53 protein-coding genes (1 of these 53 only partly in view) are annotated in these 56,658 nt (G+C 73.4%); 34 read left to right on the top strand and 19 right to left on the bottom strand.

What is annotated here, in order from left to right; all coding sequences use genetic code 11:
• Both G6553_RS09775 and G6553_RS09770 read right to left on the bottom strand, forming a co-directional pair.
• Window positions 1–689: the 5' portion of a GTP-binding protein gene (locus G6553_RS09775; protein WP_347565615.1), read on the bottom strand. It extends 382 nt beyond the left edge of the window; only the first 689 of its 1,071 coding nucleotides appear in the window; it begins with the start codon at window positions 687–689; the stop codon falls past the left edge of the window.
• Window positions 686–940, bottom strand: a complete 255-nt coding sequence (locus G6553_RS09770; protein WP_166191553.1) for a type B 50S ribosomal protein L31 — start codon at window positions 938–940, stop codon at window positions 686–688. Before G6553_RS09770 ends, G6553_RS09775 begins: the two co-directional genes overlap by 4 nt.
• 60 nt (window positions 941–1,000) lie before the next feature.
• On the opposite strand from G6553_RS09770, the gene rpmB reads away from it, so the two are divergent.
• The 4 genes from rpmB to G6553_RS09750 are packed head-to-tail and all read left to right on the top strand — an operon-like array spanning window position 1,001 to window position 2,194.
• Window positions 1,001–1,237, top strand: a complete 237-nt coding sequence (gene rpmB / locus G6553_RS09765) for a 50S ribosomal protein L28 (protein ID WP_166191550.1) — start codon at window positions 1,001–1,003, stop codon at window positions 1,235–1,237.
• Window positions 1,237–1,407, top strand: coding sequence for a 50S ribosomal protein L33 (gene rpmG / locus G6553_RS09760; protein ID WP_166191547.1), 171 nt, complete (start codon window positions 1,237–1,239; stop codon window positions 1,405–1,407). The genes rpmB and rpmG overlap by 1 nt, the downstream gene beginning before the upstream one ends.
• Window positions 1,407–1,712: a 30S ribosomal protein S14 gene (rpsN, locus tag G6553_RS09755; RefSeq protein ID WP_166191544.1), complete on the top strand. Its 306-nt coding sequence runs from the start codon at window positions 1,407–1,409 to the stop codon at window positions 1,710–1,712. The genes rpmG and rpsN overlap by 1 nt, the downstream gene beginning before the upstream one ends.
• A 47-nt stretch (window positions 1,713–1,759) precedes the next feature.
• The gene (locus G6553_RS09750) at window positions 1,760–2,194 is read left to right on the top strand and encodes a Fur family transcriptional regulator (protein ID WP_166191541.1); all 435 of its coding nucleotides are present in this window, start codon (window positions 1,760–1,762) and stop codon (window positions 2,192–2,194) included.
• Window positions 2,195–2,291: 97 nt separating this feature from the next.
• On the opposite strand, the gene G6553_RS09745 is transcribed toward G6553_RS09750, so the two are convergent.
• Both G6553_RS09745 and G6553_RS09740 read right to left on the bottom strand, forming a co-directional pair.
• Complete coding sequence (locus G6553_RS09745; RefSeq protein WP_166191538.1) at window positions 2,292–3,182, bottom strand: NAD(P)H-hydrate dehydratase; 891 nt, start codon at window positions 3,180–3,182, stop codon at window positions 2,292–2,294.
• On the bottom strand, window positions 3,172–3,921 hold the full coding sequence (locus tag G6553_RS09740) for a histidine phosphatase family protein (protein WP_207619574.1): 750 nt from the start codon (window positions 3,919–3,921) through the stop codon (window positions 3,172–3,174). Before G6553_RS09740 ends, G6553_RS09745 begins: the two co-directional genes overlap by 11 nt.
• An 81-nt stretch (window positions 3,922–4,002) precedes the next feature.
• Here G6553_RS09740 and G6553_RS09735 point away from each other — a divergent pair, with 81 nt between their 5' ends.
• From G6553_RS09735 to G6553_RS09725, 3 genes are all read left to right on the top strand, one after another.
• Entirely contained in the window at window positions 4,003–4,608 is a 606-nt protein-coding gene (locus G6553_RS09735; RefSeq protein WP_166191535.1) for a TetR/AcrR family transcriptional regulator, read from the top strand.
• Window positions 4,609–4,731: 123 nt separating this feature from the next.
• Window positions 4,732–5,916: an acyl-CoA dehydrogenase family protein gene (locus G6553_RS09730; RefSeq protein WP_166191532.1), complete on the top strand. Its 1,185-nt coding sequence runs from the start codon at window positions 4,732–4,734 to the stop codon at window positions 5,914–5,916.
• Complete coding sequence (locus G6553_RS09725; protein WP_347565614.1) at window positions 5,913–6,962, top strand: phosphotransferase family protein; 1,050 nt, start codon at window positions 5,913–5,915, stop codon at window positions 6,960–6,962. The genes G6553_RS09730 and G6553_RS09725 overlap by 4 nt, the downstream gene beginning before the upstream one ends.
• An 18-nt stretch (window positions 6,963–6,980) precedes the next feature.
• Here the strand turns inward: G6553_RS09725 and G6553_RS09720 are convergent, their stop codons facing one another.
• Window positions 6,981–8,399 carry an ATP-binding protein gene (locus tag G6553_RS09720; RefSeq protein WP_166191529.1) on the bottom strand — a complete coding sequence of 473 codons (1,419 nt, stop codon included), beginning with the start codon at window positions 8,397–8,399 and terminating at the stop codon, window positions 6,981–6,983.
• A 211-nt stretch (window positions 8,400–8,610) separates the two neighbouring features.
• Between G6553_RS09720 and G6553_RS09715 the strand changes: the two genes are divergently transcribed.
• Together G6553_RS09715 and G6553_RS09710 are read left to right on the top strand one after the other, a co-directional pair.
• Entirely contained in the window at window positions 8,611–10,134 is a 1,524-nt protein-coding gene (locus G6553_RS09715; RefSeq protein ID WP_166191526.1) for a serine/threonine-protein kinase, read from the top strand.
• Window positions 10,135–10,151: 17 nt separating this feature from the next.
• Entirely contained in the window at window positions 10,152–11,441 is a 1,290-nt protein-coding gene (locus G6553_RS09710; RefSeq protein WP_166191523.1) for an ATP-binding protein, read from the top strand.
• A gap of 51 nt (window positions 11,442–11,492) precedes the next feature.
• Here G6553_RS09710 and G6553_RS09705 read toward each other — a convergent pair whose 3' ends face one another.
• Together G6553_RS09705 and G6553_RS09700 are read right to left on the bottom strand one after the other, a co-directional pair.
• Window positions 11,493–13,991: a response regulator gene (locus G6553_RS09705; protein ID WP_166191520.1), complete on the bottom strand. Its 2,499-nt coding sequence runs from the start codon at window positions 13,989–13,991 to the stop codon at window positions 11,493–11,495.
• A gap of 103 nt (window positions 13,992–14,094) precedes the next feature.
• Complete coding sequence (locus G6553_RS09700; RefSeq protein ID WP_166191517.1) at window positions 14,095–14,436, bottom strand: DUF202 domain-containing protein; 342 nt, start codon at window positions 14,434–14,436, stop codon at window positions 14,095–14,097.
• Between the two features lie 64 nt (window positions 14,437–14,500).
• Here G6553_RS09700 and G6553_RS09695 point away from each other — a divergent pair, with 64 nt between their 5' ends.
• Entirely contained in the window at window positions 14,501–15,301 is an 801-nt protein-coding gene (locus G6553_RS09695; RefSeq protein WP_166191514.1) for a thioesterase family protein, read from the top strand.
• 66 nt (window positions 15,302–15,367) lie between these two features.
• Here G6553_RS09695 and G6553_RS09690 read toward each other — a convergent pair whose 3' ends face one another.
• The gene (locus G6553_RS09690; RefSeq protein WP_166191511.1) at window positions 15,368–16,918 is read right to left on the bottom strand and encodes a hypothetical protein; all 1,551 of its coding nucleotides are present in this window, start codon (window positions 16,916–16,918) and stop codon (window positions 15,368–15,370) included.
• 298 nt (window positions 16,919–17,216) lie between these two features.
• Between G6553_RS09690 and G6553_RS09685 the strand changes: the two genes are divergently transcribed.
• Both G6553_RS09685 and G6553_RS09680 read left to right on the top strand, forming a co-directional pair.
• On the top strand, window positions 17,217–19,895 hold the full coding sequence (locus G6553_RS09685; protein WP_166191508.1) for a hypothetical protein: 2,679 nt from the start codon (window positions 17,217–17,219) through the stop codon (window positions 19,893–19,895).
• Between the two features lie 457 nt (window positions 19,896–20,352).
• Entirely contained in the window at window positions 20,353–23,265 is a 2,913-nt protein-coding gene (locus tag G6553_RS09680; RefSeq protein ID WP_166191505.1) for an Ig-like domain-containing protein, read from the top strand.
• Window positions 23,266–23,433: 168 nt separating this feature from the next.
• Here the strand turns inward: G6553_RS09680 and G6553_RS20675 are convergent, their stop codons facing one another.
• Window positions 23,434–24,534: a hypothetical protein gene (locus tag G6553_RS20675; RefSeq protein WP_207619573.1), complete on the bottom strand. Its 1,101-nt coding sequence runs from the start codon at window positions 24,532–24,534 to the stop codon at window positions 23,434–23,436.
• Window positions 24,535–24,557: 23 nt separating this feature from the next.
• Here G6553_RS20675 and G6553_RS09670 point away from each other — a divergent pair, with 23 nt between their 5' ends.
• Genes G6553_RS09670 through G6553_RS09650 form a run of 5 tightly spaced genes read left to right on the top strand, consistent with a single transcriptional unit; the run spans window position 24,558 to window position 29,205 of the window.
• Window positions 24,558–25,241 carry an NUDIX domain-containing protein gene (locus G6553_RS09670; protein ID WP_166191499.1) on the top strand — a complete coding sequence of 228 codons (684 nt, stop codon included), beginning with the start codon at window positions 24,558–24,560 and terminating at the stop codon, window positions 25,239–25,241.
• A gap of 10 nt (window positions 25,242–25,251) precedes the next feature.
• Window positions 25,252–26,184, top strand: a complete 933-nt coding sequence (gene mshB, locus G6553_RS09665) for an N-acetyl-1-D-myo-inositol-2-amino-2-deoxy-alpha-D-glucopyranoside deacetylase (RefSeq protein WP_166191496.1) — start codon at window positions 25,252–25,254, stop codon at window positions 26,182–26,184.
• Window positions 26,185–26,191: 7 nt separating this feature from the next.
• Window positions 26,192–26,551 (top strand): hypothetical protein, encoded by a 360-nt coding sequence (locus tag G6553_RS09660; RefSeq protein ID WP_166191493.1) that lies wholly within the window; start codon window positions 26,192–26,194, stop codon window positions 26,549–26,551.
• A gap of 9 nt (window positions 26,552–26,560) precedes the next feature.
• Window positions 26,561–28,282: a VanW family protein gene (locus G6553_RS09655; protein ID WP_166191490.1), complete on the top strand. Its 1,722-nt coding sequence runs from the start codon at window positions 26,561–26,563 to the stop codon at window positions 28,280–28,282.
• Window positions 28,283–28,326: 44 nt separating this feature from the next.
• On the top strand, window positions 28,327–29,205 hold the full coding sequence (locus G6553_RS09650; RefSeq protein ID WP_166191487.1) for an alpha/beta fold hydrolase: 879 nt from the start codon (window positions 28,327–28,329) through the stop codon (window positions 29,203–29,205).
• A gap of 92 nt (window positions 29,206–29,297) precedes the next feature.
• Here the strand turns inward: G6553_RS09650 and G6553_RS22135 are convergent, their stop codons facing one another.
• On the bottom strand, window positions 29,298–30,251 hold the full coding sequence (locus G6553_RS22135; protein WP_166191484.1) for a GNAT family N-acetyltransferase: 954 nt from the start codon (window positions 30,249–30,251) through the stop codon (window positions 29,298–29,300).
• A 97-nt stretch (window positions 30,252–30,348) separates the two neighbouring features.
• Here G6553_RS22135 and fdxA point away from each other — a divergent pair, with 97 nt between their 5' ends.
• Together fdxA and dapC are read left to right on the top strand one after the other, a co-directional pair.
• Entirely contained in the window at window positions 30,349–30,675 is a 327-nt protein-coding gene (gene fdxA, locus G6553_RS09640) for a ferredoxin (protein ID WP_166191481.1), read from the top strand.
• Window positions 30,676–30,677: 2 nt separating this feature from the next.
• Window positions 30,678–31,778 carry a succinyldiaminopimelate transaminase gene (gene dapC, locus G6553_RS09635; RefSeq protein WP_347565619.1) on the top strand — a complete coding sequence of 367 codons (1,101 nt, stop codon included), beginning with the start codon at window positions 30,678–30,680 and terminating at the stop codon, window positions 31,776–31,778.
• A gap of 9 nt (window positions 31,779–31,787) precedes the next feature.
• On the opposite strand, the gene G6553_RS09630 is transcribed toward dapC, so the two are convergent.
• Together G6553_RS09630 and G6553_RS09625 are read right to left on the bottom strand one after the other, a co-directional pair.
• Window positions 31,788–32,456 (bottom strand): hypothetical protein, encoded by a 669-nt coding sequence (locus G6553_RS09630; RefSeq protein ID WP_166191478.1) that lies wholly within the window; start codon window positions 32,454–32,456, stop codon window positions 31,788–31,790.
• A 77-nt stretch (window positions 32,457–32,533) separates the two neighbouring features.
• Window positions 32,534–33,775: an AI-2E family transporter gene (locus G6553_RS09625; protein ID WP_207619571.1), complete on the bottom strand. Its 1,242-nt coding sequence runs from the start codon at window positions 33,773–33,775 to the stop codon at window positions 32,534–32,536.
• Window positions 33,776–33,928: 153 nt separating this feature from the next.
• On the opposite strand from G6553_RS09625, the gene G6553_RS09620 reads away from it, so the two are divergent.
• Window positions 33,929–34,672, top strand: a complete 744-nt coding sequence (locus G6553_RS09620) for a hypothetical protein (RefSeq protein ID WP_166191475.1) — start codon at window positions 33,929–33,931, stop codon at window positions 34,670–34,672.
• A 97-nt stretch (window positions 34,673–34,769) separates the two neighbouring features.
• Here the strand turns inward: G6553_RS09620 and G6553_RS09615 are convergent, their stop codons facing one another.
• Together G6553_RS09615 and dapD are read right to left on the bottom strand one after the other, a co-directional pair.
• Entirely contained in the window at window positions 34,770–35,732 is a 963-nt protein-coding gene (locus tag G6553_RS09615; RefSeq protein WP_166191472.1) for a hypothetical protein, read from the bottom strand.
• A 61-nt stretch (window positions 35,733–35,793) separates the two neighbouring features.
• Window positions 35,794–36,735, bottom strand: a complete 942-nt coding sequence (dapD, locus tag G6553_RS09610) for a 2,3,4,5-tetrahydropyridine-2,6-dicarboxylate N-succinyltransferase (RefSeq protein WP_166191469.1) — start codon at window positions 36,733–36,735, stop codon at window positions 35,794–35,796.
• Window positions 36,736–36,825: 90 nt separating this feature from the next.
• Between dapD and G6553_RS09605 the strand changes: the two genes are divergently transcribed.
• From G6553_RS09605 to ileS, 3 genes are all read left to right on the top strand, one after another.
• A complete protein-coding gene (locus tag G6553_RS09605; protein WP_347565613.1) occupies window positions 36,826–38,934 on the top strand; it encodes an FAD-dependent oxidoreductase in 2,109 nt (702 codons plus the stop codon).
• Between the two features lie 71 nt (window positions 38,935–39,005).
• Window positions 39,006–39,881, top strand: coding sequence for a DUF559 domain-containing protein (locus G6553_RS09600; protein WP_166191466.1), 876 nt, complete (start codon window positions 39,006–39,008; stop codon window positions 39,879–39,881).
• Between the two features lie 295 nt (window positions 39,882–40,176).
• Window positions 40,177–43,398 carry an isoleucine--tRNA ligase gene (ileS, locus tag G6553_RS09595; protein WP_166191463.1) on the top strand — a complete coding sequence of 1,074 codons (3,222 nt, stop codon included), beginning with the start codon at window positions 40,177–40,179 and terminating at the stop codon, window positions 43,396–43,398.
• On the opposite strand, the gene G6553_RS09590 is transcribed toward ileS, so the two are convergent.
• Window positions 43,399–44,250 (bottom strand): LLM class F420-dependent oxidoreductase, encoded by an 852-nt coding sequence (locus G6553_RS09590; RefSeq protein WP_166191460.1) that lies wholly within the window; start codon window positions 44,248–44,250, stop codon window positions 43,399–43,401.
• Between the two features lie 73 nt (window positions 44,251–44,323).
• Between G6553_RS09590 and dapE the strand changes: the two genes are divergently transcribed.
• The 5 genes from dapE (at window position 44,324) to G6553_RS09565 (ending at window position 47,727) form a co-directional block, all read left to right on the top strand.
• Window positions 44,324–45,421, top strand: a complete 1,098-nt coding sequence (gene dapE, locus G6553_RS09585) for a succinyl-diaminopimelate desuccinylase (protein WP_166191457.1) — start codon at window positions 44,324–44,326, stop codon at window positions 45,419–45,421.
• On the top strand, window positions 45,418–46,173 hold the full coding sequence (locus G6553_RS09580; protein ID WP_347565612.1) for a TIGR00730 family Rossman fold protein: 756 nt from the start codon (window positions 45,418–45,420) through the stop codon (window positions 46,171–46,173). The genes dapE and G6553_RS09580 overlap by 4 nt, the downstream gene beginning before the upstream one ends.
• A complete protein-coding gene (locus G6553_RS09575) occupies window positions 46,173–46,442 on the top strand; it encodes a DivIVA domain-containing protein (RefSeq protein WP_166191454.1) in 270 nt (89 codons plus the stop codon). The genes G6553_RS09580 and G6553_RS09575 overlap by 1 nt, the downstream gene beginning before the upstream one ends.
• Window positions 46,443–46,457: 15 nt before the next feature.
• Window positions 46,458–46,880 carry a hypothetical protein gene (locus tag G6553_RS09570; RefSeq protein WP_166191451.1) on the top strand — a complete coding sequence of 141 codons (423 nt, stop codon included), beginning with the start codon at window positions 46,458–46,460 and terminating at the stop codon, window positions 46,878–46,880.
• Window positions 46,881–46,944: 64 nt separating this feature from the next.
• Window positions 46,945–47,727, top strand: a complete 783-nt coding sequence (locus tag G6553_RS09565) for a murein peptide amidase A (protein ID WP_166191448.1) — start codon at window positions 46,945–46,947, stop codon at window positions 47,725–47,727.
• Window positions 47,728–47,856: 129 nt separating this feature from the next.
• Here the strand turns inward: G6553_RS09565 and G6553_RS09560 are convergent, their stop codons facing one another.
• Window positions 47,857–48,690 carry an enoyl-CoA hydratase-related protein gene (locus tag G6553_RS09560; protein ID WP_166191445.1) on the bottom strand — a complete coding sequence of 278 codons (834 nt, stop codon included), beginning with the start codon at window positions 48,688–48,690 and terminating at the stop codon, window positions 47,857–47,859.
• A complete protein-coding gene (locus G6553_RS09555) occupies window positions 48,687–49,481 on the bottom strand; it encodes a PaaX family transcriptional regulator C-terminal domain-containing protein (protein ID WP_166191443.1) in 795 nt (264 codons plus the stop codon). The genes G6553_RS09560 and G6553_RS09555 overlap by 4 nt, the downstream gene beginning before the upstream one ends.
• Before the next feature lie 170 nt (window positions 49,482–49,651).
• Here G6553_RS09555 and G6553_RS09550 point away from each other — a divergent pair, with 170 nt between their 5' ends.
• The 3 genes from G6553_RS09550 to G6553_RS09540 are packed head-to-tail and all read left to right on the top strand — an operon-like array spanning window position 49,652 to window position 51,774.
• On the top strand, window positions 49,652–49,819 hold the full coding sequence (locus tag G6553_RS09550; RefSeq protein WP_166191440.1) for a DUF3117 domain-containing protein: 168 nt from the start codon (window positions 49,652–49,654) through the stop codon (window positions 49,817–49,819).
• Window positions 49,820–49,850: 31 nt separating this feature from the next.
• Window positions 49,851–51,419, top strand: coding sequence for a leucyl aminopeptidase family protein (locus tag G6553_RS09545; RefSeq protein WP_166191437.1), 1,569 nt, complete (start codon window positions 49,851–49,853; stop codon window positions 51,417–51,419).
• A gap of 16 nt (window positions 51,420–51,435) precedes the next feature.
• The gene (locus tag G6553_RS09540; protein ID WP_166191434.1) at window positions 51,436–51,774 is read left to right on the top strand and encodes a hypothetical protein; all 339 of its coding nucleotides are present in this window, start codon (window positions 51,436–51,438) and stop codon (window positions 51,772–51,774) included.
• Here the strand turns inward: G6553_RS09540 and G6553_RS09535 are convergent.
• Window positions 51,704–52,252: a MarR family transcriptional regulator gene (locus G6553_RS09535; RefSeq protein WP_347565611.1), complete on the bottom strand. Its 549-nt coding sequence runs from the start codon at window positions 52,250–52,252 to the stop codon at window positions 51,704–51,706. The genes G6553_RS09540 and G6553_RS09535 overlap by 71 nt on opposite strands.
• Before the next feature lie 61 nt (window positions 52,253–52,313).
• On the opposite strand from G6553_RS09535, the gene G6553_RS09530 reads away from it, so the two are divergent.
• Window positions 52,314–54,368, top strand: a complete 2,055-nt coding sequence (locus G6553_RS09530) for an MMPL family transporter (RefSeq protein ID WP_347565610.1) — start codon at window positions 52,314–52,316, stop codon at window positions 54,366–54,368.
• Between the two features lie 130 nt (window positions 54,369–54,498).
• Here G6553_RS09530 and G6553_RS09525 read toward each other — a convergent pair whose 3' ends face one another.
• A complete protein-coding gene (locus G6553_RS09525) occupies window positions 54,499–55,155 on the bottom strand; it encodes an O-methyltransferase (protein ID WP_347565609.1) in 657 nt (218 codons plus the stop codon).
• A 166-nt stretch (window positions 55,156–55,321) separates the two neighbouring features.
• Here G6553_RS09525 and sigE point away from each other — a divergent pair, with 166 nt between their 5' ends.
• Window positions 55,322–55,939, top strand: a complete 618-nt coding sequence (gene sigE / locus G6553_RS09520; protein WP_166191425.1) for an RNA polymerase sigma factor SigE — start codon at window positions 55,322–55,324, stop codon at window positions 55,937–55,939.
• The gene (locus tag G6553_RS09515; protein WP_166191422.1) at window positions 55,939–56,442 is read left to right on the top strand and encodes a hypothetical protein; all 504 of its coding nucleotides are present in this window, start codon (window positions 55,939–55,941) and stop codon (window positions 56,440–56,442) included. Before sigE ends, G6553_RS09515 begins: the two co-directional genes overlap by 1 nt.
• The last annotated feature ends 216 nt before the right edge of the window (window positions 56,443–56,658 follow it).

Raw genomic sequence — 56,658 nt, 5'->3', positions numbered from 1 at the left:
TCGATCGCCGCGTCGATGACCGGGCCGGTCCAGGCGAGGGTGCGGTGGTGGTGGTGGGCCGGGCCGGTGAGCCGGCCGGCGTCGAGGTGCTCGGTGCCGGCGATCACCGCGGCGTCGGGACGCACCAGGGCGCGCAGCAGCTCGAGAGCGACCTCGTCGGTCAGGCCGCAGGTGACCGCGACGTCGGAGCGCTCGACCATGGCGCACCCGACCTCGCCGACGCCACGGCGGTCGTCCGGGCCGGTGTGGTCGTGACGCTCCGCGAGCAGGTCGTCGCCGAGGAGGTCGTCGACCAGGGTGGGGCCGCTCAGGGCCGTCACCACGCTCGCCACCCGTAGGTGGCGCGCCAGGCGGGTGTCGTTCGCCAGCACGTGGCACAGCTGGTCGGCCTCGGCGCCGACCGGCAGGTGGGCCACGACCGTCGACCAGCGCCCGGAGCGGGCGACCCGCTCCAGGGTCGGCAGGACGTCCTCGCGGAGCGCGCAGCTGACGCACGCGTGCGCGAGATCGATCTCGTCCTCCTCGACCACGCCCGTCACGTCGCTGACGACGCGCCGCAGCACGCTGCGGTCCACGTCGATCGAGTGGCGGACCACGACGGCGCCGGGGAGGTCGAACTGCAGTCCCACCGTCGCGGCGGCCATCGCGTCGCGATCGACGCCGGTGATGACGACGACGGGCGTCCTCACGATCCCGCCCCGTAGCGCCGACGGAACCGCTCGACCCGGCCCTCGCTGTCGAGGGACCGGGCGGTGCCGGTCCAGAACGGGTGGCTGTAGCGGGTCACGTCCACGTCGAAGACCGGGTAGCTCACGCCGTCCAGCTCGACCGTCCCCCCGGGGTCCTTCGCCACCAGCGTCGACCGGGTCAGGACCAGGTCGCCGGTGGACCGGTCGCGGAACACCACCGGACCGTACGGCGGGTGGATGCCGTCACGCATGCCTTCCTCCTGTGCAATAATGAGAATCGTTCTCACTACCGTACACCGTTCGGAGGTTGCATGTCACGCCACTGCCAGGTGACCGGGCGCACGCCCGGCTTCGGCCACCACGTCTCCCACTCCCACCGCCGCACGAACCGGCGCTTCGACGTCAACGTCCAGCGCAAGCGCTACTGGGTGCCGTCGCTGGGCCGCAACGTCACGCTCCGCGTGAGCGCCCGTGGCATCAAGGTCATCGACGTCCGCGGCATCGACGCCGTGGCCGCCGAGATCCTGCGACGTGACGGGCGGATCTGATGGCGCGCCGCGGCAACGACCTGCGCCCGATCGTCAAGCTGCGCTCGACGGCCGGCACGGGCCACACCTACGTCACCCGCAAGAACCGCCGCAACGACCCCGACCGGTTGGTGCTGCGCAAGTACGACCCGAAGGTGCGCCGGCACGTCGACTTCAAGGAGGAGCGCTGATGGCCAAGAAGAGCAAGGTCGCCGCTCAGCGGCGCCGCGAGCAGGTCGTCGCCCGGTACGCCGAGCGGCGCGCCGCCCTGAAGGACACGATCCGGACCGCCGAGCCCGGCTCGCTCGAGCACAGCGCGGCCGTCCGCGCACTCTCGCGACTGCCGCGGGACAGCTCGCCGGTGCGGCTGCGGAACCGTGACCAGGTCGATGGGCGTCCGCGTGGCCACCTCCGCAAATTCGGCGTCTCGCGGATCACCTTCCGCGGGATGGCGCACCGGGGCGAGCTGCCGGGGGTGACCAAGTCGAGCTGGTGACCACAGTCCGGGCGGGCGGCCGGGCAAGCCGCCGGTACGGTGGGCACGTGCCCCGCAAGACCGACTCCGCGTCCCCGCCGGAGCAGGCAGCCCCTGCCACCCGTAGCACCCGCCAGCGCCGCGCGCTTGTAGCTGAGCTCTCCGCCAGCGACGGGTTCCGCAGTGCGCAGGACCTCCACCACGCCCTGCGCCAGCAGGGGGAGTCGGTCGGTCTCGCCACCATCTACCGGGCGCTGCAGGCCATGGTCGACTCCGGCGAGCTCGACACCGTCAAGGCGGACGGCAACGAGGCGGTGTACCGGTTGTGCAGCCAGGCTCATCACCACCACCTCGTCTGCCGTCAGTGCGGCCGGACGGTCGAGGTCTCCGGCCCCGCCGTCGAGCGGTGGGCCAGCAAGGTGGCCGAGGAGCACGGCTTCACCGAGGTCGACCACACCCTCGAGCTCTTCGGCGTGTGCCAGGCGTGCCAGTCGGCCGGATAGCTGCACCAGTCGCCGACGGGCGCGCGCCGAGGGGCGGCGTGCTGCGCAGCGTGCGCTGGGGCGCACGTCCAGCAGCACGAGGCCGGACGCGCGCAGCTCAGGCGAGCTCGCTCATGATCGCCGGCACCTGGGCGGGGAGCTCGCGGGACAGGTAGCCGAGCGGACCGACCGCGGCGGCCAGGCGCTCGCCGCACCGGGCGTGGACGTAGCCGCCCCATGCGGCCGCCTGCGCCGCCTCGGCGCCCCGGCCGAGCAGTCCCGCGACGATGCCGGCCTGCACGTCGCCGGAGCCCGAGGCACCCAGCCCGGGGCCGCCGCCCTCGATCGTCCAGGAGTCGCCGTCGGGCGTGACGACGTGCTTCTCGGTGCCGCCGCAGACCACCACGACCCGGCTGCGTGCGGCGACCTCGCCCGCGACGCCGACCGGGTCCGCGGCCACCTCGTCGTCCTCGACGCCGGCCGTCTGCGCGAGCTCGGAGGGGTTCACGGTCAGCACGGCGCGGCCCTCGAGATGGTGCAGACCGTCCGGGTGCGCGGTGAGGTACGCCGATCCCAGCGCGTCGAGGACCAGCGCGAGGTCGAGGCGGGGCAGGACGCCCTCGAGCAGCGCGACCGCGTCGTCGGGGTCGACGAACCCGGGCCCGGCCAGCAGCACGTCGGCCGAGCCGCAGTCGTCGACGACCTCGTCCGCGGCGCTAGGGTCGATCCGCCCCGCAGCGTTGGCGTCCAGCGGCAGCACGCCGACCTCGGGTGCCGCGACGGCGAGCGCGGAGACGACCCCGTCGAGCGTGGCTGCGGTGACCTTGCCGGCCCCGGCGCGCAGCGCGGCCTCGGCGGCGAGCAGCACGGCGCCCGGCGACCGACGCGACCCGGCGAGCAGGACGACCCGGCCGCGCGCGTTCTTGTCCTCGCCCGGGTCCGGCAGCGGCCAGCCGCGCAGGAGGCCGGGGGTGACGATCCTCGGAGCGGGGGAGTGCTCAGGAGGCATCGTCGGCCGCCCCCTGCGACTCCTCGTGGGTGACGTCGACGTCGATCCGGTCGACGGCCGTGGTGTCGGCGAAGGAGTCCAGCTCGAGGTAGCGGCCGTCGCGGCGGTAGGTCGTGACCGAGGCGTTCGGGATCCGCATCCGGCGGTCGAGGTCGAGGAGGTCGGTCTCCTCGATGCCCTCCAGCACGTAGCGGAACGTCATGATCACGGCCTGGTGGCTGAACAGCCACACCCGCTCGCCGTCGTACCCGTGCCGCAGGTCCGTCAGCAGGCTCCGCACCCGCTGCGCGACCGCGGCCCAGCTCTCGCCGCTGGGCGGCTGGTAGTAGAACTTGCCGAGCTTGTCGCGCCGCTCGGCCTCCTCGGGGTAGCGGCTGCGGATGCCGAGCCCGGTGAGCCCGTCGAAGACGCCGAGGTCGCGCTCGCGCAGCCGCTCGTCGTGCTCGATGTCGAGGTCGAGGCCGTCCAGGGCGATCGCGGCCGTCTCGGCCGCCCGGCGGTACGGCGACGCGACGACCACCGTCTGCCGCCCCACGTCGTCGCGCTCGCCGACCCATCGACCCAGGGCCGCCGCCTGCTCGCGGCCGGTGTCGGACAGCTCCACGTCGGCGTCGCGCGCGGTCAGGTCGAGGACCTCCGCGCCGGCGTCGCGCGCCGCCGCGTCCGCCCGGTTGCCCATCGACTCGCCGTGCCGCACCAGCACCAGCTCCGCCGGCCCCTGCTCCCACCTCGGTCGCACGTCGTCTCCGCTCTCCTCGGGGACACCCGGGTACCCACGTCGCCTGCACGGCACCGCCGCCGTCGTCCCTAGAGTGAGTGCATGACGGCTCCCGACCTCGCGGACTGGCGGACGTACGACGCCCCCACGCTGCCGCGCGTGCTCGACGCGGCGCTGGAGCGGTTCGCGGAGCAGGGCTACCACGGCACGAGCATCCGTGACCTCGCCGCCGAGGCCGGGCTGTCGGTGCCGGGCGTCTACCACCACTACAAGTCCAAGCAGGAGATCCTGCTCGCGCTGATGATGGCGGTCATGGACGAGCTGCTCGAGCGCAGCGCGGCCGCCCTGGCTGACGCGCCCGACGACCCGTCCGCGCAGTTCGACGCGCTGGTGGAGTCGCTGCTGCGCTTCCACATGTTCCGCCGGCGGCAGGCGTTCGTGGGATCCAGCGAGATCCGCAGCCTCGTCCCCGAGAACCGGCAGCGGTACGTCGAGCGCCGCGACGAGCAGCAGCGGATGCTCGACCGGGTCGTCCTCGCGGGCGCCGCCTCCGGGGTCTTCGGTACGCCGTACCCGACGGACGCCGCGCGGGCGGTGGCGTCGCTGTGCGTGGGCGTCGCGTCCTGGTACCGCGAGGACGGGCCCCTGACCCCCGACGAGCTGGTCGCGCGTCACCTCGTCCTGGCGCGGGGGCTCGTCCAGGCCTAACCACGGCCTGACCTGGGCCCGGTCCGGGGGAGCCCGGCGCGCGTTGACGGCGGGCGACGTCCGCTGCCAGAATGACCGAGCGAGCGATCGGTCGGTCGTCTCGCCGACGAGGAGGACAGACGCATGAGTGACCTGGTCAGCCGCACGCGGGAGTTCATCCGCACGAGCGTGCTCCCGCTGGACGACGAGCACGACGGCGACATCGAGGCCGCCGGCGGCGACGAGCTGCGGGTCCGGCTCCAGCAGCAGGCCCGGGACGCGGGCGTCTTCGCGCCCCACGCGCCGGTCGACTGCGGCGGCCAGGGGCTCGGCATGGTCGACCGCTCGGCGGCGTTCGAGGAGGCGGGCTACTCGCTCTTCGGGCCGCTCGCGACCGGTGTCGCCGCGCCCGACGAGGGCAACGTGCACCTGCTCGACCACGTCGCCACCGACGCCCAGCGGGCGACGTACCTCCAGCCGCTGGCGCGGGGCGAGGTCCGCTCGGCCTTCGCGATGACCGAGCCGGCGCCGGGCGCCGGCAGCGACCCGTCGGCGCTGACGACCCGCGCGACGAAGGTCGACGGCGGCTGGGTCGTCAACGGCCGCAAGTGGTTCATCACCGGTGCCGACGGCGCGTCGTTCTTCATCACGATGGCGCGCACGAGCGGCGAGCCCGGCGGCGCCGGCTCCGCGGGCTCGGGCGGCGCGACGATGTTCCTGATGCCCGCCGAGACCGAGGGCCTGCAGGTCGTCCGCCACGTCGGCACGGTGGACCGGTCGATGGTCGGCGGGCACTGCGAGGTGACCTTCACCGACGCGTTCGTGCCGGACTCCGAGGTGCTCGGCGGGGTCGACGAGGGTTTCCGCTACGCGCAGGTGCGCCTCGGCCCGGCCCGGATGACGCACGTGATGCGTTGGACCGGCGCCGCCCGGCGGGCGCACGAGGTGGCGGTGCGGCACGTGGCAGGCCGTCAGGCGTTCGGCTCGCGGCTCGCCGACCTGGGGATGATCCAGCAGATGGTCGCGGACAGCGAGATCGACCTCGCCGCGACCCGCGCGCTGCTGAGGACCGCGTGCGAGGAGCTCGACGCGGGGGAGCGGGCCTCGGCCACCACCTCGATCGCCAAGACGTTCGCCGGCGAGGCGCTGCACCGCGTGGTCGACCGGGCGACCCAGATGTGCGGCGGCCTCGGCGTCTCGACCGAGCTGCCCGTGGCCAAGATCGCCCGCGAGATCCGCCCCTTCCGCATCTACGACGGTCCCTCCGAGGTGCACCGCTGGTCGATCGCCAAGCGCGCGGTGCGCCGGGTCGAGAAGGAGTGGGCGTGAGCGACACCGCCTCCGCGGACCTGTCCGCCGAGGAGCTCGCCGCCGTCGCCGAGGAGATGACCCGCGCCGGTGCGGTCCTCGCCGGACCGCTCACCGCGCGGCTGATCGCCGGTGGCCGCTCCAACCTGACCTACCGCCTCGACGACGGCAGCACCGAGCCCGGCCACGCCTGGGTCATGCGGATGCCGCCGCGGCTCGGTCGCACGCCGTCCGCCCACGACGTGGGCCGCGAGGCGCGGGTGACCGGCGCGCTGGCCGCGGCCGGCTTCCCGGTCGCGCGGCCGGTGGTGGTCGCCGTGGAGGGCGCGACGGCGGTCGGGCTGCCGTTCGCGGTCGCCGAGTTCGTGACCGGCCGCACGGTCCAGTCGCGCACCGACCTCGACGCCCTCGACGACCCCACCCTCGAGGCGACCACGGCGCGTCTCGTCGAGACCCTCGCCGCGCTGCACGCCGTCGACCACGTCGCGGTCGGGCTGGAGCGGTTCGGGCGCCCCGACGGGTACGCCGCGCGTCAGGTGCGCCGCTGGACCGGCCAGTGGGAGATCGTCGGCGACCCGGCGCTCGGTCCGCTCGCCACCGAGCTCGGCGCCCGGCTCGCGGCCACGGAGTTCGACCAGCGCTCGACCGGCGTCGTCCACGGCGACTACCGCATCGACAACACGCTCCTGTCCCTCGACGGGCCGGACGGCCCGCGGGTCGAGGCCGTCGTCGACTGGGAGCTCTCGACCATCGGCGACCCGGTCGCCGACGTCGCGATGATGTGCGTCTACCGCCACCCGGCGCTCGACCTGGTCCTGGGGTTCCCCACGGCCTGGACCAGCGACCGGCTGCCGAGCGCCGACGCCCTTGCCGCGGCGTACGAACGCGCCGGCGGCGTGCCCCTCGTCGACTGGGACGCCCACCTCGCGCTCGGCTGCTTCAAGCTCGCCGTCATCGCCGCCGGCATCGACCACCGCCACCGCGCCGGCGCCACCCACGGCGAGGGCTTCGACACCGCCGCCCGGGCCGTCGAGCCGCTGCTCGAGGCGGGGCTCGCTCGGCTCTGACCAGCGGGCTCCCGGCGGTCACTCCGGGACCTCGCCGGGCAGCACGGCCACGAACGTGGCGCCCTGCCCGGGCGGGGCGGGCTCGAGGCGCAGGTCGCCGCCCTGCTCGACCATGAGCCGGTGGGCGATGTGGAGGCCGATGCCCTGCCCCGTCGAGCTCGGTCCGCGGCGTCCCCAGTCGAAGATGCTGGCGGCCAGGTCCGCCGGGACCCCCGGGCCGTCGTCCCCCACGCGGATCTCGACCGCATCGGCGGAGGGGTCGACCTCGAGGGTGCAGGCGGTGCGGGCGTGCTGCGCTGCGTTCTCCAGCAGGATGTTGACCACCTCGGCGACGTCGTCGGGCCGGCAGAGGGCCTTGACCTGGCTGGGGGCCCAGGCCACCCGACGGCCGCGGGCCCGGTGGGCGGTCACGAGCGGCTCCAGCACGGCGTCGAGGTCGGTCTGCTCGAAGCGGGCCGTGCGCCGGTCGTCCATCAGCCGCTGGAGGCGGGTCGCCTCCGCCTCCATGGCCCGCTCGAGGTGGCGTCGTCGGTCGTCCGGGAGAGCCGGGTTCGTGTGCAGGATCTGAGAGACGTTGGCGATGCCCGCGACGGTCGCCCCGATCTCGTGGAGCCGCTCGCGGTTGACCCGGGCGTCCGCCTCCAGGTGCTCCATCCGCTGGTGCAGGCTGCGCACTGTGCTCCCGTACCGGCGCGTCTTCACCTGCAGCAGCGTCAGGGCGGTGTGGATGAGGACAGCGGCGCCGCCGATCCGCAGGACGGTCGCGACGGCTGCCTCGAGGTCGTCGAATAGGCCGGGCGCCAGGAGCAGCTGGCTGAAGCCGAGGGTGACGGACGCGAGGCCGATCCGTAGCCGCACCCACCCGGGCGAACCGCTCAGGCGGGTCAGGAGCAGCGCGGCACAGGCCTGGCCGACGAACAGCAGGACGGCGAGTCCCTTCAGGGCCGTCCCGGACAGGCCCAGGGAGGGCAGGTCGAGAGCGGCCGCGCGGAGCGCGGTCACGACCGCGCCGACGAGCAGGCCGGCGAGGAACGGGTCGACGCGCAGCGGCCGCCGTGCCGCGAGGACCGTGCCGGCGACGACCAGCGCCTGCACGGCCAGGTCGATCCCGGTCATCCAGCCCGCGTGCGCGGCGAACGAGGTCGGCTGGGCCAGGTGCACGGCGGCCAGGCCGACGCCCTGGGCGCCCACGACCGTGACGCCGGCCGCCAGCCACGCCGTCGTGGGGTTCCCGGACATCCGCCAGCAGACGTAGAACAGCAGGCCTGCGACGAGGACCGACGGGTAGACGAGCAGCTCGTAGGACAACGCCGCGCGGTCGAGGTCGCGTGCGCCGGGCACCAACCAGCCGAGGATCAGCAACGGCACCGTCAGGACGAGGACGAGGGCGAGCACCGTCCGCCCGTCACCGGTGCCGCGGTCCAGCCACCGTCGCATGCTCGGTCCCCCAGACGTCGTTGCCCCGTCGACAGCGGCCGAGCCCCGCCGTCGACGTCGTGCGAGCAAAGGTAAAATGTCCCTTACCCGGTTGTCGCCCTGCGAATGCGCTGAGGGGCCCTCGGCCGGTCGGGGACGTGGTCCCCGCGCTTGCCGGGACCGGCGCACGGGTAGGGGATACCGACCGCGACGGAACCAGGCAGGAGAACAGATGCCCCCCGAGACCATCGCCGGCCGCTACGACGTCGTGCGGGAGGTCGGCCGCGGCGGCATGGGTGCCGTCTGGCTCTGCCAGGACCGCACCCTCGGCCGCCAGGTCGCCGTCAAGCAGGTCGGCGGCCTGCCCGGCGAGTCCACCCCGCACCTGGCGCGCGCGCTGCGCGAGGCGCGGTCGTCCGCGGCGCTCAACCACCCCAACGTCGTGTCGATCTTCGACGCGATCGAGGACGGCGGCCACGTCTGGCTGGTGATGGAGTACCTCCCCTCGCGCAACCTCTCCGAGGTGCTCGCGGAGGGTCCGGTCGAGGTACGCCGCGCGGCCCGCCTCGGCGCGCAGGTCGCCGACGGCCTCGCCGCGGCGCACGCCCGCGGGGTGGTGCACCGCGACGTGAAGCCCGGCAACATCCTGGTCACCGACGACGACGTCGCGAAGATCTCCGACTTCGGCATCGCCCGCACCCTGGGCGAGGAGCAGCTCACCCAGACCGGCATGGTGGCCGGCACCCCGCTCTACTTCTCCCCGGCCCTGGCCCGCGGCGGTCAGCCGACCCCCGCGGACGACGTGTGGGCCCTCGGTGCGAGCCTCTACGCGGCCGTCGAGGGCGAGCCGCCGTGGCCGGCGCAGGAGAACTCGATCGCCATGCTCATGCACATCGTCGGCCACGAGCCGCCGGTGCCGCAGCGGGCCGGCGCGCTGACCGAGCCGATCCGCCGGATGATGTCGGTCGACGCCGGCGCCCGGCCCAGCATGGCCGAGGCCGCGGCCGCCCTCCGCGCGGTCGCCGATGGTCGCGACGCCTCGACGGTGCTGCTGCCGGTCGGCGGCGCGGCCGACGCCACGACGGTGCAGGAGCCGCAGCCCGAGCCGGAGCCCACCCCCGCACCCGCGCCGGTGGCCGCGCCGGCACCCGTGCCCGCCGCGAGCGGGCCCACCGACCCTCGCCGACGGCGTACCGCTCTCGCCCTGGCGGCCGCCGCCGTCGTCCTCGTCGTGGCGCTCGGCGCCGCCCTGCTGAGCGGCGTCCTCGGCGGCGGCGACGACGACCCCGGCACGGCCGGGGACCGCCCCGGCGGCGACCGCTCGCGCTCGCCGAGCGCCACGGCCGAGGAGACCGAGCAGACGGAGGAGACGGAGCCGGCGCAGACGGAGGAGACGGAGGAGACCGCGCCCACCGAGGAGACGAGCGAGCCCGAGACGTCCGAGACCTCGCCGAGCGCCGGGACGCCGCCGGTCAGCAGCGGCGACGGCCCGCAGGTCGTCGAGGACTACTACGCCTCCCTGCCGGATGACACCCGCACCGCCTGGGGCACGCTGTCGCCGGAGTCGCAGGAGTCGGTGGGCAGCTACGGGCGGTACCGCGCTTTCTGGAACACCGTCGACTCCGTCGCCGTCGAGGGCGTCACCGAGGACGACGACGGGTCGCTGCTGGTCGACCTGGTCTACAACGGCTCGGACCGCGAGACCCGCCGGCTGGTCGTCGAGGACGGTGTCATCACCGACGGCGGGGTCGTCTGAGGACTACCGTGGGGGGTGTGCGGCGGTCGTGGCGGTCGGGAGTCGGGGGCCCCACGGCGGCCCTGCTCGCCGGGACCTCGCTCGGTGGCCACGCCCTCGCGGCGTACCTGTGGTGGCGCTGGCGCGGCGCTCAGCACGAGCTGAGCTCGGCGGGTGCGGCGAACCGGCGCGCGGCGGCCGAGGCGAACGAGCGCTACCGCTCGCTGTTCGACTACCACCCCAACGCCGTCTTCTCCCTCGACCTCGAGGGCCGCTTCGTCGAGGCGAACCCGGCCGCCGAACGGCTCAGCGGGTACGCCGCCGACCAGCTGATCGGCATGGAGTTCGCGCGGCTGCTGAGGGAGGAGGACCTCGGCCGTGTGCTGGAGGCGTTCCGCCGGATCCTCGAGCGGCAGGCGCAGCAGCTCGAGACGTCCGTCATCCGGCCGGACGGCACGCTCGCCGAGCTCCGGGTGACCGGGTTGCCGATCGTGCTGGACGACGAGGTCGTGGGCGTCTACGGCCTGGCCGAGGACGTCACCGCCCGCAACCGGATGCAGCGCGAGCTCGACCGGACCCGCCGCAGCGCCGAGCAGGCCAGCGAGGCGAAGTCGATGTTCCTCGCCAACGTCAGCCACGAGATCCGCACCCCGCTGACCGCCGTCATGGCGACCACCGAGTTGCTCGTCGACAGCGGCCTGGACCCCGAGCAGGAGCAGTTCGCCGAGGCCGTCCAGCGCTCGAGCCGCCGGCTGCTGCGGCTGGTCGACGACATCCTCGACTTCTCCTCGATCGAGGCCGGCCGCGCCTCGGTGCACGACGTCGACATCGACCTCCGCGCGGTCGTCGACGACGCCGTCTCCCTGGTGCGCCCGATCGCCGAGGAGCGCGGGCTGGAGCTCTCGCTGACGGTCGATTCCGACCTGCCGCGCCGACTCACCGGCGACCCCGAGCGGTTCGGCCAGGTGGTCGGCAACCTCCTCGACAACGCCGTGAAGTTCACCCCCGAGGGCGCCGTCCGGGTCAGGGTCGAGGTCGCCGAGACGCGGTCGGCCTCTACCAAGGTCCTCGTCCGCGTCGAGGACACCGGCATCGGCATCACCGAGGAGCAGCAGGGCAAGCTCTTCCAGTCCTTCAGCCAGGGCGACTCCTCGATCACCCGGCGGTACGGCGGCACCGGCCTCGGGCTCGCGATCTGCAAGCAGCTCGTCACGCTCATGGGCGGCTCGATCTGGGTCTCCAGCGCTCCCGGGCGGGGCAGCACGTTCGCCTTCGCGGTGCCGCTCGGCCGGGCCGTGGCGTCGCCTCCGGCTCCCTCGGCTGGTTGAGGGGGTCGCGCAGCGACCGTCTCGAGACCCGCCGCGCCGAACCGCCGGCCGTCAGGCCCGGGACGTGACCCAGCGCTGGAGGACCGCCTGCAGCTCGTCGGGGTGGACCGGCTTGGGGACGAAGTCGTCCATGCCCGCGGCCAGGCAGCGGTCGCGGTCGGCGGCGCCGACGCCGGCGGTCATCGCGATGACGGGGGTGCGCCGGCCGTCGGCCTCGCGGCGTCGGAGCTCGGCGGTCGCGTCGTACCCGTCGAGCACCGGCATGTGGCAGTCCATGAGGACCGCGTCGTACGTCCGCTCGGCGAGCATGGTCAGCGCCTCGGCGCCGTCACCCGCGACGTCGGCGGTGTAGCCCCGGGAGGCCAGGATGCCGACCGCGACGAGCTGGTTGATCTCGCTGTCCTCGACGACCAGCAGGTGCCCGCCGCCGGGTACGCCGTCACGGCTCGCCGGAGCCGGGGCAGGCGCGGCCAGGGACTCGCAGGCGACCTCGCGCAGGCGCGCCATGTGCAGCGGCTTGGCGAGCACGGCGCCGATGCCGGCGGCGACGGTGTCGCCGAGGTCGACCGCGGGCTCGGAGGTCAGCAGCACCATCGGCGGGGCGTCGCCGCGCGCGCAGATGCGCCGCGCGAGCTCGAGGCCGTCGGTGCCGGGCATGCACAGGTCGAGCAGCACGAGGGCCGGGCGCAGGCCGCCCGCGAGCAGGTCGAGCGCGGCCGCGGCGCCGTCGGCGAGGGTGACGTCCATGCCCCAGGCGCCGAGCTGGCCCTCGAGCACCAGCCGGTTGGTGGCGTTGTCGTCGACGACGAGCACCCGCCGGCCCGCGAGGTCGTCGCGGCGGCAGGTCGCGGTGGCCGTCGGGGTGTCGTGGGCGGGCTGCATCGGCACGCGGAACCAGAACGTGCTGCCGACCCCCGGCTCGCTGGTGACGCCGAGCGTGCCACCCATCGCGGCGACCAGCTGTCGGCAGATCGCCAGGCCCAGCCCGGTGCCGCCGTACTGCCGGGTGGTCGAGGAGTCGGCCTGGGAGAACGGCTCGAAGATCTGCTCGCGCTGCTCCTCGGCCAGGCCGATGCCGGTGTCTCGTACCTCGAACCGCACGAAGACGGTGTCGTCCGCGCGGCCGTCGAGGTGGGCGGAGACGACCACCTCGCCCTCGTGGGTGAACTTCACGGCGTTCGAGGCGAGGTTGAGCAGCACCTGGCGCAGGCGGGCGGGGTCGCCCCGCAGCGCGGTCGGCAGGTCGGGGGAGCAGTAGGCCAACAGCTCGAGGCCGCGCTGGTGGGCCTGGGCGGTGACCAGCTCGGCGGCGCCCTCGACGACGCTCACGAGGTCGAGGTCGACGACCTCGAGGTCCAGCTTGCCGGCCTCGACCTTGGAGAAGTCGAGGATGTCGTCGATGACGGTGCGCAGCGCCTCGCCCGCCCCGCGCGCGCCCTCGGCGTACTGGCGCTGCCGGTCGGTGAGCTCGGTGTCGAGCAGCAGCCCGGTCAGGCCGATGACGCCGTTCAGCGGCGTGCGGATCTCGTGCGACATCGTCGCCAGGAAGTCCGACTTCGCCGCGGACGCCGCCCGCGCGGCGGTCAGCGCGTCAGCCTCCCACCGCAGCTGGCGGGCCGTGCGTGCCACCGCGATCGCTGCGAGCACGAGGGCGGCCGTGCCGGCGGCGAGCACGTCGGCGTCGCGGCCGACCAGGTCGTCGACCACCAGCACGCCGATCGGGGCGAGGAGGGGCAGGATCGCGACGGCCATCCGGGTGCCCGCGTGCTCGCCGGCCGTGGCGTCGACCGAGCCGGCCGCCGACCCGGGCCGAGGGCAGGCCGAGCGGGCGAGCAGGACGGCTCCGACCAGCCAGCCCAGGTCGAGCCAGGCCGCGACGGGGTCCGAGAGCGAGAACAGCAGGTAACCGAGGTCGGAGAGCAGCCAGCACCCCACGCCGAGCGCGAACTCGAGCCCGATGCGGTCGCGCGTCGCCCGCGTCGCGAGCGTGCGCAGCACCAGCCCGAGGAGCACGGCGTCGGCGACGGGGTACGCCGCGAAGACCACCCGCTCGGCGGTGCTGGTCGTCTCGTCGGCGACGATGCCGCCGATCGAGACGTCCCAGAGCAGCAGCACGCAGACCGTGACGATCGTGAGCGCGTCGAGCAGCACCTCGGCGTCGCGACGTCCGCGCGGACGCACCTGCCACAGTGCCGCCAGGAGGGCGGCGCCCAGGCCGAGGTAGCTGAGGAAGTACGGCACGTCGGCCCAGGACACGTCCGGCTCCGGGCCGGTCCAGGCGTAGAGGTACCAAGTGACGTCGGCGAGGGCGTTGGCCCCCAGCCCCAGGGCGAGGAGGGTCGGCACCAGTCGCCGACCGGGGGCGGCGGCCTGGGCGCCGAGCGCTGCCACCACGGCGGTGCCGACGATCACGACGACGTACGTCGCGTCGTACAACGGGGTGGGTGCGCCGCTCAGGTTGAGGACGAGCGCCACCAGCGCGAGCGCCAGCAGGCCTGCCGGCAACGCGGTCCGCACCACCTGCTGGGAGGACCACGGCGTCCGGGGCATGCATGCCATTGTCACGGGCTGGGGCTCCGCCCGGGGCGTTTCGTCCGTTCGCGCGATGTGACGTCCCGCTCGCGGCCTGCCGGTCTCGAGGCCGGCCGCGGACTCAGCTGATGCTCAGCGTGACCGCCAGGAGCACCGCGGCGACGAGCACCGCGCCGGTCATCACCGCGCCGAGCCCGAACCGCGGGAGCGGCCGACCCGTGCGCATCGCCCGCTCGACGAGCGCCCACCGCCGGTAGGCCAGCAGCGTGGTGCCGCCGCCGAGGAGCACCAGCACGACGACGAGCACCTGCCGCAGCCCGTCCTGCTCCGGCACCCCCAGGGAGTGCAGCGCGACGCCGCCGGCCAGCACGGCCAGCGCGGTGCGGACCCAGGCGAGGAAGGTGCGCTCGTTGGCCAGCGTGTACCGCGGGTCCGGCTCGTCCCCGACGTCGTAGGCGCCCATGCCGCCATCCTGGCGCACCGGGTGGGCGGCGGGGGCGGTCCGGCCGGTCGATACCGTCCGGGTCATGCACGAGTACGACGCCCAGACCGCCGTCACGCCGACCGGGGACGGGCTCTACGCCGCCGAGCTGTCCGAGGGCTGGCACGTCGGCGGCGGCATCAACGGCGGCTACCTGCTGGCGATCATCGGCCGCGCGATCAGCGAGCACCTGCCGGCCAAGCCGCACCCGCTGGCGGTCAGCGCGTACTACCTCTCGGCCTCGACCGCCGGCCCGGCCGAGGTGGCGCTGGACGTCCGTCGTGACGGGGGCTCGATCAGCACGGTCGCCGCCGACCTCCGGCAGGGCGACCAGACGCGGATCACCGCGCTGGCGACGTACGGCGACCTCGGGCGGTTGGGCGACGACGTCCGCACGACCGCCGAGGAGCCGCACCTGCCGCCGGTCGAGGAGTGCGTGCCGTCGTCGATGGCGCCGGAGGAGGTACGCCGCGTGGCGCCGCTGATGCAGCGCTTCGACATGCGCTTCCACCCCGACCACATCGGGTGGGCGGTCGGCGAACCGGGCCGCACCGGCGCGATCTCCGCGTGGTTCCGCTTCGCCGACGGCCGCGAGCCCGACCCGGTCTCCCTGCTGCTCGCCGTCGACGCCCTGCCGCCGGTCACCTTCGACCTCGGCATGCCCGGCTGGGCGCCGACCCTCGAGCTGACCGCCCACGTCCGTGCGGTCCCCGCTCCCGGCTGGTTGAAGATCCGCCACGCGACCCGCAACATGGCCGGCGGGATGTTCGAGGAGGACTGCGAGGTCTGGGACTCCACCGGCCGCTTGGTCGCCCAGTCCCGCCAGCTCGCCCGGCAGCCCCGCTGATCTCACTTCTGGGAATCCGCGACGCACCCGGCGCGACACGGACTCCCGCGACCCGACTCCTGCTCTCTAGGCCCCGGCTACGTCGGCGTCGTGGATCGCGGGCCCCCGCTCGAGCCACCACGAGGCCGCGCGCCGGATGTCCTCCTGGTCGTGCTCGGCGAGTGCCTTGAGCTCGGTGGCGCCCTGCATGCCGAGCGCGAACAGCGTGGCGTGCCGGTCGGCCGGACGCTGCTGCGCGGCCACGGCGTCCGCCAGCGCCGTGGCGTCCTCGTCGGGCAGCCCGGCGCACGCCATGCCGACGTTGACGAGCGCGCGGGCGCGGAGGGTCGGCCGCTCCTCGGTGCGGGCGCGGCGGACCACCTTGTCCTCGCGGCCGCCGTGCCCGACCCGCATCAGCACCGTCCACGCGCGCGCGGCGAGCAGGTCGTTCGGGTGGCCGGTGAGCCGCAGGCACTGCTCGGCGACGGCGGGCGCGTAGGGACTGGCGGCGATGACCAGTGCCGCGTGGTGACGGCGGGGCTTGTGCACGTGCAGGAGCGCCTCGCGCAGCAGCCGCCGGAGCATGGGGTCGGGCTCGCGGGAGTGCTGGGTGGGCGTCTGCGCCTGCGCAGTGGCGGCGAGCTCGGCGACGATCGCGACGGTGCGGGCGTGGGGGACGAGCTCGGAGGTCGTCCGCGCCTGGGTGACCATGCCGAAGGCCCGCCGCGTCCGCAGGCCACCGCTCACCCGTTCCCACGACTCGTCGGGCAGGTGGACCGCCAGGTCGAAGAAGTCGAGCCGCCCGTCGAGCGGGTCCGCGCGCCGCAGCGCACCGACGACGACGCTCTCGAGCTGCCTGAGGGCATCGCCCCGCAGGTGCCCGCGAGCGACCTTGTACGCCGCCACGGACGCCGCCGCGCGGCGGAGGTTGCCGTCCTCGCTGCCGAGCAGGCGCAGCACGAGGTCGCCGGCCGGGGCGTCGGGCAGCTCGGTCAGCAGGTTGAGCACCGGAGCGATCACCTGCGTGTCGGGGTGGACGACGAAGCTGCCGATCGCACGGAGCATCGGTCGTTGCGCCGCGCGGTGCCGCAGCATGGTCGCGGCGGCCTCGTACCGGCGTACGTAGGCCGGTCCGACCGCCACCCCGAGCTCCTCGACGAGCTGCCCGCAGAGCCTGGTCCACTCCTCCTTGCGCAGGAAGACCCGGTCGAACTTGTGCAGCTGCTCGGCCAGGCGCAGCCACAGCGCGCCGCTGGCGTCCCCGCGCTCGGCGGCGTCGAGCATCCCCTCGAAGGAGCCGGGCGTGAGCTCCTCGTCGCGCAACGACGCCTCGCGCGGGGGAGGGGTGCTGCCGAACCCGCGTCGCAGCCCGGCCGCCACGGAGACCAGGGCTCCTTCCGGGAGACCGAGGACCCGTTCGTACGTCGCCACGACCCGCCCCGGCACCGCCTGCAGGCCCGACTCCCAGCGAGACACCCGGCTGTTGTCGACCTGGACGCCCTGCTCCTTCAGCACCTTGAGGAACCCCTCGCGCCGAGCGAGCTCGGGGTCGGGTCCGAGCAACCGGTTCGTGCTCAGCAGCCAGGCGACCCGCTGGTCCACGCCGACGCCGAGCTCGGTGACCGGTATCGGGTCCACGGGCAGCTTCTGCGGCCGCCCCCGGCGCCGCGCCGCGCCAGAGCTCTCGCCGGTGCCTGTCATGGGATCCTTCCGGGCAGGTGAGTCGAAGCGACTCCATGACCCGGTTCACGTCGTCGGGACACATTTATTGCAGAAGTAAAGACGGACTGCAACAACCCGGGGTGGTCCAAGCCACCTCCCTAATGTTCGGGATGGCCCAGGAATCCGTGTCCCGGGCCACAGGGGCCCTCATCGGTGGTTCCCTGCCGGCGAGCTCAGCTCGCCACCTTTAATCATTCCGGAAGGAAACACACGCATGAACAGCAGCGGCATCAAGCGGGGTCTCGCGGTTTCCGCGATCTCCGCTCTCGCGGTCGCCGGTATCCCGGCGCTCGCTTCCCCGGCCTCGGCGGCGCCTACTGACTTCACCAATGAGAGCGTCGTCTTCACCGGCCCGGCTCTGAACGGTGGTGACGAGGGCGCGGAGGTCGTCCTCAAGGTCCGCACGGGCGTCGAGGTCAACCTGGACAACCTCGAGCTCGCAGCCACGGGCTCGGCCGAGATCGGCAGCCAGAACACGGACCTCCAGAGCGCGGCCATCGTCGAGGACTCCGCTGTGCGGATCACCGACGCGGCCTCGAACGAGTTCGGCGGCCAGGACGGGTTCGACGAGATCCGCCTGCGGGTCGCTGTCACGACGTCCTCGCCCGGCGCCACCGCGACGTTCCGGGTGTTTGAGAACGAGGGTGACACGCTGAACAACCAGCTTGACGCTGGCGAGCCGCGCGCACAGGTGGCGGTGACGACCGGTGGGCAGCTTGCTCGCATCGAGCTCACGCCGGTCAACCAGACCGCGGCTGAGGGTGTTGAGAGCGGCAACTTCACCGTGACTCTGCGTGACGCGGCGAACCGCCTGACGCAGCTGCGCTCGAACCAGACCATCACGATCGCTCCGCCGACCGATGGTGAGGACACCACGGTCGAGATCAGCGACGGTGACGACTCGGTGAACGACCCGACTCCCGCCGACCTCGTGATCTCGTCCGACGAGATCGTTCGTGGCACGGACACGTTCACGGCGACCGCAGACGAGGTTGACGTCTACGACATCACCCTCACCTCGAACACCGACCCGGTCGTTTCGGCCACCGCGACTCTCGATGTCGTCCGTTCCGCCGGTATCACCGACGATGAGGTCGACATTGTCACCGGCGCGGACACGTGGATGGGCTTCGGCGACGACACCAACCCGGCTGAGTCGACCACGGAGGTCCGTGTTGACCAGACGTCGATCCGCATCGACATCCAGGCTCGCGATCGCGACGCGCAGGGTCGACTCGTCGACGCTGGTGGCACCGTTACCCTGAATGTTGCTGGCACCAACCTGCGCTTCGGCGGCCAGACGTCCACTACGGTGAGCACCGTTCTCGACGCCAATGGGCGCGGGTCGCTGACGATCACGCCTGACGCTGGCACCATTCAGGAGAACTCCAGCATCGAGTTGACCGGCTCCTTCACGCAGACCATCGAGTTCAACCGGGCGCGCGTCGCCACGGTTGAGCCGGCTGCTGCGACCTACGTGTCGGCCGTCGACGGCTCGGTGGACGTGACTGTCAACGTTCAGGACCAGTTCGGTGACCCGATCTCGAGCGGTGAGGTCGAGGCCGCTCGGACCGGCGGGCCGAACGCTGACACCGCCGCCACCGTTCAGCGCAAGGCTGTTGGCCCCAACGGGCAGGTGACCTTCACCTTCACCAACGCCCGCGCTGCGGCCGGTCAGTCGGACACTGTCGAGTTCGAGTTCTACCGTGACCGGTTCGCTGCGGCTCCCGAGCCGAACGTGACCGAGGAGTCTGCCACCATCCGCTACACGGTGGACGGGCAGGGTCGGGACTTCACCACCCGCCTGGACAACGTCACCGCCTCGGGCACCGGTTACAACCCGGCCAGCATTCGCGTGGTTCCGCTGACCGACACGCTCGCGGACGACAACCCCGCCACCCCCGGCGGTGCGGCGACTGTCAACGAGTCCGTCGACCTCGAGATCGCCAACGCTGAGCCCGGTGCGCCCGTGACGGTCACCGTCGACAACGGCGCACTCATCCTCGCTCCGGACGAGGACCGCCTTTCCGAGGGCTCGTCGTCGATCACGACGGCGATCATCAACACGGGTGAGCCGAACGCTGGCAATCTTCCTGCCGGTTACCGGATTGTGGGCACCCAGTCCGGCCTGGTGACGGTCACGGTCACTTCCGCCAACCGCACGGAGACGTCGCAGTTCACGGTCGCCCCGCAGAGCAACCCGGCGGCGGCTCGTAACCTCGCGGTGAGCGGCCCGGCTGAGGCCGTGACGGGCGACCAGCAGGTCACCTACACGGTCGTTGTTACCGACGCGTTCGGCAACCCGATCGCTGGTGTCTCGCGCAACGCCCTGAACATCCAGGTCTCCGGCCCGGGTGCCTTCCAGGACAGCGACGCACTCACGAACGCCGCGGGCGAGCTGAAGGTCAACGTCCGCCTGGACGACAACGCCAACGGCACCGTCACCACCACCGTCCAGGGCCTCGGCGCTCAGTTCGGTGCGGCTGAGAACCAGCTCACGGCGACCTCGCCGGCCAACAGCGCCGCCGGCTTGTCGGCTTCGTCGGCTCAGGTCCAGGCTTCGACGATCGTCAAGCCGGGCAAGCCGGACACCCCGGTCCGTCAGCCCATCACGGCCACGGCTGCAGGCTCGAACCGCGCCTCGGACAACTACGACCGCGTCCGCGTCTCGGTCGACAAGCCGGAGGCCGCTGCTGGTGCTGCTGTCGAGCTGTACAAGGTCAACGCCCAGGGCAAGGTCCGCCGGGTCAAGACCAAGGCTCTCAACGCCAACGGCGTGGCCACGTTCGTCCGCAAGGACCTGAACGGCAAGAAGGTCAGCAAGTACTTCGCGAAGGTCCGCCCGACGGACACCTCGAAGGGCGACCGGACCAACGCCGTCCGCATCAAGTGACGGTCTGATCCTCGGATCAACACACGGGTGACCCCCCGGGCCTTCGGGCCCGGGGGGGAGCTCCCACCGGGGGCCTAGCTCCCGCAGCCCCCGGGGCTGCACCCCACCGATAGTCGGGACACACAGACGCGGTCCGGGCCATTCTCTGTTTGCCGCTGCGCGAGAATGGTCCGGACCGCCTGTCTCACCCTAGGGCACGCGATCCGCGTGACCTCGACAAGGACGCCGTGCGACGCACGGCGTCTTTCTCATTTCCCCGGGTGGACCAGACAGCTGGCGCGCGGGCCCGGCATCTCGCCGGACGAGGTCGATGTGATCTGCAGCAGGGTGCACGCATGTGCTCCGGTTCGATGGGTAAAGGCGCTTCGGCGCTGGTCCAGACCAGCGTGCGGTCGGGACACGTCCCGGCCGAGTCGGTCGGGAACGTCTCGGCCAACCGACACGGAGGTTGAAACGCATGCGTAGCAGCGGCATCAAGAAGGGCCTGGCGGGTTCCGCCATCACGGCCCTGGCGATCACCGGCGTACCCCTCATGACGGGCACCGCGAACGCCGTACCTCTCGACACCCAGGTGCAGGGGCTGTCTCTGCTCACCGGTGGCGGTGACGAGACCCTCTCCTTCGCCAACGACGGCACCAACACCACCGAGTCGCTCGTGGCGGTCGCGCCGAGCGCCGTCACCTCGGTGACCTTCCAGTACCGCCGCGGCACCACGGGCGACTGGCAGAACATCGGCGGCGCCGTCACCCGCAACGCCGACGGTGCCTTCGTCACCGAGTGGACCCAGCCCGGTGACGTCCGGGCCGGCGACACCGTCGAGCTCCGCGCCGTGCCGAACACCGGCGAGGCCAACGCGGTCACCCAGTCCGCGACCGTCGCAGCCGCCGGCTCGCCGACCGTCGAGCTCGGCACCGAGGGCAATCTGGGCTACTACCGCGACCAGATCGACGGCGACGGCAACGTGGCGGTGCGCGGCACCACCTCGGGTCCGACGACCGGCATCTCGGTGACCGACGAGTTCAACAGCGGCACCGTGACCGGTCTCGCGTCCACCGCGCCCCAGGGTGGCGGCACGTCGTCGTTCACCGGGGTGCTGAAGTACGCCGACAACGACTACCCGTTCTCCTCCGGCACCGAGGCCAACCAGGTGGCGCTGACCGCCACGGCCGGCACGGACGAGGACACCGAGGCGTCGACGTACTACCTGCAGACGGTCCGCACCGTCACCGCGACGCCGGCGCGCACCAACATCCCGAGCGGCGGTACGACGTCCGCGACCGTGACGGTGCTTGACCAGAACGGCAACCCGGTCGCCGGCGCCAACGTCGGGTTCACGCGCGACGAGAACACCAGCGACACCACGCCCGCCCAGGACAACCAGCGGGCCGGCGAGACCGACGCCAACGGACAGGTCACCCTGACGGGCCTCGGCGCCGGGACCTACGTCGTGTACGCCGACACGAACGCCACCGCTGGCCTCCAGGACGCCGACGTCCGGGCGCAGTCCTTCACCCTCGGTGCCTACCAGCAGCAGCCGACCAGCGTGAGCGTCGCCGCCGACCCGAACCGCAACGCCTACGACCTCGACGAGCTCGCCGGCACGACGTTCACCGCGTCGGTCGACGACCAGCAGGGCAACGGCGTCGCGGGCCAGCCGGTCCAGTACCGCTGGACGGTCGACCCGGCGGGCACCGGAGCCAACCAGTCGACGGAGTGGACCAACGCCACCGGCCAGACGAATGACGAGGGTGAGGTGGCCATCCCGTTCACCAACCCGGCGACGACCCAGGTGCCGGGCGCCTACACCCTCGAGGTGCGCCGCCCGAACGTCGGCGGCACGGGTCTCATCAACGGTCAGCCGCTGACCTTCCAGGCCGCCGAGTCCGAGATCACCTTCGCCGAGGGAGCGAGCGCGAACGCGCCGGTCAACGGCAGCTACACGGTCGTCGGCCGCCTCGCGCTCACCGGCACCGGCGGCGCGAACCTCGCCGGCCGCACCGTGACCATCACCGAGGCGAGCGTGGGCAACGGCGACGCCGCCTTCGCCCCGACCGCCCAGCAGCCCAACGGCACCACGGTCTCCGGCGACACCGCCACCGCGACGACCGATGCGAACGGCGAGTTCCGCGTGGTGCTCACCGACCCGACGGTGGCGCCGAACGTCACGCCGACGCCGGAGTCGACCGTCGTCAGCGCCGTCGCCCAGGGTCTCCGCGGTCAGGACGACGTCGCCACGGCTGACGCGGCGGGTCAGATCACGGTCAACTTCGCCCAGCAGGCGCAGGTCGGCTCGATCGACGTGGCCGTCGACTCGCTCTTCGAGGGCAACCCCGCCCCGGGCAAGCCGGTCGACCTGGACATCACGGTCCGCGGCCAGGGCCAGGGGGGCCAGGCGGGCGCGGTGCTCGGCGACGTGCCGGTCACCGTCTCGGTCGACAAGGGCTTCCTCAGCCCCAACGCCGAGACGCGCAACGACCTCGCCCTCGACCAGGGGAACGACGACGCCGGCGACCTGTTCGGTGCCTACCAGGACCTGGGTCAGCAGGAGGAGCTCTCCACTGCCGACGCCGGGAACGAGACCGGTACGACGGGCATCGTGGCCACCATCGGTCGCGACGAGGGCTTCGACGACGACGGCCGGGTCACGGCGACCATCACGGTCACCGCGGGCGGCGTCACGGAGACTCGACAGGTCACCTTCGACTCGCGCAACGCGCTGAACATCGAGCAGGTCGAGCTTGCTCGCCGCGGCAGCGGCGCCGCGACGATCGGTCAGGACGTGCGGTTCAACCTGTTCGCCCGCGACCAGTTCGGCAACCTCGTCGGTGACCGCGAGGCCACCATCAGCGACGACACTCCGGAGGCGGAGATCAGCACGGATGGTGAGTTCAACCGGACCACCACCGACTTCACCGCCTCGAACGCCGCTGTCATCGCCCGGTCGCAGAACGAGGTCGTCCAGACCCTCACCGCTGCGATCAACGGCGCCCCGCGCACGACGGTCAACGCCGCCGGCGACCCGGTGACCGAGACCCGGACGGCGACCGCCGACTCCGAGCCGATCACCTGGCAGCAGAAGGCGACGCAGCCGGAGACGATCGTCGCCAAGCTCACCGGCAACAACAACGGTGTGAAGCAGGACGTCCTCAAGGTCAAGACCCGCAAGATCGCCGCGGGCGCGACCGTCAAGCTGTTCCGCGTCGTCAACGGCAAGCAGAAGCTCGTCAAGACCGCGACGCTGAACAAGAACGGCGCGAAGACCTTCCGCGTGGCCGACAAGAACGGCAAGAAGTTCACGAATTACATCGCGAAGGTCGCCAAGCAGGACGCCCACAAGGGCACCACGACGAACAAGAAGCGCGTCCGCTGACCCGTTCGCCAGCCGGTCCCTGACGTCGCTGCCAGGGGCCACACCGACCGGCCGTCCTCCTTCGGGAGGGCGGCCGGTCGTCCTGTCCGAGGTGCGCCCGCTTGTGGATGACGACGAGCTAGTCCGTGACGTTCGGCAGGTGATGGGGCGCGGATCGCCTGCCGAACGTCACGGACTATCCCGCCGCAGCGCTCGGGGCCTGGGGTCCGGAGGCGCGCCGGAGGTGCGGGGGACGGCGACCACCCAGCGGCGACGGGGGTGCTCGGTGACGGTCCAGAGGAGGTCGTCGGAGGGTGACCAGGTGATGTCCTCCGGGCCCATCGGGAGCGCCCACCGGTGGCGGCGGAAGGCGCCCGGGCGGCCGGCGTACAGGGAGCCCGGCGTCCACGGCCCGTGCGACGCCGTGACCAGGTACGACGTGCCGGCGGTGACCGCGCCCTGCATGCCCGCGAGGCCTGCGTCGTCGAGGGTCGCCGGCCGCGCGAAGCCGTCCTCGCCGAGCTCGGGCAGGCCGGTCTCGTCGAGCGGGTAGTGGGCGAGGCGGCGGGTCTGCTTCCGGCGGCCGTACTCGCCGGCAAGGAGCCCGGGCGGATCGACGGAACGGTCCAGGGAGAGGAACGAGTAGCGCAGCCGCTCGACGCCGTCCTCGGCCGCTGCCTTGTGGGTGAACCGCACCGGCAGCACCCAGCGGTAGCCGAACATCGAGTCGCCCTCGACCGGCGCCCACATCAGGTCGTCGAGGCGGACGGTGACGAAGCCGCGGGCGGTGGCGGCGACGTGGAGGTACGGGCCGCGCCACACGATGCCGCCGGCGTGGACCCGCAGCGGCTCGAGGTGCACCTCGCCGTCGCGCATCGTCGGGACGACGAGGAGCACGTGGCGGTAGCGGCGCGTCTCGAGGTCGATGAAGGTCAGGCGCGAGCCCTGGCCGCCGTCGTGGGCGGCGGCCTGGGCGTACCAGGAGACGACCAGCACCCGGCGCCCGTCGACGAGGCCGGGCCCGTCGACGGCGTCGGCGGAGGAGGTGACGCCCTGCGGCCACCACAGCGGGTCGCGTCGGTCGGCGGCGTCCCAGGTGAACGAGCGGCGGACCTTCCGCCCGAGCACGCGACCGAGCGGACCCGGGCGGCCGCGTCGCCCGGTGGCCCGGAGGTCGGCCAGGAAGTCGGCGAGCGGCACCCGCCCGCCGTCGCCGCGGGCCAGCCGGGCGGCAAGGGCGTCGATCTCGGCGACGTTCTCGGCGGCCCGGGTCAGGTGCACTCCGGTCATGGCTCGACCTTAGGGTTCGCAGGGTGAGGCAACGGGTCGTCGGCGCTGCGATCGTCCGGGGCGGGCGCGTGCTCGCCGCCCGCCGGACCCGCCCGCCCGAGGCCGCCGGCCGGTGGGAGCTGCCCGGCGGCAAGGTCGAGCCGGGGGAGCGGGCCGACGACGCGCTGGAGCGCGAGCTGCACGAGGAGCTCGGCGTCGACGTCGAGGTCGTCCGCTGGCTCGCCGGCGCCGTACCCATCGGTGACCGCCACGAGCTGACCGCCGCCCTCGTCCGGATCACCGGCGAGGCCGACCAGCTCGAGCCCCATGACGACACCCACGACCGACTGCGCTGGCTCGGACCGGACGAGCTCGACGACGTCGACTGGCTCGAGCCGGACCGCCCGTTCCTCGCCGAGGTCGCCCACGAGCTGCACCGGGCGGCGCCGACGGTGCGCGGCGTGTTCTTCGACGAGGACGACGCGGCGGAGGCGGCGCGACGGCTCCGCCACGACGGGTACGACGCGTACGTCGAGCGTGAGCGCCTGGCGGGCGAGGACGACGACGAGGACCACCCGTGGGCGGTGCTCACCGACGCCCCGGTCGTCGCGCTCGAGCTGCTCATCGACGAGCTCGACGGCTGGCTGGACGAGGAACAGGACGCACCCGTCGCGGGTTCACCCCTCGACCTCCCGACGCAGCCGCGCCGGATCAAGCGACCGACCTAGGATCACCTCCATGCCCGAGCGCCCCGAGCAGCCCCAGCACCGCCTGCTCCTCGTCCACGCCCATCCCGACGACGAGACGATCGGCCAGGGCGCCACGATGGCGAAGTACGTCGCCGAGGGCCGCGGCGTCACGCTCGTGACCTGCACGGCCGGCGAGATGGGGGAGATCCTCGTCCCCGAGCTCGAGCACCTGGCCGCCGACAAGGAGGACCGCCTCGGCGAGCACCGCCGCGGCGAGATCGCCGACGCGATGGCAGAGCTCCGTGTCACCGACCACCGCTGGCTCGGCGGCTTCGGCACCTACCGCGACTCCGGCATGGCCTGGCACGCCGACGGCCACGCGATCGGCGACCCCGAGGTCATCGCCAAGCACCCGAACGCCTTCTGGAACGCCGACCTCACCGAGGCCGCCGACCACCTCGTCGCGATCATCCGCGAGGTGCGGCCGCAGGTGCTGGTCACCTACGACCAGTTCGGCGGCTACGGCCACCCCGACCACATCCAGGCCCACCGGGTCGCGATGTACGCCGCGCAGCTCGCGGCAGTGCCGTCGTACCGGCTCGAGCTCGGCGAGCCGTGGGACATCGCCAAGATCTACTGGGGTGCGATGTCGGAGAGCCGCATGCGCGAGGGGCTGCGGATGCTCCGCGAGGCCGGCGACACGACGTCGTTCGAGGGCATGGACCCCGACGGCCCGCTGCCGCACTTCGTCACGCCCGACGAGAACCTCGCCGCCGGCGTGGACGCCACCGACTTCGTCGACCGCAAGATGGCCGCGCTGAAGGCGTACCCGACGCAGGTCACGACCGACGGCCCGTTCTTCGCGCTCAGCAACAACGTGGGGGCGACCGCCTGGGGACTGGAGTTCTACCGGATCGCCAAGGGGCAGCAGGGGCCGGTCGGCGACGACGGGCTCGAGGCCGACCTCTTCGCCGGGCTCTGACCTGCTCGTGAAGGTGGTCGCCGCGGTCGGGCGGCTCGTCGCGTCCGCGGCGCTCGGCCTCGCGGTCGCGGTGGCGACGGTCGCCCTCCACCAGCTGTGGTGGGGGCTGCTGCTCGGCGTCGCGGCGTCGGCGGCCGCCGTGGTCGCGCTGCCCGTCCACTGGTCGGCGCGTCCGCCCTACGCCGTGGCGTACGCCGCCGTGCTGGCCGCCGCCCTGCAGGAGCGGCCCGACGGAGGCTTCCTCGTGCCGGCGGGCGTCGCGGGCTACGTCGTCCTCGGCGTGGCGGTGCTGCTGCTCGTGCTCTCGGTCGCCACGCTGCCACGCCCCGACCGGACGCCTGCCGCGTCGTCGACCGAGCCTTCCTAGACTGAGCGGGTGACCGAGCCGCAGACCGCCCCGTCCCGCGAGAAGGCCGGCGGCCGCGCCGTCCTCCTCGTCCTGCTGGGGCTGGTGGTGCTCGTCGGCGCCGGCTGGGTCGTCGCCTACGCGATGGCGGGCGACAAGGTGCCCCGCGGCACGAGCGTCGCGGGGGTCGCGATCGGCGGCAAGACGCCCGAGGACGCGGTGGCCACGCTGCGCGACGGCCTCGCCGACCGCGCGGCCGAGCCGTTCACGCTGACCGCCGGGGGCGAGACCTTCGAGCTGGACCCGGCCACGGCCGGGGTGTCGGTCGACCACGAGGAGTCGGTCGCCGAGGCAGGCGGCGGGCGGTCGTGGGACCCGCGCCGCCTGTGGGCCTACTACACCGACGGCGACGACCTCGACGCCGTGGTGGACGTCGACGACGCCGCGCTCGCCGAGGCGCTGGCCCCGGTCGAGAGGGGGGTCGGCCGGCCGGCCCGCGACGCGGCCGTGTCCTTCGAGGGCAGCCGTGTCGTGACGCGCGAGCCCCGAACGGGTGAGGAGGTCGACCGCCAGGCGCTCCGCGACGACCTCGCCGCGGCGTACCTCTCCGACGACCCGACCGTCGACCTGCCGCTCGTCGAGGTGGAGCCCGAGGTCGACGAGGCGGACCTGCGCACGGCGGTCGAGGACTTCGCGAACCCGGCGATGTCCGGCCCGGTGACGCTCGTCTTCGGCGACTCGCCGGTGCGGCTGCTGCCGCGCGAGTTCGGGCCGCTGCTCTCGATGACCGCCGAGGACGGCGCGCTGGTGCCCGAGGTGGACGAGGCCGCGCTCGAGGAGCTCGTCGGCGACGCGGTCGGCGACGACGGCGCACCCGTCGACGCGACCGTGCGGCTGGTGAACGGCAAGCCGAAGGTCGTCCCCGCCAAGCCGGGCGTCAGCTACGACCCCGAGGACGTCAGCGCGACCTTCCTGGACCTGGTCACCCGCGAGGAGGGCGACCGCGAGCTCGAGGTCGAGGCGCAGGTCGCCGAGCCGGAGTTCACCACCGCGGAAGCACGGAAGCTGAACATCAAGGAGCAGGTCTCGACGTTCACGACCTACTACCCTCACGCGGACTACCGCAACGTCAACCTCGGCCGCGCCGCCGAGCTCGTCGACGGCACGGTGCTGAAGCCGGGGGAGACCTTCTCGCTCAACGACACCGTCGGCGAGCGGACCGCGGAGAACGGCTTCACCGAGGGCTTCGTCATCAACGACGGCATCCTCGTCGAGGACCTCGGCGGCGGTGTCTCGCAGATGGCGACGACCTTGTTCAACGCGATGTTCTTCGCCGGGCTCGAGGACGTCGAGCACAAGCCGCACTCGTTCTACATCGACCGCTACCCGGTCGGCCGCGAGGCGACCGTCGCGTGGGGCGCGCTCGACCTGCGCTTCAGGAACGACACCGAGCACGGCGTGCTCATCGACGCGAAGGTGTCCCCGAGCAGCCCGGGCGGGCAGGGCGCCGTGACCGTCTCCATGTGGTCGACGAAGGTCTGGGACATCACGAGCACCACCTCGGACCGCTACGCCTACACCCCGCCGAAGACGCGCACCCTGACCACCGACGACTGCTACCCCAACACCGGCTACTCCGGCTTCCAGGTCGACGTCGTGCGGTACTTCAAGCGACCCGGCCAGGACGAGGTCGTCAAGCGCGAGGAGTTCCACACGACGTACACGCCCTCGGACACGGTGGTCTGCCGGTAGCCCTTCGTCGGTAACCGCGAGGCACGCGCGTCGTTGGTCTAGACGTGCGCGCATCCCTCGCGGCCGTCGTCTCGGCTCTCGTCACTGCTCTCGTCACTGCTTTCGTCCTCGGCGTGCTCGCCACGCTCGGCACGACCGGGACGGCCGCAGCGGCGCCGTCCGGGTTCCCGCTGCCGCTGCCGGGCGGTCTCGGCGAGCCGACGGGGGCCAACGACTGGGACTGCGAGCCGACGAGGAAGCGGCCGACGCCGGTGGTCATCGTCCACGGCACGATCGGCGACCGGAAGAGCCTTCTCGACCCGCTGTCGGCGGCGGTCAAGGCCAAGGGGTTCTGCGTCTTCTCCCTCGACTACGGCAACCGCGGCACCGGCGACATCGTCACGTCGGCCAAGCAGCTCAAGCGGTTCACCAACCGCGTCCTGAAGGCAACGGGCGCGGCGAAGGTCTCGATGGTCGGCCACTCGCAGGGCGGGATGATGCCGCGCTACTACATCAAGTTCCTCGGCGGCGCGAAGGTCGTCGACGACCTCGTCGGGCTCGCGCCGTCCAACCACGGCACCGTCCTCAGCGGCGGCACCGCGCTGGCGCTGCTGACCAACCCGCTCCTCGACGTCGTCTGCTACTCCTGCAACCAGCAGGCCGTCGGCTCGGCCTTCCTGCGCCGGCTCAACGCGGGCGACGAGACGCCCGGCAAGGTCAGCTACACCCAGGTCACCACGGCGTACGACCAGGTCGTGGTGCCGCACCTGTCCGGCTACCTCAGGGCGGGCCCGCGCACGACGAACACCACCATCCAGGACTCCTGCCCGGGCGACCTCGCCGAGCACCTGCTCATCCCGACGAGCCGCACGGCGATCGCCTGGACCCTCGATGCGCTGACCCGGCCAGGTCCGGCGCGGAAGGACTTCCGGCCGCCGTGCTGAGCTGGGGGAGGCACCTGCTCGGCCCGCAGTGCTGACCTCCGCCCGCTCGCCGTCGGCCGCCGCGGGCCGGCCCGCACCACCGGGCTGGGCCGCTAGCGCGCCAGGTAGCGGTACCGGTGGTGCTCGACGAACCCCAGCCGCTCGTAGAGCGCCAGCGCAGGCACGTTGTCGCCGAGCACCTGCAGGTACGCCGTGGTCGCGCCGAGCTCCGCGCCCCAGCCCAGCAAGGCGGCCATGACCCGCAGCCCGAGCCCCTGCCGCCGCCGGTCGGGGTCCACCTCGACGCTGCGGAACCCCACCCAGTCCCGGTCGTACGCCGCCACGCCGGTCGCCCCCGGAAGGCTCGCCCGCACCACCCCGGGCGCCAGCGACTCGACCTCCGGGCCGTCGGCAGCACCGCCCGCGCCGCCGGCGGAGCGCAGCGCGCGCCGCGCCGCAGCCACCCCGGCCACGGAGAACACCGTGTCGGCCTCGTCGCTCTCGGCGACCCACCCGCGCTCGCGCAGCCCGGCCTCCTCGGCGCTGTCGGTGAGCACGGCCGCGACCGGCCGCCCGGTGGTGGCCCGGTAGAAGGCGACGACCCGCTCGAGCGCCTCGTCGACCGGCAGCGCGCCCGGCGGGCCGACGGCGAGCACCGAGTTCGCGCGCCGGTTCGGCGAGGTGGGGGAGTGCCGGAGCAGCCACCCGCCCGGCCCGGAACCGACCTCCTCGGTCACCAGGTCCGGCCACAGCGCCAGCGCGCGCAGCTGCGCCTCGCGCGGCTCGACCCGCAGCCGGTGGCTCGGCCGCGGCGGCACCGGCTTGCCGGAGACGATGTCGGCGAGGGCGATCCGCACCGGCTCGGGCAGCGGCTCGCCGGCGCGCGGGTCCGGCTGGAGCACGCAGGTCCCCCCGGGGCCGGCCGTCCACGCCAGGCACGTGCCGAGCAGGTCGGTGAACGCCGGCCCGCCCGTGGGGCCGACCTCGCCGCGCACCACACGGCGTACGACCACGCGCTGGCCGACGACGTGCGGGCCGAGCAGGTGCCGGCCCACCTGCTCGCCCACCTGCCGGCCCACATCGTGGGGTTCTGACGGATCGGGCACGTCCGGATACTAGGGTTGGGTCCGTACGTGCATCCCTTTGCGCTCCCAGGAGGACCCGGTGACCTACGTCATCTCGCAGCCGTGTGTCGACGTGAAGGACCGCGCGTGCGTCGACGAGTGTCCGGTCGACTGCATCTACGAGGGCAAGCGGATGCTCTACATCCACCCCGACGAGTGCGTCGACTGCGGTGCGTGCGAGCCGGTCTGCCCGGTCGAGGCGATCTTCTACGAGGACGACGTGCCGGAGGCGTGGAAGGACTACTACACCGCCAACGTCGGCTTCTTCGACGACCTGGGCTCGCCCGGCGGCGCGGCGAAGATGGGTGAGATCGACAAGGACCACCCGTTCATCGCCGGTCTCGACCCGCAGAACCAGGACCACTGAGCATCTCGTTGAGCGTCTCCTCCCGGCTGCCGGACTTCCCCTGGGACCACCTGGTCCGGTACGCCGAGCAGGCCCGTCAGCACCCGGACGGGATCGTCGACCTCTCGGTCGGCACCCCGGTCGACCCCACCCCCGAGGTCGTCCAGCAGGCGCTGCGGGCCGGCGCCGACTCGCCGGGCTACCCGCTGACGATCGGCCGCCCGGAGACCCGGCAGGCGGCCCTCGACTGGCTGGAGCGCAACCACGGCGTGACCGGCCTCGGCCTGGACCAGGTGCTGCCCGTGATCGGCTCCAAGGAGCTGATCGGGTCGATGGCGGTGCACCTCGGGATCGGTGCCGGTGACCTCATCGGCTACCCCGAGCTGGCCTACCCGACGTACGAGGTCGGCGCCGCGCTCGCCGGCGCCCGCTCGCTGGCGACCGACTCGCTGACGGCCTTCGGTCCCGAGGTGCCGAGGCTGCTGTGGCTCAACAGCCCCTCGAACCCCACCGGCCGGGTGCTGCCGGTCGACCACTTGCGCAAGGTCGTCGAGTGGTGCCGCGAGCGCGGCACGATCCTGGTCTCCGACGAGTGCTACCTCGAGTGCGCCTGGGAGGCGGAGCCGGTCTCGGTGCTGCACCCCGACGTCTGCGGCGGCTCGGCCGAGGGCATCCTCGCCGTGCACTCGCTCTCGAAGCGCTCGAACCTCGCCGGCTACCGCTGCGCCTTTGTCGCCGGCGACGCCGCGCTCGTCGGCGAGCTGCTCGCCGTCCGCAAGAACCTCGGCCTCCAGATGCCCGGCCCCCAGCAGCGCGCCATGGCCGCCGCCCTCGACGACGACGTCCACGCCAGCGAGCAGCACGCTCGGTACGCCGCGCGGCGGCGCGTGCTGCGCGACGCGCTGGAGGGCGCGGGGTTCCGCATCGACCACTCCGAGGCGTCCCTCTACCTCTGGGCCACCCACGACGAGGACTGCTGGGACACCGTGGCCGGGCTGGCCGAGCGCGGCATCCTGGTCGCGCCGGGCTCGTTCTACGGCGCCGCCGGCAACCGGCACGTGCGGGTGGCGTTCACCGCCACCGACGAGCGCATCCAGGCTGCGGCCGACCGGCTCCGCGCCTGACCCCGGGCGTCAGTCGACCGGGTGCGTCAGGCGCGAGCCCCGGGCGCCGGCCCACTCGCCGGTCGCCGTGACCCGGGCGCGCAGCTCCTCCTCGGGAGCGAAGTACGCCGCCAGCCGGGCGCGCAGGTCGTCGTCCAGCTCGATCTCGGTCCGCACGGGGGAGCGGTTGCTGACCGGGAACTCCACGTCCTCGCCGAGCCGCTCCCGGAGCCAGCCCTGCCACACGTCGGTGCGCTCGTAGGCGAAGAGCCGGTCCACACCGATCGAGCCGTCCTGCTTGAGCACGAACCGCGCCGGCCGCCCGAGCACGCCGATCTCGGCGCCGCGGCCGGCGACGTACGCCGCCGCGAACTCCGCGAACTCCATCGACCCGGTCCAGCGGGACCCGTCGCCCTCGGCCTGGCGCACGTGCGGGCTCTGCCGGTAGCGCCACCACGAGTGCAGCCAGTCCACGGGGTCGCGGAGCAGGCTGACCACCTCGTAGTCGTCACGCTCGTAGCCCGCGATCCCGAGCAGCGGGGCGACGTAGCGGTGGAAGGCCCGCACGTTGACGTGCTTGAGCCGGGGGTGGTGGCGCATGACCATCTCGGCCCGGTCACCGAGGGCCTCCTCCAGCGCGGTGGAGGCGCACTTGGGGGCCGAGAGCACCACGAAGCCGTGGGCGGGCAGCGCGAGCACGCTCCGTCTCCTTCCTCCCGGGGACGGACCGGCACCCTAGCCGACCGCGGGTACGCAGTCGGCTGGCACCCGTGCGATCAGGACGTCGCCGGCGGCGTCACGCCGGGGTGCTGCTCCGCGGCGGTGATCGCCGCCGCCTCCTCCGGGGCCGGGTCCTCCGGGTCGTCCGGCGCAGTGGCCTCCTGCGGCGGGTCGGCGAGCCCGGAGAGGTAGCGCAGCACGACGGCGGCCACCGCGGCGACGGGCACCGCGAGGAACGCGCCGGCGATGCCGAACAGCGTCGAGCCGAGGGTGACGGCGAGGATCACCACGCCGGCGTGCAGCTGCATCGCGCGCGACTGCAGCCACGGCTGCAGGACGTTGCCCTCGAGCTGCTGCACCACGATGATCGCCGCGAGCACGATGAGCGCGCCCTGGAAGCCGACCGAGACCAGCGCGACCAGCACCGCGAGGCCGCCGGCCACGAACGCGCCGATGATCGGCACGAAGCCGCCGATGAACGTCAGGACCGCCAGCGGGATCGCCAGCGGGACGCCGACCACGGCCAGCGCGATGCCGATCAGCACGGCGTCGACGAAGCTCACGATCGCCTGGGTGCGGACGAAGCCGCCGAGGGTCGTCCACATCTGGTCGAGGACCTCCTCGAGGTGGCGACCGACCCGGGCGCCGCTCATGCGGGCCACCCAGGGGCGGAACCGGTGCCCGTCCTTGAGGAACAGGAAGGTGAGCACGAGCGTGAGCGCCAGGGTGACCAGGCCGGAGGTGACGGCGTTCGCGGTCGCGAGCGCGCCACTCGCGATCGAGCCGGCGCTGTCGCGGAGCCGGTCCGTGGCCTGGGCGAGGGCGTCGTCGAGCTGCGCCTGGGAGACCAGATCCCGCTCGACCGCCCAGGCCCGCAGCTGGTCGGCGCCCTCGGTCGCGTCGTCGACGATGGCGCCCCACTGGCCGGTCACCGACGGCGCGATCGCGGTGACCAGGCCGGCCAGCACGGCGATGGAGCCGAGAAGGACGACGCCGGCGGCGAGCCCGTGCGGCAGCGGCGTCCGGCGGACCACGTAGTGCGAGACCGGCTGCAGCACCGAGGCCAGCGTCAACGCCAGGAAGATCGGGAGCAGCACGACCCACAGGACGCCGACCAGCCAGCCCAGGATCGCGGCGGCGATCGCGATCCCGATCCAGCGCCACGACCAGGTCGCGAGCCAGCCCAGGCCGGCGCCGATCCGTTGCTGGCGCTCGCGCGGGTCGAGGGTGACGGCGCCGGCGGTGTCGGGAGCGGCCGGCGCGGCGGTCAGGTCGGGGGCGTCGTGGGACTCGGGCACGAGGCACGGTACCCGGCTGGGGCCCTCCTGAGCGCTGGAAGCGGTCCGTCGTGTCGCTGGGGAAGGGGGTGTGGGTCAGGTCACACCGGGTTACCGTGGCGCAGCGACGCCACCCGCGCGTCTGCCCGCTGACTCGACTCCCAGGAGAACTTCATGACCCGTTTCCTCCTCCGGCCGGCGGCGGTGGCCTTCGTGGCCATCGCGCTCGTGCTGGGGTTCGCCAGTGGCGCCGGCGCCGGCGTCGCCCGCAGCTCCAGCACCGCGACGGCCGCCACGACGGCTGCCGCTGCAGCCGACTGCTCGTCCGAGAGGTCGGCGGTCAACAAGGCCACGAAGCAGGCGAAGAAGAAGCAGGCCAAGCTGAAGGCTGCGAAGAAGCAGCTGAAGAAGGCCAAGAAGTCCGGCAAGAAGTCCGCCGTCAAGAAGGCGAAGGCCAAGAAGAACAAGGCCAAGGCGCAGCTCGACCGGGCCAAGAAGCGCAAGGCCCGCGCCCAGCGCGACCTGCGCGAGTGCCAGCGGAGCAGCACCCCGGAGCCGCCCGCCAGCAACCCGCTGCAGCCTGCCTGTGACGCCGGCCTGCCGCAGCCGATCTGCGACGCGTTCGGCAGCCTGCCGATCCCGACCCCGGGCGGAGGCGGCGGCGGCGCGAGCCCGATCCAGCCGCTGTGCGACGCGGTTCCCCAGCTGCAGCCGCTCTGCGACGCCGCGGGCGGCGCCCCGGGCCCCGGCGGCGCGAGCCCGATCCAGCCGCTGTGCGACGCCGGACTGCCCCAGGCGATCTGCGACGCCGCTGCAGGTGGGGGCGGTGGGAACCCGCTCGACGCGATCTGCGACGCGCTCCCGATCCCGCTGCCGATCTGCGACCTCCCGCTGCCGTTCCCGCGCGAGGCCGCCTGACAGCACGAGCTGGAGCACCACCGGCAGGACACGCGGCGCCACCGCCCCGAGCGAGGGGCGGTGGCGCTGTGCTGTGCAGGAGGCCGAGGCGGACTGGTCAGTCGAAGACGTCGACGTGCACGTGGTCGCGGTGCTCGAGGATCGCCCGGTCGCCCGAGCGCGAGGGCGGGTCGTAGTCGCGCCAGCCGGAGCCCGAACGCCAGCCGTTCTTCCAGATCCGGCCGTCGAAGATCACGGTCTGCACGTCGAGCCGGTCGGCCATGGCGACCAGGTAGTGGGCCACCGCCCAGCCGCGGGTCTTGTTCTCGTCGGTGACCGGCCGGAAGAAGATGTCGACCGCGCGGCCGTCGTAGTGCGTCGAGCCCTCCATGTGCCCGTCGCGCACACCACCCGGCGCGAAGCCCCCGAGCGACTGCTCGCCGAAGACGTTCACGACCTCGCGGCGCACCTTCTCGGCACGCCTCACCAGGCCCGAGTCGGTCAGCTCGTCGGAGGCCTCCTCGGCGTCGCCGTCGAGCTCGCAGGAGAACGCCGCTCGCGAGTTCCCCGTCAGCGCCGAGGCGAGCACCCGGGCGTCGGCCTCGTGGTCGGCGTACGCGTCGGGGAAGGCGGACCGCTGCACGCGCTGCGCAGCCACCGTCACCGCCATCGACTCGTAGCCGTCCACCTCGGCCAGCCCGTCGTAGAACGCGTTGGTCGCATACACCGGGTCCAGCACCTGGTCGGGCGTGCCCCAGCCCTGCGAGGGCCGCTGCTGGAACAGCCCGAGCGAGTCCCGGTCGCCGTAGTCGATGTTGTAGAGCTTCGACTCCTGGTACGCCGTCGCGAGCGCGATCGTCGCGGCGCGCGCGGGCATGCCCCGGCCGACGCCGATCGCGGTGATGAGCGCGGCGTTCTCCGCCTGCTCGACCTCGAGCTCGACCGTGCGGCCGTCCACCGTCGCCGTGCACTGCTCGCCGCCGGAGAACGGTGTGGACTCGCGCAGCACGTCCCAACCCAGGTACGCCGTGACGCCGAGCGCTGCGGCGCCCAGCAGCGCCACGGCCGAACCGATCCTCATGCAGCGTGCCTCATGCGCCCAGTGTCCGGGGCCCGCCCAACCCGGCCGGGTCCGACGCGGGTCAGTTGGCGTGCAGCGCGGCGTTGAGCTCAACGCCCTCGCTGCGCCACGGCACCGCCTCGATCGCGCCGGAGACGGAGTTGCGGCGGAACAGCACGTTGCTGGTGCCGGAGAGCTCGATCGCCTTCACCACGCGCGGCTTGCCGTCCATGTCCTTGACGGTGACCTTGGTGCCCGCGGTGACGTAGCAGCCGGCCTCGACCACGCAGTCGTCGCCCAGGGAGATGCCCAGGCCGGCGTTGGCGCCCAGCAGGCAGCGCTTGCCGATCGAGATGACCTGCTTGCCGCCGCCGGAGAGCGTGCCCATGATCGAGGCGCCGCCGCCCACGTCGGAGCCGTCGTCGACGAGCACGCCGGCCGAGATGCGGCCCTCGACCATCGACGCGCCGAGCGTGCCGGCGTTGAAGTTGACGAAGCCCTCGTGCATGACGGTCGTGCCCTCGGCCAGGTGCGCGCCGAGGCGGACCCGGTCGGCGTCCGCGATGCGCACACCGGCCGGCACGACGTAGTCGACCATCCGCGGGAACTTGTCGACCCCGAAGACCGTCACGTGCTGGCCGCTCGCCCTCAGCCGCGCCCGGGTCAGCTCGAAGCCCTCCACCGCGCAGGGGCCGGCCGACGTCCACACCACGTTGGTGAGCAGCCCGAAGACGCCCTCCATCGAGATGGTGTGCGGCACCGCGAGCCGGCTGCTCAGCAGGTGCAGGCGCAGCCACACGTCCTCGGTCGACGCGGGCGCGGCCCGGAGGTCCGCGACCTCGACCGTGCGCACCTCGCGGGTCACGCGGCGTACGTCGTCGCGGCCCTCGAGAGCGGTCAGCTCGGCCGGCACCTCGGCGCCGTCGCGCCCGCCGAGCGCGGGCTGCGGGAACCACACGTCGAGCACGGTGCCGTCGTCGGTCACGGTCGCGAGGCCGTGGCCCCAGGCTGAGGTCGCAGTCACGAGGCTCGAGTCTAGGCGGGGCGCCCGTGCCGGTCCCGGTGGGTGCGACAGCGCGGACGCGGTCGGTGGCGGCGTACCTAGCGTGCGCGCGTGAGCCAGTCCTTCCCCGCCCTGATGTCGCCCGGCCGGATCGGCCCGATGGAGCTGCGCAACCGCGTCGTGCTGCCGGCGATGGACATGAACGTCTCCGAGGACGGCGTGATCGAGGAGCGGGAGATCGCGCACTACGCCGCGCGGGCCGCCGGCGGCGCCGGGCTGGTGATCACCGGCGCCTGCGCCATCGCGTTCCCGCACGGGGCGGCGTCGACGAAGGAGCCGGGGCTGTCGGAGGACCGGTTCGTCCCCGGCCTGCGCGCGCTCGCCGACGCCGTGCACGCTGCCGGCGCGAAGTTGTGCGTGCAGTCGACCCACCACGGCAAGGTCGCGCGCGTCGACACCGCGAACGACCGGCCGCTGCTCGCGCCGAGCCCGCCGACCGGCGGCTACGACATGTCGGCCCTCGTCGACAGCACCCCCGACGAGCTGCGCCGGATGGCGTCCGCGACGGCGGGCAAGCAGGCGACGTACCGCGAGATGACCCACGACGACATCGCCTGGCTGGTCGACACCTGGGCCGACGCCGCCGAGCGGGTCGCGCGGGCCGGGGCGGACGCGATCGAGGTGCACGTCGCGCACGGCTACATCCTCGGCGTGTTCCTCAACCGCCGCGACAACCGGCGCACCGACGAGTACGGCGGCCCGCTGGCCAACCGCGCGCGGCTCGCCTGCGAGGTCGTCCGCGCCGTCAAGGACCGGGTCGGCGACCGGCTGGCCGTGCTGGTGCGGCTCGCGGGGGAGGAGTACGGCGAGGACGGCGGGCTGACCCTCGACGAGGCGGTCGAGGCGTCGGTGCTGCTCGAGGCCGCCGGCGCGGACGCGATCCACGTGACCGGGTGGGGCCGCAACCCCTTCGACAACTTCACCGACGGCCCGCTGCCCGCGCAGGTCGGTGCGTACCTCGACAACGCCGCCGCTGTCCGCGCCCGGGTGGGCGTGCCGGTGATCGCGGTCGGCCGGGTGCTGCCGGAGGTCGCGGAGGAGGCGATCGCGGCCGGGCGGGTCGACTTCGCGGCCATGGGCCGCCAGCTGCTGGCCGACCCCGAGTTGCCGAACAAGCTGCGCGACGGTCGTGCCGAGCAGGTGCGGCCGTGCATCAACTGCTACCTCTGCGTGGCCGAGAACTTCTTCGACGACACCCCCTTCTGCGCCGTGAACCCGGCGCTGGGCAACGAGACCCTGCTGCCGCTGCGGCCCGTCTCCGCGACCAAGCACGTGGTGGTCGTCGGCGCCGGCCCGGCGGGGCTGGAGACCGCGCGGCTGCTCGCCGAGCGCGGCCACCGCGTCACCGTCGTCGACAAGTCCGACCGCCTCGGCGGGACGCTGTGGTTCTCCGCGCTGACCACCCCCGACAACGAGCGGCTGCTGCGCTGGCACGAGGCGGAGGTCGCGCGGCTCGGGATCGCGGTGCGCCTGCGCACGGGGGCGACGGTCGAGTCGGTCCGGGCGCTGCGACCCGACCACGTCGTCGTGGCGACGGGTGCGGTGCGCCCGCGGCCGGACCTCCCCGGCGGCGACCTGCCCCACGTCCACACCGGCGACACGCTGCGCGCGCTGCTCCTCGGCACGGCCACCGCCGGCGAGGGCGGTGCCGTCCTGCGCACCCTCGGGCGACTCGGCCGCGCGTCGGGCGTCACTCGCTCGCCGGAGGCGGTGCGCCGCCTGACCCGCCGGTTCCTGCCCGTCGGCAAGGACGTCGTGGTGGTCGGCGGGTCGCTCGTCGGCCTCGAGCTCGCGGAGTTCCTCGCCGAGCGCGGCCGCCGCGTGACCCTGCTGCACGAGGGCCGCCAGCTCGGCCTGCCCATGGCCATGCCGCGGCGCTGGACGGCGGTCAAGGCCGCAGCCGGCCACGGCGTCGACATCCACCGCCAGGCGGTCGTCACGCGGATCACCGGGTCCGCAGTCGAGTGGACCGAGGGGGAGCGCTCGTTCTCGGCCCCCGCCGACCTCGTCGTGCACGCCGACGGCACCTGCGCCGGATCCCCGCTCGCCGACGACCTGCGCAACGCTGGGTTCGCCGTCGACGTCGTCGGCGACGCCGTCGACGTCGGCTACATCCACGGCGCCGTCCACTCCGCCTGGGAGGTGGCGACCGTCCTCTGAGCGGGCCCGAGCGGGGTCGGCCTGTGGAGAGCGGGATGCACGTCCGGCGTCGTTGGGTCAGCGTGGGGGACATGTCGGTGGTCGAGGTCCTTCAGCGGCTGGGTGGCACCGCCACCCGGGCCCAGCTCGTCGCCCTCACCTCCCGTGCCGAGGTCGACCGAGCCATCGCCGGCGGCGACCTCGTCCGCCTGGCGCGTGGCCGTTGGGCACTCCCGCAGGTGGGCGACGCGCGTGCTGCCGCACACCGGGTCACCGGCGTCGTCTCGCACACCAGCGCCGCGCTCCTCCACGGCTGGTCGGTCGCGACGGCGCCCGATCGCCCGCACGTCATCGTCCCGGGCGGACGCCGACCCGGGCCGGAGTCCGTGCACCTCCACCGCGTCGACCTCGCACGGCACGAGCGGGACGGGCTGGTCACCAGCGAGGCACGGACGCTGCTCGACTGCGCCCGATCGTTGCCGTTCGCCGACGCCCTCGCCGTCGCCGACTCGGCGCTCCGCGACGGCTTCGGGACCCAGGCGCTTCAATCGCTCGCGGACTCGGCGCGCGGTGCCGGCGCGGGAAGGGTCCGGCGGGTGGCCGAGCATGCCAGCCCGCTGGCGGCAAACCCGTTCGAGTCGGTCCTCCGGTCGATCGCCCTCGAGGTCGACGGGCTGGCCGTCGAGCCGCAGGTCGACATCTGGGGCAGCGACTTCATCGGCCGCGTCAACCTGGCCGACAGGCGCCTGCGGATCGTGATCGAGGCGGATTCCTTCGCCTGGCACGGTGGCCGCGACCAGCTCGCCAGCGACTGCCGTCGCTACAACGCCCTCGTCGTGCACGGCTGGCTGGTGCTGAGGTTCTCGTGGGAGGACGTGATGTTCCACCGGGACGAGGTGCGCCGCGTCCTGCAGGCTGCCGTCGACCGACTACCAGAAGTCCGCTGCGCCACCTGCCGCGCCGCGTGAGGCCGGGGCGGCGGGCGACTTCAGGTAGCCCGTCGACGACAGGACAACCGATTGGCGGCCGCGAGCGGCTGCGCCGTACCCTGGATGCACAGGCGTTCGAGCCGTCATCAGCGGTGAGCCTCCGGAAGAACGGGACGCGAGTCCTCAGTAGAACCGGACGGGTGGGCCCGTCACAGCCGCACGAGAGCGGTCGTCCAGCAGCACCGGGCGGCAAGCAGGGTGGTACCGCGGTCCGGCCGGATCGTCCCTGTGGTTTCGAGAAGGACCCACCGTCGAAGCTGCAGGAGCAACCCGAATGACGTACCCGAAGGTCTCCACCTCCGAGAGCGGCGTGCCGTCCACCCCGAGGTTCCCCGCGATCGAGGAGCGGGTGCTGGCCTACTGGGACGCCGACGGCACCTTCCAGGCGAGCGTCGACCAGCGCGACCCGGGCGCGGACGCGAGCAACGAGTTCGTCTTCTACGACGGGCCTCCGTTCGCCAACGGGCTGCCGCACTACGGCCACCTGCTGACCGGCTACGTCAAGGACATCGTCCCGCGCTACCAGACCATGCGCGGCAAGCGCGTCGAGCGCCGCTTCGGCTGGGACACGCACGGCCTGCCCGCCGAGCTCGAGGCGATGCGGCTCAACGGCATCAAGACCACCGACGAGATCGTCGAGATGGGCATCGACCGGTTCAACGAGGCCTGCCGCGAGTCGGTGATGAAGTACACCGGCGAGTGGCGCGAGTACGTCACCCGCCAGGCGCGCTGGGTCGACTTCGACCGCGACTACCGGACCATGAACCCGGAGTACATGGAGTCGGTCATCTGGGCGTTCAAGCGCCTGCACGACAAGGGCCTGGTCTACGAGGGCTTCCGCGTGCTGCCCTACTGCTGGAACGACGAGACGCCGCTGTCCAACCACGAGCTGCGCATGGACGACGACGTCTACCAGAACCGCCAGGACCCGGCGGTCACCGTCGGCTACGACATCACCTCCGACCACGAGCTGAAGGGCGCCAAGCTCCTCGTCTGGACGACCACGCCGTGGACGCTGCCGAGCAACCTCGCGGTCATGGTCGGCTCCGACATCGACTACGTCGCGGTCGAGGCCGACGGCGTCCGCTACGTCCTCGCCGAGGCGCGCCTCGGCGCCTACGCCCGCGAGCTCGGCGACGAGCCGACCGTGGTGTGGCGCGGGAAGGGCACCGACCTGCTCGGGCTGACCTACACCCCGCCGTTCTCCTACTACCTCGGCCACGAGCGTGCCTTCCGCGTCGTGCCCGCCGACGACGCCGTCACCACCACCGACGGCACCGGGCTGGTGCACACCGCCGGCGCGTTCGGCGAGGTCGACAAGGAGGTCACCGACCGCGAGGGCATCGAGCCGGTGATGCCGGTCGGCAAGGACGGCCGGTTCACCCACCCGGTCGCGGAGTACGCCGGCATGCAGGTCTTCGACGCCAACCCGCACGTCATCGACCACCTCAAGGCCGCGACCCGTGGCGAGACCGGCGAGGCCGCCGGTGCCGTCACGCCGGGCACGGTGCTGCTGCGCCGCGAGACCTACGACCACGCGTACCCGCACTGCTGGCGCTGCCGCGAGCCCCTGATCTACAAGGGCGTCTCGTCGTGGTTCGTCGAGGTCACCGCGATCAAGGACCGGATGCTCGAGCTCAACCAGCAGATCCGCTGGGTGCCCGACCACATCCAGGACGGCCAGTTCGGCAAGTGGCTGGCCAACGCCCGCGACTGGTCGATCACCCGCAACCGGTTCTGGGGCAGCCCGGTCCCGGTGTGGAAGAGCGACGACCCGGCGTACCCGCGCCTCGACGTCTACGGCTCCTTCGAGGAGCTCGAGCGCGACTTCGGCACGCTGCCGCGCAACAAGGACGGCCAGCCCGACCTCCACCGGCCGTACGTCGACGAGCTGGTCCGCCCGAACCCGGACGACCCGACCGGCCGCTCGATGATGCGCCGCGTGCCCGACGTGCTCGACGTGTGGTTCGACTCGGGCTCGATGAGCTTCGCGCAGAACCACTACCCGTTCGAGAACGCCGAGTGGTTTGACGGCACCGCTGAGAAGAAGGGCCACTTCCCGGGGGACTTCATCGTCGAGTACATCGGCCAGACCCGCGGCTGGTTCTACACCCTGCACGTACTGGCGACCGCGCTGTTCGACAAGCCGGCGTTCCAGTCGTGCATCAGCCACGGCATCGTGCTCGGCAGCGACGGCAACAAGATGAGCAAGTCGCTGCGCAACTACCCCGACGTGCGCGAGGTCTTCGAGCGCGACGGGGCCGACGCGATGCGCTGGTTCCTCATGTCGAGCCCGATCCTGCGTGGCGGCAACCTGGTCGTCACCGAGCAGGGCATCCGCGACTCGGTGCGCCAGGTGATGATCCCGCTGTGGAACAGCTGGTACTTCTTCCAGCTCTACGCCAACGCCGCGAACGACGGTGCCGGGTACGCCGCCCAGTGGTCGACCGACTCCAAGGACCCGCTCGATCGCTACCTGCTCGCCAAGCTGCGGCAGTACGTCGAGACGATGACCACGCAGCTCGACGAGTACGCCGTGGCCGACGCGTGCGAGACGACGCGGTCGTTCCTCGACGTGCTGACCAACTGGTACATCCGTCGCTCGCGCGACCGCTTCTGGGGTGACTCCACCGAGGCCTTCGACACGCTCTACACGGTGCTCGAGGTCGTCTGCCGGACCGTCGCCCCGCTGCTGCCGCTGACCACCGAGGAGGTCTGGCGCGGGCTGACCGGCGAGCGGTCGGTGCACCTGGCCGACTGGCCGGACGTCTCCGCGCTGCCGGCCGACGACGCGCTGGTCGCCGCGATGGACCAGGTCCGCGAGGTCTGCTCGGCCACGTCCGCGCTGCGCAAGGCGGGCAACCTGCGCAACCGGCTGCCGCTGTCGACGCTGACCGTGGTCGTCGACGGCCCGGCCGCGCTGGCCGGCTTCGAGGGGATCGTGGCCGACGAGGTCAACGTCAAGCAGGTGCGCCTGCTGGCCGCGGCCTCCGACGAGGCGGCGTCCTACGGCGTGGAGCAGAAGCTGACCGTCAACGCCCGCGCCGCCGGCCCCCGGCTCGGCAAGGACGTGCAGGTCGCGATCAAGGGCTCGAAGACCGGCGACTGGTCGGTGGCCGAGGACGGCACCGTGACCTCGGGCGGGCTGGCGCTGCAGGAGGGCGAGTACACCCTCGAGACCGTCGCCGGATCGGCCGACGCCGACTCCGCGACCGGCGTGCTCCGCAGCGGCGGCTTCGTCGTGCTCGACACCGCAGTGACGCCGCAGCTGGCGGCCGAGGGCCTCGCCCGCGACCTGGTCCGCCAGGTGCAGCAGGCCCGCCGCGACGCCGGCCTGGAGGTCTCCGACCGGATCGCGCTCACCGTCGCCGGGTCGTCCGACGTGCTGGCCGCCGCCGACACCCACCGCGACCTGCTGACCAGCGAGACGCTGGCCACGTCGCTCGAGCTGGTCGCCGGCGACGGCGAGCCGCAGGTGACGGTCGCGAAGGCCTGATCAGGCGGAGAGGCCGAGGCGGCTCGCCGTCCGGTCGAGGCTGGCGAGCACCTCGTCCTCGGACCTGTCGGGGACGCCCCAGATGAGCTCGGTGCAGCCGGCCTCAGCCCAGGCGGCGAGCTCGGCGGGGTCGGGCTTGAAGGCGATGAGGACCCGGATGTCCGGGGCGCCGTCGCGGCCGGCCTCGGCCCATGCCTTCTTCAGCGCCTCGATGTTGGCGAGGACGTCCTGCTGGGTGGGGGTGGTCATCCAGCCGTCGGCGTTCTCAGCGATCCAGCGGAACGTCTTCGGACCGCCCCCGGCGCCGATGATGAGCGGTACGTGGGCCTGGACCGGCTTGGGGTAGGCCCAGGACGGCCCGAACGACACGAACTGCCCGTCGTACGACGCCTCCTCCTGCGTCCACAGCGCCCGCATCGCCTCGACGTACTCCCGCAGCACCGTGCGGCGCTTGCCCGGCGGCACGGAGTGGTCCTCGAGCTCGTCGGTGTTCCAGCCGAAGCCGGCGCCGATGGTGACGCGGCCGCCGGACAGGTGGTCGAGGGTGGCGATCTGCTTGGCCAGCGTGATCGGGTCGGACTCGACGGGCAGGGCGACGGCCGTCGACAGCCGGATCCGCGTGGTGACCGCGGCGGCGGTGGCCAGCGAGATCCACGGGTCGAGCGTGCGGAGGTAGCGGTCGTCGGGCAGCGTCTCGTCGCCGGTGCCGGGGTGGGCGGCGGTCCGCTTGACCGGGATGTGGGTGTGCTCGGGGACGTAGATCGTGTCGAACCCACGCTCCTCGCCCGCCTTCGCGAGGGCGGCCGGGGTGATGCCGCGGTCGGAGGTGAAGAGGACGAGGCCGTTGCGCATGGGCGTGACACTAGAACGTGTTCCACCCGCGGCGGAAGGGCGGCGGTCGCGGCCCGGCTGCTTGGATGGAGGCATGGCCACCCTCGACCTCTCGCTGGACGCCGTCTCGCTCACCGCGGCCCTCGTCGACATCGAGTCCGTGAGCCGCGACGAGGCGGAGATCGCCGACGCCGTCGAGGCGGCCCTGCGCCCGCTCGAGCACCTCGAGGTGGTGCGCCACGGGCACACCGTCGTCGCCCGCACCGACCTGGGTCGCGGCGAGCGGGTCGTCATCGCCGGCCACCTCGACACCGTCCCGGTCAACGACAACCTGCCGAGCCGGCTCGAGGACGGCGTGCTGCACGGCCTCGGCACCTGCGACATGAAGGGCGGTGACGCGGTCATCCTCAGGCTCGCGGCGACGGTGCCCGAGCCGGTGCGCGACGTGACCTACGTCCTCTACGAGGCCGAGGAGATCGACGCGACGTACAACGGCCTCCGGCTGCTCGCCGAAGCACGCCCGGACCTGATGGACGCCGACTTCGCGATCCTCATGGAGCCCTCCAACGCCTCGGTCGAGGCCGGCTGCCAGGGCACGCTGCGCGCCGAGGTGCGCACCACCGGCGAGCGCGCGCACTCCGCCCGCTCGTGGCGCGGCGTCAACGCCATCCACGGCGCCGCCGAGGTGCTCAACCGGCTCGCCGCCTACGAGCCGCGGCGGCCGGTGATCGACGGGCTGGAGTACCACGAGGGTCTCAACGCCGTCCGCATCTCCGGTGGCGTCGCCGGCAACGTCGTCCCCGACGAGTGCGTCGTCGAGGTCAACTTCCGCTTCGCCCCGGACCGCTCGGAGGCCGAGGCCGAGGCGTTCGTCCGCGACTACTTCGAGGGGTACGACGTCCGGCTGACCGACATGTCGCCGGGCGCGCTGCCCGGGCTCGACCGGCCGGCCGCGAAGGCGTTCGTCGAGGCGGTCGGCGGCGAGGTCGCGCCGAAGTTCGGGTGGACCGACGTCGCCCGGTTCACCGCGCTGGGCGTGCCGGCGGTCAACTTCGGCCCCGGCGACCCGCTCTACGCCCACAAGCAGGACGAGCACGTGCCGGTCGAGCACATCGAGCGCTGCGAGCAACAGCTGCGGGCCTGGCTCACCGGCGCGACGTCGGGCCGGGCGACGGGAGAGGTGGACGCGTGAGGTCGAAGTCCAAGGGGCCCGTCGTGCAGCGTCGCGACCAGGTCGACGGGAGCACCACCGACCAGCGGCTGCTCGACTCCCGCGGCGACAGCGGCTGGGTGCACACCGATCCGTGGCGCGTCCTGAAGATCCAGGCCGAGTTCGTCGAGGGGTTCGGCGCGCTGGCCGAGCTCGGGCCGGCGATCGCGGTGTTCGGCTCGGCCCGCACGCCGGTCGACCACCCGTCGTACGCCGCGGGGGAGGAGCTGGGCAGGCGGCTGGCCGAGGCGGGGTTCGCGGTGATCACCGGTGGCGGACCGGGTGCGATGGAGGCCGCCAACAAGGGCGCGAGCGAGGCCGGCGGGGTCAGCGTCGGGCTCGGCATCGAGCTGCCCTTCGAGACCGGGTTGAACGAGTGGTCCGACGTCGGGATCAACTTCCGCTACTTCTTCGCCCGCAAGACGATGTTCGTGAAGTACTCCCAGGGATTCGCCGTGCTGCCCGGCGGCGTCGGCACGCTGGACGAGCTGTTCGAGGCGATGACGCTCGTGCAGACGAAGAAGGTGACGAGCTTCCCGATCGTGCTCATCGGCACCGACTACTGGCGCGGGATGGTCGACTGGCTGCGCGACACGGTCGCGGCCGAGGGCAAGATCGCCGTGGAGGACCTCGACATGCTGACCCTGACCGACGACCTCGACGAGGTGGTGGCGCTGATGCGGGCGGCGCGCGACGGCGACGGGGCCGTCGACGGGGAGGCTGACGACCGGTGATGTGGTTCTTCGCCGTCCTGGTGGTGCTGCTCATGGGCGGCATCGCCGCCGTGGCCGCCGGGCGCGGCACCCCCATGAGCGAGGTCGAGCACGACCGCCTGGCCGTGGACCTGCCCGCCGACCGGCCGGTGACGGCCGCGGACCTGCGGCGGGTGCGCTTCCCGCTGGCGCTGCGGGGCTACCGGATGGCCGACGTCGACGCGCTCCTCGACCGGCTCGCCCGCGAGCGCGAGGCCGCGGACGTCCGTGGCGACGACCACACGGCGTAGGGCAGACTGCGCCGCGTGTCCAGCGAGGTCGTCGTCTACGTCCTGACCGCCCTCGGGGCCGTCGTGGTCGTGCTGACCCGGCTGCGCCTGCGCGGTGAGGGCGGCGCCGGCCGGCTGCGCGTGGCTCCCCGCCTGCTCGACCTGCACACCGGCGCCGGCGTCGCGGCGCTCGTCGTGTGGACCGTCTTCCTCCTCGCACCGCCGGACTCGCCCCTCGGCGGCGACACCGTCGGCATCATCGGCCTGGGTTGCTGGTGGCTCCTGGTCGTCGCAGGGATCGGCATCCTCGTCCGCTGGCTGCCCACCCGTGGCCGCCACGCGTCCGCCGGTGCCGAGGACTCCTGGTCCGAGGGCCCCGGCCTGTCGCTGCTCGCCCACCTCGGCACGCTGGCCGGCGTCTGCGTCCTGACCTGGGCCTACCTGACCTCCGTCGTCTGAGCCGATCCCGACCGAGCCGATCCCGACCGAGCCGATCCCGACCGAGCCGATCCGAGGAGCGCCCGTGCGCCGTCCCCGCCTGCTGACCGCCGTCGCCGGCCTCGCGCTGGTCCTCGCCAGCGCACCGGCGGCACCCGCCGCGGCACCCGAGCGCGCCGCTCCGGAGCGCCCGGCGGTCGTCGGCAAGCGCGTCCTCGGCACGTCGGCGCAGGACCGCGACATCGTCGCCTGGCGCCTCGGCGAGCCGGACCGCCCGGGCGTGCCGACCGTCGTGCTCATCTCGACCATGCACGGCGACGAACCCGCGACCCGGCACATCCTCACCGCGCTGCGCGACGGCCCGCCGGTCGTCGGTGTCGACCTGTGGATCGTGCCGACCTACAACCCCGACGGACTCGCCGCCGGCACCCGGCGCAGCGCCCGCGGCGTCGACCTCAACCGCAACTACCCCTACAAGTGGGCCGACCTCGACGGGCGCTACGAGTCCGGGCCGAAGGCGGCGTCCGGGCCGGAGACGAAGGCGATGATGGGCTTCCTCGCCGACGTCCGGCCCGACTACCTGCTGAGCTTCCACCAGCCGTTGCACGGCGTCGACACCGACACCAAGCGGCCGCGCTTCGCCCGCAAGGTCGCCCGACACCTCGGCCTGCCGCGCAAGACCTTCGACTGCGGCGGCGTCTGCCACGGCACGATGACCGGCTGGTTCAACCACCGGTTCAAGGGAGCCGCGCTCACGGTCGAGTACGCCGCCAAGCCGTCGCGCCGCCGGCTGCGCACGGTCGTCCCCGACCAGGTGCTGTCGATCTTCGACGCCTACCGCGGACACCTGGACTGGGGGCAGCCCTAGTCGGTCCCGGGTGCAAACAATCGTTCAACTGCTGGGTCGTGGACCGGATCCGCGCGGCTGAGGCGCTGCAACCGCGCCATTGAACGATCTTCGAGGCCCGGCCAGGACCCGCCGGTCCCGGCCAGACCCTCAACGGCCCTCGAACACCGGCTTCTGCTTCGCGACGAACGCATCGACGGCGGCCCGGTGGTCCTCGGTGGCGCCGGTGAGCTGCATCATCGAGGACTCGAAGGCGACGGCCTCCTCGAAGGTGTGGCCGGCGGCGTACGCCACGGAACGGCGGATCGAGCCGAGCGCGACCGTCGGCCCGGCGGCGAGCCGGACGGCGAGGGCGCGCGCCTCCTCGGCGAGCGTCTCGGGGGAGTGCAGCGAGGTCGCGAGGCCGATCTCGAGAGCCTCGGCCGCCGGCACGGTGCGCGGCAGGTAGAGCAGCTCGAGCGCCTTGGCCTGCCCCACGAGCAGCGGGAGGTGGTAGCTGGCGCCGGTGTCGCAGGAGAGGCCGACGTTGGCGAAGGCGAGGTTGAAGCCGGCGGTGTCGGCGACCAGGCGCAGGTCGCAGGCGAAGGCGAGGCTCGCGCCGGCGCCCGCGGCGACGCCGTTGACCGCGGCGACGACCGGCTTGGCCATGCCGGCGAGCGTGGTGACGATCGGGTTGTAGTGCTCGTCGACGGTGGAGAACAGCGCCTCGCTCCCGCCGCCCCGCAGCAGCTGGACGTGCTCCTTGAGATCCTGGCCGGTGCAGAACGCGCGGCCGGTGCCGGTCAGCAGCACGCAGCGCACGGCCGGGTCCTCGGCGACGTGCTGGACCATCTCGCGCAGCAGCACCTTGGTCGCGACGTCGAGGCTGTTCATCGCGTCGGGCCGGTTGAGCGTGATGGTCGCGACGCCCTCGGAGACGTCGAGGAGCACGGGCGCCTGGGTCGCGTCGGGCGTGGCGGCGGGAGAGGGGCTGGCGGAGGTCATGCGGGGCAGTCTGCCGCGCTCGGCAGGCAGCGCGCGACGAACCTGTCCGCTGCGGGCTTCAGCCGCTCGGCCTCGGCGGCGAAGCGCTGTGCGGCCTCGTCGCGCGGCCAGTCAGCCGGCAGCACCTCCGCCGGCAGCCCCGGATCGGCGAAGAGGAACTTGCGCCACTCGTGGACCAGGTGGAAGCGCGCCGCGAACGCCGCCTCGTCCGGGTCGTTGTGCGCGGCGAGGTGGTCCGCGACGAGCCCGCCCGCAGCCGCCGGCCACCCGGCGTACGACGTCCGCAGCGCCGCCAGGTCCCACGCGTCGACCGGGGAGGGGTCGACGTCGCGGGCGCGGGCGGTCCGCGCGGTCGCACCGGCCCGGCCGAGCGCGCCGTCGAGCTCCGGGCTCGCGAGCGGGCCGACCCAGACGGTGTCGGCGAGCTCGGCGTACCCCAGGTAGGCCAGGTCGGCGCGGAGCCGCGTGCGCGCGCTCCGGTCGGGCGGGTAGGTGACCAGCACCAGGTGCCAGTGGCCGTCCCACGGCTCGTCGCGGCGCCGGTAGATCCGGGCGCGTGCCTCGTCGAGGCGCCGGGTGGCCTGGTCGGTGGCGCGGTAGCCGCGGCCGTCGGGCAGCGCGACGGGCTCGAGCCAGCCCTGCATGACCATGCGGGAGATCGCCGTGCGGACCGCCGGGGCCGCGATGCCGACCGGCGCGAGCAGGCGCACGAGCGCGGCGACCGGCGCCTGGGAGTCGCACGCGCGGAGGTGGTCACCGTAGAGGTCGAAGAGGGCCGACCGCGCGTGCATGCACCGAGTCTGTCACCGGTGGGAGGGCGCCGACCCGCGCGTCCCACGGGCCGAGGTGTGGGGACCGGTCACACTTCGAGGTCCGATAGGGGATAATGGAGGTCACACGGCTGGCGGGGCGCCTGGACCTCGTCGGTCTCGAGGACTGCAACACGAGAAGAGGTGCCGGGATGGCGGCAATGAAGCCACGAACGGGTGACGGTCCGCTCGAGGTCACCAAGGAAGGGCGCGGCATCGTCATGCGCGTCCCCCTCGAGGGCGGCGGTCGTCTGGTCGTCGAGCTCAACGCCGAGGAGGCCGGAGCGCTCGGCGACGCCCTCAAGGCCGTCGTCGGCTGACGCCGACCACGCATCCGCCTCGCGCCGCGTCGTGCCCCCCACCTCGTCCGACCGCCCGCCCGCCCTCTCGCTCCCGTCCCAGGTCTCACCGCCCGAGCTCGCGCTGAGCGGTGCCCGGCCGCTCGCGGTCGACGGTGTGGAGGTGGTGGCCCTGCCGGTCGTCCCGGGTGAGGGGGACGGCGCCGCGCCGGTGCTCGGCCCCGGTGCCGACGAGGTCGGCGAGCAGCTCGGCGTCGACCTGGTCTCGCTGCTCGAGGCCGAGCGCGCGAGCGGCGAGGCCGGGCGGGTCGTCGCCTACCCGGTGCCGCTCGGCGGGCCCGAGCAGGGCTCGCTGCGGCGCGTGCTGCTGGTCGGTGTCGGCGAGCAGCGCCCGGCGGACTTCCGCAAGGCGGGCGCGGCGCTCGGCCGAGCCGTCAAGGACGTCCGCGCCGTCGCGACGACCGTGCCGGCACTCGACCCCGACACCGGCCTCGAGCCGTTCGTCGTCGGTCTCGTGCTCGGTTCCTTCGGCTTCTCCTGGCGGTCCACGCCGCCCGAGCAGGTCCCGGTCGAGCAGGTCGTGCTGGCCGCGCTCGACCCGACGGCGTACGACGGCGCCCTGCGGCGCGCGCTCGCCGTCGCCGGCGCCGGGTGGCGCTCGCGGACCCTCGCCACGGTCCCCTCCAACCTGAAGAACCCGGCCTGGCTCGCCGAGGAGGCGCGCCGCCTCGCCGACGAGGCGGGCCTCGGTTACCGCGTCTGGGACGAGCAGCAGCTCGCCGCCGAGGGGTTCGGCGGCATCCTCGGCGTCGGCCAGGCCTCGGCGACACCGCCGCGCCTGGTGCAGCTCGACTACGCGCCGCGCCGCGCCGGACGGCGTACGCCCACGGTCGTGCTGGTCGGCAAGGGCATCACCTTCGACTCCGGCGGCCTGTCCATCAAGCCCGCGCAGGCGATGGCGAACATGAAGCGCGACATGACCGGCGGGGCCGTCGTGCTCGCGACCATGGCGGCGCTCAAGGACGTCGGCTGCCCCGTCCGCGTCGTCGGCCTGGTGCCGATGGCGGAGAACGCCGTCTCCGGCAACGCCCTGCGCCCCGGCGACGTCGTGCGCCACTGGGGCGGGCGGACCACCGAGATCACCAACACCGACGCCGAGGGGCGGGTCGTCATGGCCGACGCGCTGGCGTACGCCGTCGCCGAGCTCGACCCGACCGTCGTCGTCGACGTCGCCACGCTCACCGGAGCGATGAAGGTGGCCCTCGGCCAGCAGGTCGGCGGGTTCTTCGCCAACCGCGAGACCCTGGCCGCCGCGATCTCCGCGGCCGGCGAGGCGTCTGGTGAGCCGCTGTGGCGGATGCCGCTCGCGGACGTCTACGAGGACAAGCTGGCGTCGAAGGTCGCCGACGCCGACAACGGCGCCGGTGGTCCGGGAGCGATCACCGCGGCGCTGTTCCTCCAGCACTTCGTCGGCGACGTCCCGTGGGCGCACCTCGACGTGGCCTCCGTGGGCGACGCGCCGGCCGACGCGGACGAGTGGACCGAGGGGCCGACCGGCTTCGGCGCCCGCGCGTTGCTGACCTGGCTCGGCGGCGAGGCCCCGCTCGACGGCATCGCCTGATGGCCCGGGAGCAGCGGTGAAGGGGCTGAGCATCCGCTGGTCGCTCGTCGACGCGCCCGCAGGCGTCGAGGAGCAGCTGGCGGCGTACGTCGCCGAGACCTCGCACGCGCGCTTCACCGGGATGGCCGGGTTGCGGTTCAAGACCTGGCGGGTGCGGCCGGGCGAGTGGTTCGAGGGGCTCTACCTGTTCGCGACCGACGAGGCGCGGGCGGCGTTCCAGGAGGAGTTCACTGCCGGCGCCGCCGACGCGCCGGGCTCGCGGATGGTCGGCGCCCCGCCGGTGCTCATCGAGCCGTGGGACCTCGTGGCCGTCGCGGAGGGCTGGGAAGGGTTCGAGGCGACGCCTCGGGGCTGAGCGGCTCGCCGGCCTGCCCAGCGGCCTGTCCAGCAGCCTGTCCACCTGCCTGCTCGCTGATCCGGCCCAGCGCCGCGGTCGCACCGGTCAGGTAGCGCTCGATGACGGCCTTCTCGTCGTCGTCGAAGTCCTCGTCGAGGGCGCGGAGCGCCACCAGCATGGGGGAGAGGTGCGCGAGCACCTCCGCGCGGCCGGAGTCGGTGAGGTGCAGCTCGGTGCGCCGGCGGTCGGCGGCGTGCGCACGGCGTACGACGTGACCGCGCGCCGCGAGCCGGTCGGCGATGCCGGTGGACGCAGCGGTGGAGACGCCCAGCAGGCGGGCCAGCTCGGCGGGGCCGATCGAGCCGCGGCTGAGGTGCTGGAGCGCGACCATCTCGTGCTCGCTGAGGCCGGCGGCCCGGGCGATGGTGTGCCGCATGCGGACCCCGGCTTCGACGAGGTCGCGCAGGGCACCCAGAAGGCCATGCTGGTCGGCCACTTTTCTCACCTGCTTAGCATCTTTTCGTCTGAACGAATCGTACGTCCTTGAGGAGAACGCCGTGCCCGATCACCGGTCCATTCACCGGCCGCACCCCGTGACGTCGGTGATCGTCGCGCGGCGTACCGCATGGCTCTTCGCGTTCCTGCCGCTCGTGGCCGCCGTGCTCGGCCTGGTGCTGCTCGGCGAGGGCGACCGCGAGCAGCAGCCGCTCGACCAGCTGCCGCGCGACCTCGACTCCACGCTGGCGACCGAGCTCGAGCAGCGGCTCCCCGACGAGGGCTCGAACACCGCCGTCGTGCTGTGGACCGCCGACGAGGGGAAGGTCGACCGGGGCGCACTGGAGGAGCTGCGCTCGGTCGCGCAGGGCCTCGACGCGGTCGGCGGCGGCCCGCAGGGTCCGGTGTCGGTGGCCGAGGACGGCACCGCCGCGATCGCGATCGTGCAGGTCGCCCCGGGCTCCGCGACCGATGTGTCGGGCGAGGTCGAGGACCTGCGGAAGGAGCTCGACGAGACCGCGCCGGACGGCGTCACCGCGCAGGCGACGGGGCCCGCGGCGGTGCAGGCCGACCTCGCAGCGGTCTTCGACGGCGCGAACTTCCGCCTGCTCGCGGTCACGGCGTCCGTCGTGGCGCTGCTGCTGGTCATCACCTACCGCAGCCCGGTGCTCTGGATCGTCCCACTGCTCGTCGTGGGCATCGCCGACCGCTTCGCGGCCATCGCCGCGACCCAGGTGATGGCCGCGGTCGACGTGGCCTGGGACGAGTCGACCGTCGGCATCCTCTCGGTGCTGGTCTTCGGTGCCGGCACCAACTACGCCCTGTTGCTGATCTCGCGCTACCGCGACGAGCTGCGGCACGTCGAGGACCGGTACGCCGCCATGACCACCGCTCTGGCCCGCACCGCCGAGGCGGTGCTGGCCAGCGCCACCACCGTCGTGCTCGGCCTGCTCACGCTGCTGCTGTCCGTGGTGCCCACGACCCGCGGCCTCGGTCTGGCCTGCGCGATCGGCGTCGTCATCGCGGCGTTCTTCGCGCTGGTCGTGCTGCCGGCGTTCCTCGTCCTCTTCGGCCGGTGGATCTTCTGGCCCAAGGTCCCGCGGACCGGGCAGGCGGCCCTGGTCGACATGGACTCCTTCTGGCACCGCGTCGGCGCCCGGGTGGCCCGCAGGCCGGCGCTCTTCGCCACCGGCACCATCGCCCTCATCGCCGCGCTGTCCATCGGCCTGCTCGGCGTGAGCACCGGCCTCGACCAGGACGAGCAGTTCCTCGACGAGCCGGAGGCGATCTCGGCCTCGAACCGGCTCGCCGAGTCCTTCCCAGCCGGCCTGACCGACCCCACCCGCGTCGTCACCACCGCCGACCCGCGGGAGGTCGCCCAGGCCGTCGAGGGCGCCGAGGGCGTCGCCCAGGTCCAGCCCGGCCCGGAGGGTGACGGCGTCGCCCAGCTCAACGTCGTGCTCGAGGGATCGCCCGGCTCGGACGAGGCCGAGGACGCCATCGCCGCCATCCGTGGGGCGGTCGACGGCCTCGACGACACCCACGTCGGCGGCACCGAGGCGTCCGCGATCGACGCCCGCGAGGGCGCCGCCCGCGACCGGGTCGTCATCCTGCCGCTGATCCTCGGGCTGGTGCTTGGCGCGCTGCTGCTGCTCCTGCGCTCGGTCGTCGCGCCGCTGATCCTCGTCGCCACGGTGCTCGGCACGTACGCCGCCTCGATGGGTGCCGCGTGGTGGCTCTTCACCGGCCCGCTGGGCTTCTCCGCGCTCGATGAGTCGGTGCCGCTGCTGGCGTTCCTGTTCCTCGTCGCGCTCGGCGTCGACTACAACATCTTCCTCGTCACCCGCGCCCGCGAGGAGGCCACCGGCCACGGCTCCCGCGAGGGGATGCTCCGCGCGTTGGCCGCCACCGGTGGCGTCATCACCAGCGCCGGCGTGCTCCTCGCCGCGGTCTTCGCCGTCCTCGGCGTGCTGCCGCTGGTCGTCCTCGCCCAGGTCGGCACGGTCATCTGCATCGGCGTCCTGCTCGACACCCTGCTCGTCCGCACCGTGCTCGTCCCCGCCGCCGCCCTCATCCTCGGCGACCGGTTCTGGTGGCCGCGGAAGGTGCGCGCCTGAGGGGTGCAGCGGTCCTTCTGCGCGGGTCGTGTGCCTGTCGCCGCGGGCGGGCGCGTCCGGAGGCACACGACCCCGCCCAGGCGTCCCGCGCGGGACGCGACCGCGGAGCAGGGGCGGGTGGGTCAGCGGGTCAGTCGGACTCGGGGTTCCAGGTCTTCTTCGCGACGAGCAGCCCGTCGCCGACGGGGAGCATCAGGCTGACCAGGTCGGGGTGCTCGACGACGGTCCGGCCGAGGTCGCGGATGGCGACGGTCTCCTCGTCGCGCTGGGCGGGGTCGGCGACCCGGTCGTGCCACAGGGCGTTGTCGAAGGCCACCACGCCGCCGGGCCGCAGCAGCCGGAGCGCCTCGGTGAGGTAGGCGGCGTACTCCCGCTTGTCGCCGTCGCAGAAGACCAGGTCGTAGTGGCCGTCGGTCAGGCGGGGGAGGACGTCGAGGGCGGCGCCGGAGATGGTGCGGGCGCGCTGGGTGGCGATGCCGGCCTCGGTGAAGGACTGGCGGGCCAGGCGCTGGTGCTCGGTCTCGATGTCGACGGTCGTGAGGACACCGTCGCCGCGCATGCCGCGCAGCATCCAGAGCCCGGAGACGCCGGTGCCGGTGCCGATCTCGACCACCGCGCGGGCGTCGAGCACGGAGGCGAGGAAGCGCAGGGCCGCGCCGGCGCCGGGGCCGACCGGGACCACCCCCACCTCCTGGGCGCGGGCGCGCGCGGCGGCGAGGACCTCGTCCTCGGCCACGAACTCCTCGGCATAGCTCCAGCTGGCAGCACTCACCGGCGTCGTCGTCACCCGGCGAACCTACCGCGCCCGGACCGCTCGCAGCACCCGGCGCACCCGGGAACGCGGCGACGCGCTCGTGCGTTGGCAGAGGACGTGGGCAACCGGCTCACAGGGATCTCTCAGCGAGCACACCTACGGTGAGGGGGACGCAGTGGTCAGGTGGAGAGGGACCGTCATGGACGAGCGGGACGCAGCGCCCGGTCCGGAGCAGACCGGCACCCCCGGGGTGCCCACGTGGGACGAGGTCGTCGAGCAGCACTCCGACCGCGTCTACCGCCTGGCCTACCGGCTGACCGGGAACCGCCACGACGCCGAGGACCTCACGCAGGAGGTCTTCGTGCGGGTCTTCCGCTCGCTGTCGGGCTACACGCCGGGCACATTCGAGGGCTGGCTGCACCGCATCACCACCAACCTCTTCCTCGACCAGGCTCGCCGCAAGCAGCGCATCCGCTTCGACGCCCTCTCCGACGAGCGGGCCGACCGGCTGACGAGCGCGTCGCCCGCGCCCGAGGCGGCGTACGCCGACCAGCGCTTCGACGACGACGTGGAGCGGGCCCTGGCGACCCTGCCGCCAGACTTCCGCGCCGCTGTCGTGCTGTGCGACGTGGAGGGCCTCTCCTACGAGGAGATCGCCGAGATCCTCGGCGCGAAGCTCGGCACGGTCCGCTCGCGCATCCACCGTGGCCGCGCGATGCTGCGCAAGGCGCTCGCCCACCGGGCGCCCGCGGACGGGCGGCAGCGGTACTCCGGCCCCGTCGGGCACGAGGCGCTCGTCCCGGGACGGGACCGCTGATGGGCTCGCTGATGGGTCCGCTGGGCGGCCACCTCGGCGCCAAGGTCAGCGCGCTGCTCGACGGGCAGCTGCCCGCCGCCGAGGCCGAGCGCGCCTGGGCGCACGTGCACGCCTGCCACGCCTGCCGGGACCTCGTCGAGCGCGAGGGCTGGGTGAAGACGCGTCTGGTCGGCCTCTCGATGGGCGACTGCGGCGGCGCTCCCGACTCGCTCAAGGGCGCGCTGCGCTGCGGCCCCGCCGCAGCGGCGGGGATGCCTCCGGGCGACGTCTACCTGGCGATGGCGGCGGAGCGCGAGCAGCACCGCGGACGGCGTACGGCGAGCTTCGTGGCGATCGGCGGTGGCGCGGTCGGCGCCGCGGTCATGGGGGTCATCGCGCTCGGCGCGGCCCCGGCCGACGCGCCCCCGGTCGACCGTCGCGCGCCCGTCACCTCGATCGGCACCACGACCCCCGCGCCGGCCCCGTCGCCCACCCCGGGCGCGCCGGCGCTGCGCCGCCCCTGACCGGGCCCGCCGGTCGGGCGCGGCGGACCACCAGCCGCCCGTCATGATGGGCACGTGAACGACGAGCAGCCCGGCCCGAGCGGCGCGAGCGGTCCGGAGGAGACCCGCCCGCTGGGCCCGGCGCCCGGGTCCGGTGGCTCGTGGCTGCCGCCGACCGCGCAGCCGCGGCCGATGCAGTGGGACGCCCCCCGCCCGGCCGGCGGGCCGGCGCCGTAC

The sequence above is a fragment of the Nocardioides sp. IC4_145 genome, from assembly GCF_011250565.1.
Classification (GTDB): Bacteria; Actinomycetota; Actinomycetes; order Propionibacteriales; family Nocardioidaceae; genus Nocardioides.
Note: the sequence above shows the minus strand (reverse complement) of the source record. Positions and strands in the feature narration are given on the sequence as shown.

Bases quoted from the DNA above. Each gene is read 5' to 3' on its own strand.
- G6553_RS09770 (WP_166191553.1), bottom strand. From the start codon at position 940: ATGCGTGACGGCATCCACCCGCCGTACGGTCCGGTGGTGTTCCGCGAC.
- rpmB (WP_166191550.1), top strand. From the start codon at position 1,001: ATGTCACGCCACTGCCAGGTGACCGGGCGCACGCCCGGCTTCGGCCAC.
- rpmG (WP_166191547.1), top strand. From the start codon at position 1,237: ATGGCGCGCCGCGGCAACGACCTGCGCCCGATCGTCAAGCTGCGCTCG.
- rpsN (WP_166191544.1), top strand. From the start codon at position 1,407: ATGGCCAAGAAGAGCAAGGTCGCCGCTCAGCGGCGCCGCGAGCAGGTC.
- G6553_RS09745 (WP_166191538.1), bottom strand. From the start codon at position 3,182: ATGCCTCCTGAGCACTCCCCCGCTCCGAGGATCGTCACCCCCGGCCTC.
- G6553_RS09735 (WP_166191535.1), top strand. From the start codon at position 4,003: ATGACGGCTCCCGACCTCGCGGACTGGCGGACGTACGACGCCCCCACG.
- G6553_RS09730 (WP_166191532.1), top strand. From the start codon at position 4,732: ATGAGTGACCTGGTCAGCCGCACGCGGGAGTTCATCCGCACGAGCGTG.
- G6553_RS09720 (WP_166191529.1), bottom strand. From the start codon at position 8,399: ATGCGACGGTGGCTGGACCGCGGCACCGGTGACGGGCGGACGGTGCTC.
- G6553_RS09715 (WP_166191526.1), top strand. From the start codon at position 8,611: ATGCCCCCCGAGACCATCGCCGGCCGCTACGACGTCGTGCGGGAGGTC.
- G6553_RS09705 (WP_166191520.1), bottom strand. From the start codon at position 13,991: ATGCCCCGGACGCCGTGGTCCTCCCAGCAGGTGGTGCGGACCGCGTTG.
- G6553_RS09700 (WP_166191517.1), bottom strand. From the start codon at position 14,436: ATGGGCGCCTACGACGTCGGGGACGAGCCGGACCCGCGGTACACGCTG.
- G6553_RS09695 (WP_166191514.1), top strand. From the start codon at position 14,501: ATGCACGAGTACGACGCCCAGACCGCCGTCACGCCGACCGGGGACGGG.
- G6553_RS09685 (WP_166191508.1), top strand. From the start codon at position 17,217: ATGAACAGCAGCGGCATCAAGCGGGGTCTCGCGGTTTCCGCGATCTCC.
- G6553_RS09680 (WP_166191505.1), top strand. From the start codon at position 20,353: ATGCGTAGCAGCGGCATCAAGAAGGGCCTGGCGGGTTCCGCCATCACG.
- G6553_RS20675 (WP_207619573.1), bottom strand. From the start codon at position 24,534: ATGACCGGAGTGCACCTGACCCGGGCCGCCGAGAACGTCGCCGAGATC.
- mshB (WP_166191496.1), top strand. From the start codon at position 25,252: ATGCCCGAGCGCCCCGAGCAGCCCCAGCACCGCCTGCTCCTCGTCCAC.
- G6553_RS09620 (WP_166191475.1), top strand. From the start codon at position 33,929: ATGACCCGTTTCCTCCTCCGGCCGGCGGCGGTGGCCTTCGTGGCCATC.
- G6553_RS09615 (WP_166191472.1), bottom strand. From the start codon at position 35,732: ATGAGGATCGGTTCGGCCGTGGCGCTGCTGGGCGCCGCAGCGCTCGGC.
- G6553_RS09600 (WP_166191466.1), top strand. From the start codon at position 39,006: ATGTCGGTGGTCGAGGTCCTTCAGCGGCTGGGTGGCACCGCCACCCGG.
- ileS (WP_166191463.1), top strand. From the start codon at position 40,177: ATGACGTACCCGAAGGTCTCCACCTCCGAGAGCGGCGTGCCGTCCACC.
- G6553_RS09590 (WP_166191460.1), bottom strand. From the start codon at position 44,250: ATGCGCAACGGCCTCGTCCTCTTCACCTCCGACCGCGGCATCACCCCG.
- dapE (WP_166191457.1), top strand. From the start codon at position 44,324: ATGGCCACCCTCGACCTCTCGCTGGACGCCGTCTCGCTCACCGCGGCC.
- G6553_RS09575 (WP_166191454.1), top strand. From the start codon at position 46,173: ATGTGGTTCTTCGCCGTCCTGGTGGTGCTGCTCATGGGCGGCATCGCC.
- G6553_RS09560 (WP_166191445.1), bottom strand. From the start codon at position 48,690: ATGACCTCCGCCAGCCCCTCTCCCGCCGCCACGCCCGACGCGACCCAG.
- G6553_RS09555 (WP_166191443.1), bottom strand. From the start codon at position 49,481: ATGCACGCGCGGTCGGCCCTCTTCGACCTCTACGGTGACCACCTCCGC.
- G6553_RS09550 (WP_166191440.1), top strand. From the start codon at position 49,652: ATGGCGGCAATGAAGCCACGAACGGGTGACGGTCCGCTCGAGGTCACC.
- sigE (WP_166191425.1), top strand. From the start codon at position 55,322: ATGGACGAGCGGGACGCAGCGCCCGGTCCGGAGCAGACCGGCACCCCC.
- G6553_RS09515 (WP_166191422.1), top strand. From the start codon at position 55,939: ATGGGCTCGCTGATGGGTCCGCTGGGCGGCCACCTCGGCGCCAAGGTC.